Below are 56,989 nucleotides of genomic sequence, written 5' to 3' on the forward strand. Positions count from 1 at the left end.
TAGATTGTGGGATCGAAACGGGCATCGACCCGCGCGACGCGCAGGTTTTTTTCCCCGGTATCACGGGCGATGTCGGAAAATTGCTGCGACTGATGCTGTTCCAGACCAAAGGCTTTGATCATCCGGATGCTGGTCAGGCTCTCCTGCGTCTGATCGTTGAGGCTGGAGAAGGCCGCCTGTGCCAGCTTAAAGCGGTGGTGCAACTGATTGCCGTAACGATGGATCACGATAGCCATAATCGGCATCGGCACCAGCGCCAGCAGCGTCAGTTGCCAGCTGATCTGAGTACTCATCACCAGTAACACCACACATCCCATCACCAGCGAATCGACCAGCGTCAGTACCCCTTCTCCGGCCGCAAACACCACCCGGTCCACGTCGTTGGTGGCGCGCGCGATCAGGTCGCCGGTGCGGTGACGCAGGTAAAATGCCGGTTGCTGACGACTCAACTGGCGATAAAAATCTTCGCGCAGTTCAACCGCCAGCTGGTAGGAGGCACCAAACAACAGGACGCGCCAGACATAGCGCAGCAGATAGACCACGATTGCCGTTGCCAGCATGATCCCAATCCACATCATGATGCGGCTGGAACTCATGTTGTCACGTGTTACACCATCGACAATCACGCCGACTACATGCGGCGGCAGCAACTGCAGAATAGCAATAACAATAAGCAGGATGACCGCGCCCAGATAGCGCTGCCACTCCCGCAGGAAATACCAACTTAACTGACTGAATAATCGCACAACGCTGCTCTCAATCTCAGGCCCTCAGAGGGCGACAGGTAAAGCCGTGGTGTATTTAATCTCTTCCATGGCGAAGCTGGATGTCACATCAATCAGGCCGGGCACCCCATTGACTACTCGCTTGTAAAAAGCATCATAGCTTTTCATATCGGCCACCTGAATGCGCAGCAGGTAATCATACTCCCCTGCCATGCGGTAAAAGGCCATGACCTCCGGCATGCTACTCACCACGGAGACAAAAGTCTGATACCAGTCGCGGCTGTGCTGCTGGGTTTTCACAAACATAAATGCCGTCAGTGACAGTCCGATTTTATCACCATCCAGCAACGCTACCCGAGCGCGAATAATGCCATCATCTTCCAGTTTTTTCAGGCGCTTCCAGCAGGGTGTGGTGGTAAGGTTGACGGCATCCGCCAATGCCTGCAGTGACAGGGTACAGTCCTGCTGCAGTAGCGCGAGCAATTTGAGGTCAGTTTTATCTAACATTCGGGGCTCCGAGAGAATCATTTTCTCCATTACCGCGATTTTAGCGGTAATTTTGCAATCTCTTTTTCCTGCACGTGCCATAAAATAGTCTCATTATTTTTTATCGGACGCCTGAGATGCACACTTGCTGGATTCGTCACGCTATCAACGAAATTAATGCTGACTTTCAACGATCGGCAGAGACCCACTTGATCCGGTTCGATCTGGCGGATTTTCCCGGCATCTGGTTCTATCTGAAAGATGAGAGCACCCATCCCAGTGGCAGTCTTAAACATCGGCTGGCACGATCTCTTTTTCTTTACGGCCTTTCTAATGGCTGGATTAAACAGGATACGCCGATTATAGAAGCCTCGTCAGGCAGCACTGCCGTTTCTGAGGCGTACTTCGCAAGGCTGCTGGGCCTGCCGTTTATTGCAGTGATGCCCGCCAGTACAGCGAAGCGTAAAATTGAGCAGATCGCGTTTTATGGCGGACAGTGCCATTTTGTCGAGGATCCCTGCCAGCTTTACGCAGAGTCTGAACGGCTGGCGCGGCAGCTGAATGGCCATTTTATGGATCAGTTTACTTACGCTGAACGCGCGACAGACTGGCGTGGCAATAACAACATTGCAGAGAGCATCTTTCGTCAGATGCAGCACGAGCCCTATCCCATTCCCCATACTGTCATCATGAGTGCAGGCACCGGCGGCACTTCAGCGACCCTGGGCCGCTATATTCGTTACCAGGGACTGGAAACGAAAATGCTGGTAGTGGATCCGCAGCATTCTGTCTTTTTCGACTACTGGAGGCAGCGTGATGCCACTCTGACCAGCACGCGCGGCAGCATGATCGAGGGGATTGGCCGTCCACGGGTAGAACCCTCGTTTATGCCTGACGTGATCGATGAAATGATAAAAGTGCCGGATGGTGCGACGCTGGCCGCCATGCTGAAACTGGAAAAGATTCTGGGACGCAAACCTGGCGCCTCTACCGGCACTAATTTCTGGGGCATGATGCAGGTGGCGAAACGCTTACGGGCGGCAAATCAGCAAGGGGCGCTGGTGACACTGCTTTGCGACAGTGGCGAACGTTATCCCGATAGCTACTATCAGCCAGAGTGGGTAGCAAAACATATTGGCGATATCACGCCGTGGCAGCGCGAGCTGGAATAAAAAACCGGACATCCTGTCCGGTGCACGGCAATCCTCAGCATTCGGGGGAATACGCGAGGTCAGGTGTAGCCAGCCAGTGATTTAAATAGTGAGACACTGCCTGTGTCTCGCAATGCCCTAATACGGGTAAATGCGGAAGTGCGGCTTTCAATTGCGCCATCGCATTGCCCATGATGAAGCCCTGCCCGACCTGCGCCAGCATCTCGCGATCGTTCATCGCATCACCAAACGCCATACATTCCGCCATTGTCAGCGACAGGTGATCACATAACAGCGCCAGCGCGCTGCCTTTGTTGCAGTGAGCGGGCAAGACCTCCAGCGTGTCCACCCCAGAGAAGCAGATCGTAGCCTGCTCGCCCAATGCGGCATCCAGCGAGATCTTTAGCCGACACAGATTCTGATGCTGATCAATAAAGCAGATTTTTGTCACCTGATGCGCAGGCAGCTTTTTAAGATCGCACAGTTGATAACCGAATCCGCTCATCTGATGGGCCACCAGCAGCTCCGGAGCAGGTCGATCGGTAAACCACCCCTGATCGTTGAAAATATGGATTGTCGCGGTGGTATCCCAGTGGCGGTGGATGACCTCTTCAGCGACGGCAGGAGGCAGATCACGTGCGAAGATAAGATTGCCAGACCGATCGTGTACGCGGGTGCCATTACCGGTGATCAGCCATGCGGGAAGTGTCATTTTTTCCCGCAGGATCTGCATTTCCTGCAGATGGCGGCCCGTTGCCAGCGCGAGATTAACATCACGCAGATGCAATGCCTGCAAACTCTCCAGAGTCTGCTGCCCCAACTGATGATTCGGCAGCAACAATGTGCCATCCATATCGAACGCGGCTAAACGCACCATGATTCCCCTCCTGCTGAAAGATGGCTTTACTATTGCCTGTAAATTGCGGAACTAATAGTGAATACTTAAAAAAAACTGTTCCGGGTTTAGCATGCGCCAACTTAATCGCCTTAATCAGTTTCAACGTCTGTGGCAGCAGAGTCTGGGCGCCTCTCAGCAGACCTGCGTGGCAGAGATGGCACGCCACTGCATCTGCAGCGAACGCCATCTGCGAACGTTGCTGTCACAGTGGCAGCACGCAGGCTGGCTTCACTGGCATGGCGAGCCAGGCCGTGGCAAGCAGGGGCAATTAACGTTTCTGCAAACGCCTGAACAATTACGACAGCAGTTGCTGCAACGCCAGCTTGATGCCGGAGAGGCGGCGGATGCTTTGCAGTTGCTGGATCTGGCACCGGAAAGGCTGATCAATATGCTGCGGCCACTCATGGGTGGTCAGTGGCAGAACGATACGCCGGTTCTGCGTATTCCCTACTATCGCCCGATGGAAAGCACTGAGCCGCGCCAGATTGCCGGACGGGCTGAACAGCATCTGGTGCGCCAGATCTACTCAGGACTGACCCGGTTTGAACAGGATGAGCCGGTGGGCGATTTGGCACACCACTGGCAACATGATGAGGCATCATGTAGCTGGTTATTCTGGTTACGGCCTCAGCTAATGTGGCACAACGACGAGCCAGTGCAGGCCGCACAACTGGTGACGCAATTCCGTCAGCTATTGCACGATACCCGCGTGCGTGTATTGCTGGCTGATGTGATTAGCGTGGATGCCCCCCATCCGCTTGCGCTGCGGTTTATCCTGCGACGCCCTGACTTCTGGCTGCCTCATCGCCTTGCCCATCTGTTATGCCTGTTGCCCCATCCTGATGATGCTGTCATTGGCAGCGGCCCATGGAAACTGGCGCACTTTAGTCCTGAACTGGTCAGGATTGAAAGTCATTCCCGCTGGCATCTGCAGCGGCCGCTGTTGCAAGCCGTTGAGTACTGGATTACGCCTCAGTTGTTTGATCCTGCTCTCGGCAGTAGCTGTCGTCATCCGGTGCAAATTGCCATAGGGGATGCCAATGAGCTCAGGACGTTACAACCGGTGAGCAGCAGCATCAGTCTGGGCTTCTGTTATCTGGTCTGCCGACCACGAGCCGGATTTACGCGCGATCAGGCACGTACGCTTTTTCAGCTAATTCAGCAAAGCGGCATCGTCAGCCGGTTGCCACTGGATGAAGGATTAATCACGCCCAGCAGCGAACTGTTACCTGGCTGGGATGTGCCGCGGATTAATCGTGTCCCGGTCCCCTTGCCGGCGACACTGACGCTGCATTATCAGTTACCGGTTGAATTACACCAGATGTCACAGGCGCTGGTTGCCCTGTTAAAACGGCACGGTTGCAGCCTGAACGTAGTGTTTCACCCGGTAAAAAACTGGCACCGCATTGAGCAACTCGATGAAGCAGATATCGTGATGGGTGACAGGCTGATTGGCGATGCGCCGGTCTTTACATTGGCCAACTGGTTGCAGAGCGATCCGCTATGGCGGCCGCTGTGGGTCACACCAGAGGGCGAAGACGTCCAGGCGCAACTGCTGGCTATTCAGCAGATCGCGGACAGCAACATTCGTACTCACACGCTTCACCAGCTTTATCATCAGCTGATGATGAAGGGCATTCTGCTGCCGCTGTTCAATTATCGCTACCAAATCCACGCACCGCCTGGCGTTGAAGGCATTGAGCTCAACACCCTGGGCTGGTTCGATTTCAGTCGCGCCTGGATTCCACCGCCCATTGATCCGCCTTGCAGCTGTTCAGCAGCGGACTGAGGCATTACCATAAGCGCAAAATTAATGACCAGGAAAACACCATGAAACGCGCTGTTGTAGTTTTCAGCGGTGGACAAGACTCCACTACCTGTCTGATTCAGGCCTTAGAGCAATATGATGAGGTTCACTGCGTCACGTTCGATTATGGACAACGCCACCGGGAAGAGATTGAGGTTGCCCGGGATCTGGCCAGTAAACTGGGCGCGCGCGCGCATAAAGTACTGGATGTGACCATGCTGAACGAACTCGCCGTCAGCAGCCTGACACGGGATAACATTCCGGTGCCGGCTTACAATCCTGAGGCCAGTGGTTTACCCAGTACGTTCGTGCCGGGCCGCAATATTCTCTTTCTGACGCTGGCCTCGGTTTACGCCTACCAGGTTGAAGCGGAAGCGGTGATCACTGGCGTCTGTGAGACCGATTTCTCTGGCTATCCCGATTGCCGTGATGAGTTTGTTAAAGCGCTGAACCATGCGGTGTCGCTTGGCATGGCGCGCGAAGTTCGTTTTGAGACGCCGCTGATGTGGCTCAACAAAGCGGAAACCTGGGCGCTGGCGGACTACTGGCAGCAGCTTTCGCTGGTACGCGAGCAGACGCTGACCTGCTATAACGGCGTGAAAGGTGACGGATGTGGTGAGTGTGCTGCCTGCAATTTAAGGGCTAATGGCTTGCAGGGGTATCTCAACGATCGTGATAGCGTAATGGCCGCGATGAAAGCTAAGAGCGGCCTTAGTTAAGGCACTCTGGCGTGGCGGCAGAGAATTTAGTTTGCCGCCTTTACCCGGTTTATGCCATCAGACGCATCAGTCGCTCGCGTAATTCTCCTTCCAGCGCAACCGCCTTCTGGGTCCGCAAATCAATACAGACAAACGTGAGGGCAGCATCCGCCACGACGGTTTCCTGACCTGCCAGCAAAACCCGCTGCGCAATAATGCCGCTTTTACCATTCAACTGCGTGATTGCACTGTCGATAGTGAGTACGTCGCCCAGCACGGCCGGGCGACGATAATTGATGTTGATGTTGACCACCACAAAAGCCAGTTTCTGTTCCTGCAACCAGTGGAATGCTTCAACCTCTTCCAGCCATTCCCAGCGAGCTTCCTCAAGAAACTCAAGATAGCGTGCATTGTTGACGTGCTGATAGACATCCAGATGATAGCCGCGCACTTTTATGGTGGTCTGCATGGTCATGCTCTCCTGCTACTGTAAGTTAACTGGTTGGACCTGTTCACTTTAGCAGAGTCGCCTGCTCAGCGCGGCTTAAGCATCACAGATGTGTACTGCCTCACAATTTCAGCCTGCCCGCATTCCGCTCTATCAACGCGTTGCCAATGCCCGGCACTTCGCTAAGTTGCTGAATTGCGCTAAAGGGCCCGTACTGTTCGCGATAGCTCACAATCGCCTGGGCTTTTTTCAACCCTACGCCATTCATGACGGCAGTGAGCTGTTCCGCTGTCGCGTCATTGATACTGACCTGCTCCTGCTGTGGCTGTAAGGGTGATGCCGGCTTTGACGCGGATAGTGCGCTCTGCGTGACAGCGTCGCTGGCAGATTCAGGGGCCGCAGAGACGCTGGTATGACAGAGTGCACCACCCAGCGCGAGGGAAAGATAAAGGGCAACGAGTTTAGGTTTAGCCATGCTGTGTTTCTCCTTGTGTTTAAACAGCAGCGACAGCGTGTCACCGCTGCGCACAAGGCACAAAAGTGGAATTGCAGAAATGGAAAAGGCCGCGAATGCGGCCTTTGATTGTTACTGTTGTTGCACTGTTTCTGCGAGGCTTACTGCATTTGTGCAGCAGCGCCGTACTTAATTTTGGCTTCTTTACGCAGGTTTTGCAGCAACGCTTCAAACGTCAGCTGTGCATTATTCTGCGTGACGCCTTTGACCATTTCGTCAATCTGCGCCTGCGGCATGCTACCCGTTTTAACTTTATCAACCGCCACCAGTACCACGTTGCCCTGCATATCTTCGCTCACACCCCATGAAGGTTTATTTTCCGCGGGCTGAGGGAGATTAAAGGCCGCCTGTGCAACAGGATCCTGCGCGTTACGGTCAACAGTTTTGCTGGCGCTCAGGGTCAGACCCGCGGCAGTCAGCGCATCCTGCTTACCGGCTTTGAGATCGGTCAGGAGTTTATCCGCCTGGGCTTTCGCCTGCTGCGTCGCTTTATCATGCTTAAGCGTGTCCGTGATCTGCGCCTTAACCTGATCCAGCGGTTTTACCGCTTCTGGTTTGTGCTCACTGATACGCAGCACAAAGGCACGATCGCCATCAACAGTGATGATATCGGAGTTGTTGCCCGGCGCGCCGTTTTGCCCCACAAGGCCACCATTAAAGATCGCCTGCTTCACCGCATCGAAGTTCAGTGCGTCTGGCAGCGTATCCTGGCTGAACCAGCCGGTCTCTTTCGCTTTCAGACCCGAAGCCTGCTCCGCACCCGCCAGTGACTCATTGTCATTGCTGGCTGCTTCGCTGACTTTCTGTTGCAGTTTGTAGAAGGCATCAACGCCCTTTTCCTGCTTCACTTTCGCGGCAATGGCGCTGCGAACGTCATTCAGCGGCTTAACCTGCTCTGGCTGAATATCGTCGAGACGAACGACCAGGAAACCCACTGAGGATTTGATCACGCCTGACATCTGGCCTTTCTGAGTCAGACCCGCATTTTTCAGCTCATCCGGCGTCGTTGAAGGTTCCAGCCAGCCCATATCACCGCCCTTACGCGCAGAAATAGGGTCGATTGATTTGGCTTTCGCCACATCCGCGAAGCTGGCGCCACCTTTCAGCTGGGCCAGTACCGCATTGGCATCGGCTTCAGTTTTAGTCTGAATCACGCTGTAACGCGTACGCTGCGGCTGTGTATAGTCTGCTTTATGCTGGTCGTACCAGGCCTGAATATCCGCCTCGCTGGCATCCTGTTGCATGCTGGCCGCATCCATCAGGATATAGCTGACACGGAACTGTTCCGGCGCCATAAAACTGGTTTTATGCTGCTGATAATACTGACTGATTTCATCGTCGGTGACGGTTTGCTTCGCCGCCAGCGCGTTGACGTCCAGCGTCGCCTGACGAATGTCACGCTGTTGTGAAACCAGGTCCACCAGTTTACTGGCTTCGCCTTTGAGCGTGAAATCGGTGTTAGCAACGGCATTAATCAGCTGCTGATTAGAAAGTTGCTTACGCAATGCTTCAGCGTACTGGTCAGCACTGAAACCCATGTTGCCGATCAGAGCCAGATATTTCGCATTGTCGAATTTGCCGTTGGTCTGGAAAGCCTGCTGATTGAAGATAGCCTGCTTAACCTGATCGTCACTGATGCTGAGGTGGAGATCTTTGATGTAGCTGTCAAGCAGCGCCTGATCGATTAACTGCGACAGCGCCTGCTGGCGGATCTGCTGCATGTAGCCATCGTTGCTGGCCAACTGCGAGAACTGGTCGCCCAGCATCTGCTGCTGACGGCTGCGTTCGCTGTTGAACGCCTGCTCCAGCTGTCCACGGCTGATCTCCTGACCATTAACTTTGGCCGCATAATCGTTATTGCCGCCAATCAGATAGTTGCCAACGCCCGTCAGCACAAAGGAGACCATAATCAGTCCCAGAATAATCTTGAGCACGACATTGTTCGACGCCGCGCGTAAATTGTCCATCATGGTATGGCAACACTCCGCTGTAGTGTGAATGTAAAGCTCGGTCGCAATTCGCCACTCGCTGGCGACTCACGCAACTGCAGGCTTAGCTGGCAGTCTCAATCCGGTCCAGGTCCATCTTACGGCCCGATTCTCACCGGTTAAAACAAAAAAAAGGCACATCAGATTGATGTGCCCGTATGTTACATGAGAACGGGTTAATCGTCCTCTAATCCACTGAAGAAAATGCGTCAATGAATCTATTCGTTGTTATTAATTGACAGCGTCTTTCAATGCTTTACCAGCACGGAAACCGGGAACTTTACCGGCCGGAATGGTGATCTCTTTACCGGTTTGCGGATTACGACCGGTACGTGCAGCGCGGTCACGCACAGAGAATGTGCCGAAACCCACCAGAGCCACTTCATCACCCTCTTTCAGCGCATCTGAAACTGAGCCCATAAATGCATCTAAAACACGTCCTGCAGCAGCTTTAGAAATATCAGCATCGGCAGCAATTTTGTCGATCAATTGTGACTTATTCACTCTATTCATCCCCTCTTTTATTATTTCACATCGCACCCTGCATCCAGCCAGGTCCGAGCGCGCAGCAAGTTATATCAAGCCAGTGACGCCGAAACAACGTAATTTCTCTGAGAACGTCGCGTCGGCAGCCACCTAAATTAGCGGCACAAAAAAAAGCTGGCAAGCGCCAATTGCCTTGCCAGCTCCGCTTTTTAACGGTTTATGCCGTTAATCACTATTTTGCTGTCGCGACCTGCATGCCGTATGGCGCATTTTCCAGTGCCAGATTCAGCACCTCTTCAATGCGTTTCACCGGATGAATCTCCAGATCGGCAATCACGTTCTGTGGAATTTCTTCCAGATCACGCTTGTTGTCGTCCGGGATCAGCACAGTTTTAATACCGCCACGGTGTGCTGCCAGCAGTTTTTCTTTCAGCCCACCAATCGGCAGTACCTGACCACGAAGGGTAATTTCACCGGTCATGGCGACATCTGCACGAACCGGGTTACCGGTCAGACAGGAAACCAGCGCAGTACACATGGCGATACCGGCACTTGGACCATCTTTCGGTGTGGCGCCTTCTGGCACGTGAACGTGAATATCACGTTTTTCGTAGAAGTCACCATTGATGCCAAGCTTCTCGGCACGGGCACGCACTACGGTCAGTGCAGCCTGAATCGACTCCTGCATCACTTCACCCAGAGAACCGGTGTAAGTCAGTTTGCCTTTACCCGGCACGCAGGCGGTTTCAATGGTCAGCAGATCGCCACCCACTTCCGTCCAGGCCAGGCCAGTAACCTGACCGACACGGTTTTCACTGTCAGCACGGCCATAGTCAAAGCGCTGTACGCCCAGGAAGTCCTTGAGGTTTTCGCCATTGATGGTGATGTGCTTCTTAGTCTTGTCCATCAGCAGTGATTTCACCGCTTTACGACACAACTTCGACAGCTCACGCTCAAGGCTACGCACACCGGCTTCACGGGTGTAGTAACGGATAATGCCGACAATCGCGCTGTCTTCAACCGTAATTTCGCTGGCTTTCAGGGCGTTACGTTCAATCTGCTTAGTCAGCAGATGCTGCTTAGCGATATTCAGCTTTTCATCTTCGGTGTAACCCGACAGACGAATCACTTCCATACGATCCAGCAGCGGTGCCGGAATATTCATTGAGTTCGACGTTGCCACAAACATCACATCAGAGAGGTCATAGTCGACTTCCAGATAGTGGTCGTTGAACGCAATGTTCTGCTCAGGATCAAGCACTTCCAGCAGGGCAGACGCAGGATCGCCACGCATGTCAGAAGACATTTTGTCGATCTCATCCAGCAGGAACAGCGGGTTTTTAACCCCCACTTTCGCCATTTTCTGGATTAATTTACCCGGCATAGAGCCGATGTAAGTACGGCGGTGACCACGGATTTCTGCTTCATCACGCACGCCACCCAGCGCCATACGCACATATTTACGTCCGGTCGCTTTCGCGATCGACTGACCCAGAGAAGTTTTACCTACCCCTGGCGGTCCGACGAGGCAGAGAATCGGCCCTTTGATTTTGCTGACGCGACTTTGAACCGCAAGATACTCAAGAATACGATCCTTCACGCGCTCCAGGCCGTAATGGTCGGTATCCAGCGTCTCCTGCGCTTTACGCAGATCTTTCTTCACTTTGCTGCGCGCGTTCCACGGAACCTGAACCATCCAGTCGATGTAGCCGCGAACCACGGTGGCTTCAGCGGACATCGGGGACATCATTTTCAGCTTCTGCAGTTCGGCTTCCGCTTTCTCGCGCGCTTCTTCCGGCATTTTGGCCGCGTCGATTTTGCGTTTTAACGCTTCGTACTCATCAGGCGCGTCATCCATCTCGCCCAGCTCTTTCTGAATCGCCTTCATCTGCTCATTCAGATAGTACTCGCGCTGGCTTTTCTCCATCTGCTTCTTAACACGGTTGCGAATACGCTTCTCAACCTGCAGCAGATCGATTTCAGATTCCATCATCGCCATCAGATATTCCAGACGCTCGTTGACGTCGGACATCTCCAGCACAGACTGTTTGTCTGCCAGTTTCAGTGGCATATGTGCTGCGACAGTGTCGGCAAGGCGGGCCGCATCGTCAATATTGTTCAGCGAGGTTAAAACCTCTGGTGGGATCTTTTTATTGAGTTTGATGTAGCCTTCAAACTGATTGATCGCCGTGCGTACCAGCACTTCCTGCTCGCGCTCTTCGATCTCTGGCGAAACCAGATATTCAGCTTGTGCCACAAAATGGTCACCGTTATCGGCCAGCGTCGTAATGTGGGCGCGCTGTAAACCTTCGACCAGAACTTTGACGGTGCCGTCCGGCAGTTTCAGCATTTGCAATACTGAGGCTACGGTCCCTACTGAAAAGAGATCGTTAATGCCAGGTTCATCCGTTGAAGCCTCTTTCTGTGCGACCAGCATGATTTTTTTATCATGATCCATTGCGGCTTCAAGGCACCGAATTGATTTTTCCCGGCCAACAAACAACGGAATTACCATGTGCGGATAAACCACCACGTCGCGCAGCGGCAACACGGGGATTTCAATGCGTTCAGAACGCTCAGGATTCATAGAGCTCTCTCTTTGTTTAATGTCCGCCAGGTGATGGGAACCGCATCAGGCAGGTATGCAGTTAAACCCACAGGTATCTGAGTATATGGGGATGCTTATCCGACATTCAACGTCACAGAGGCGAGAAAAGCAAAAGGGGAAACATTTTCCCCTTTTTTATTATGACAACATGGACGATCTGTTTAATTATTCGCCAGACGCCTGCGCTTCATGCTTACCATAGATCAACATGGGCTCAGACTGACCTTCAATAACTGATTCATCAATCACTACTTTTTCCACGTCGTCCATGGAAGGCAGATCATACATCGTTTCCAGCAATGCGCCTTCTACGATGGAACGCAGACCACGTGCACCGGTTTTACGTGACATCGCTTTCTTCGCAATGGCAGTTAACGCCTCGTCACGGAACTCCAGCTCAACGCCTTCCAGGTTAAACAGCGCCTGGTACTGTTTCGTCAGGGCGTTTTTAGGTTCACGCAGAATCTGAATCAGTGCTTCTTCGCTCAGTTCGCTCAGAGTGGCAACCACTGGCAGACGACCGATGAACTCAGGAATCAGACCAAATTTGATCAAATCCTCGGGTTCACACTGTGAAAGCAATTCGCCTTCGCTGGCTTTCTGCGACTTCCCTTTCACGGTGGCGCCGAAACCAATACCGGATCCGGTTTCAACACGCTGGGAAATCACTTTGTCCAGGCCGGCAAATGCGCCGCCGCAGATAAACAGAATTTTCGAGGTATCAACCTGCAAAAACTCCTGCTGCGGATGCTTACGTCCACCCTGCGGTGGAACGGCAGCGACGGTGCCTTCAATCAGCTTAAGCAGAGCCTGCTGTACGCCTTCACCTGACACGTCACGGGTAATCGACGGGTTATCTGACTTGCGTGAGATTTTGTCGATTTCATCGATATAAACGATGCCGCGCTGTGCTTTCTGAACGTCGTAATCACACTTCTGCAGCAGTTTCTGGATGATGTTTTCAACGTCTTCACCCACATAACCGGCTTCAGTCAGCGTAGTGGCGTCAGCCATGGTGAACGGCACATCCAGCAGGCGTGCAAGGGTTTCTGCCAGCAGCGTTTTACCACTACCGGTCGGACCAATCAGCAGAATGTTACTTTTGCCCAGTTCAATGCCATTGCTGGTATCGCCGTTGCGCAAACGCTTGTAGTGGTTGTAAACGGCAACCGCCAGCACTTTCTTCGCTCTTTCCTGGCCGATGACATAATCATCAAGGTGATGGCGAATTTCATGTGGGGTTGGCAACGCACTACGTTCACGATGCGGCGCAACTTCTTTAATCTCTTCGCGAATGATGTCGTTGCACAGGTCAACACATTCATCGCAGATATACACTGACGGCCCGGCAATCAGCTTTCGCACTTCATGCTGGCTTTTGCCGCAAAAAGAGCAGTACAGCAACTTTCCTGAACCGTCTTTGCGCTTATCTGTCATCAGTTAACCTCTTCTAGTTCTCAGGCCATACACGCGTACGGCTCAGGCCGTGCAGAGACGGCCGAAATTCATTCAACCCATAATAGTACCGTTACCCTGTTAACTATAGACCAGGGACAACGGTAAGTCGGGTCTTATTGGCGATGCGTCAGAATTGAATCGACTAATCCATACTCTACCGCTTCACTTGCAGAGAGGAAACGATCACGCTCGGTATCGCGCTCAATTTCTTCCAGCGTTTTACCGGTATGCTCAGCCATCAGCTCATTCATACGCTGCTTAACTTTCAGGATCTCGCGCGCATGGATCTCAATATCTGACGCCTGGCCCTGATAGCCGCCCAGCGGCTGGTGGATCATTACACGTGAGTTTGGCAGACAGAAACGTTTACCTTTGGTACCCGCCGTCAGCAGGAACGCACCCATTGAACAGGCCTGTCCCATACAGATGGTGCTGACATCCGGTTTAATAAATTTCATGGTGTCGTAGATCGACATACCGGCCGTGATCACACCGCCAGGTGAGTTGATGTACAGATAGATATCTTTTTCCGGATTTTCAGCTTCCAGAAACAGCATCTGCGCCACGATCAGATTTGCCATGTGGTCTTCAACCTGGCCGGTCAGAAAAATGACACGCTCTTTCAGCAGACGGGAGTAGATGTCGTATGAACGCTCACCACGCGAAGTTTGTTCAACCACCATTGGCACCAGCGCATTGTGCGGTGCAGTATATTCACGATCGCCACTGTATGACATTACCGTCTCCTGGATAAATTTCATTGGCAACATTCTGTACCGATTCTACGTAAGACGCGCGGGAAACTCCACGTCGCACCTTTTCCGACACCTTCAGGACGGTTAATCAGCCAGCCTCACTCTCATTTCTGCATACTCCCACTATCTGGGGATGCTGCACGCATGTTTCAAGCATAACAATCTTTTCCCTGTTCGCTAACCCGGAAAAAGCGATGCGTGAATAATTTGCCGATTAATTAAACAAATAGCAGCGAAGAGTGCCGTTCTGTACGCAAAACACAAAAAAGCCCGTGACTTTTCAGTCACGGGCTTAGCACAGACGGTTAAATGTGAGATCAGGCCTGAGCGGTCTGATTCATCAGATCCTGGAAGTTGGTCTCTTTCTCAGTCACTTTAGCTTTCGCCAGGACTGCTTCAACCGCTTGCTCTTCCAGCGCGACGTTGCGCATATTGTTCATCAGCTCGTTATTCTTGCTGTAGAACTCGATCACTTCCTGCGGATCTTCATACGCAGAAGCCATCTCTTCGATCATGGTGCTTACGCGTGCTTCGTCAGCTTTCAGCTCATGGGTACGAATCACTTCGCCCAGCAGCAGACCGACAACAACACGGCGTTTAGCCTGCTCTTCGAACAGTTCGCGTGGCAGTTCCAGCGCCTGCTGTTCGTTGCCACCGAAACGCTGTGCAGCCTGACGACGCAGAACGTCGATTTCGCTGTCAACCAGCGCAGCTGGCACGTCGATTTCGTTAGCTTCAACCAGACCGTCGATCGCCTGCGTTTTGATGCGGTTACGGATAGCGCCTTTCAGCTCGCGATCCATGTTCTTACGCACTTCGGTACGCAGACCGGCAACTGAACCATCTTCAACGCCGAAACGTTTGATGAACTCTTCAGTCAGCTCTGGCAGTTCGCGCGTTTCAACTTTCTTCAGCACGATCTCGAACTTCGCATCTTTCCCTTTCAGGGTTTCTGCGTGGTAGTCGTCCGGGAATTTCACATCGATAGTGAAAGTCTCGCCCGCTTTGTGACCCACAACGCCTTCTTCAAAGCCTGGGATCATGCGGCCCTGGCCCATGGCCAGAACGAAATCAGTGGCTTTGCCGCCTTCGAACTCTTCACCGTCAACAGAACCGTTGAAATCGATAGTGGCACGATCTTCCGGGCCTGCAGCAGCGTCGCTTTCGATCCAGTTGGCCTGCTGCTTACGCAGCGTGTCCAGCATGGTATCAACGTCAGCGTCAGTGACTTCAACGACTGGTTTTTCGACTTCGATGTTTTCCAGGCCTTTCAGCTCAACTTCCGGATAAACTTCGAATTCAACCGCGTAAGTGAAATCCTGACCTTCTTTGTACTCACCTGGCACGTAGTTTGGTGCGCCAGCCGGGTTAATTTTTTCTTTGATGATGGCGTCAACGAAGTTGCGCGTCATCAGCTCGCCCAGCACGTCCTGACGGACAGAAGCGCCATAACGCTGCGCAACGATGTTCATCGGCACTTTGCCTTTACGGAAACCATCGATACGGACTTTCCTGGCAACGTCAACCAGTTCTTTTTTTACTGCACTTTCGATGCTGTCAGCTGCAACAGTAATCGTAATGCGACGGCCCAGGCCCTGAGTGGTTTCTACAGAAACTTGCATCTTGTTACCTCAAAAAATCACGTGCTCGGTCAACTTCAGACACCACACATAGTGAAATGCGCCGTATCCAACAACCGGGACGGCTTCCGTGAAGAGAACCTGATCCCTGTTACCAGAAGCGTCCCGAAGACATTCCGGAAAAATAGACGCAGCATTATAGCGGCATCGCTGGAATGAGTCGAGGACGCTAACTCACCACTTTTCAGCAGGTTTGCTGCTTTTTTGAGCCAGGGATCGCGTTTTTCACTAAATAAAAGAAAAAACGGCCCGCAGGCCGTTTTGGAGAAGGGAGGTCAGGCGAGTGTACCGGCACCGCGGCAGTTAGGCGAAGCCAGTACGGTATCCTGCAATCCTTCCCACTCTTTCAGTGTGTAAGTATGCAGGGCTAAAGCATGAACGCTGCCCGCTAATTCAGCCGCCAGCTCGCCATAAATCAGGCGATGACGCGCCAGAAAGCGCTGGCCTGCAAAACAGTCGCTGACAATGACCACTTTGAAGTGACTTTCTGAGCCGGCAGGAACGTTGTGCCGGTAGCTTTCGTCATGCACTTCCAGATGAGCTGGCTGAAATGCCACACGCAGCTTTTCTTCTATTTGTTCGCGGATCATGGCTATTACTCCTCAATGGCGAGCGCTGTGCCCCATCTCATTCAATCTTAGTCGCTTTTAGTGCGCTTACCCGTCAGCAGAGGCTAAATATTGCATTTTATGTCAGCCCGCCTCCGACGCGCATAATAACGTAGCTGAAACGAACAGCAAACTAACCTGTCAGAGAAGGGGCTTAAAACGGTTTCAGACACAATTTCACCGGCAACAGGGCTTTTTTCACTGCCGGGCAATGCTATGATGCCTCCAGTTTTTGCAAACCAACCCCCTGACACCAACGAGAAAAAGTATGTTGAAAAAACTGTTATTCCCACTGTTGGCTGCGTTCATTTTAGCCGGCTGTGCAACCAGCAATAATACCCTGACAATCCAGCCTAAAATTCAGTTGCCACAGCAGGACCCGGGCCTGATGGGCGTAACCGTCAGCATCAACGGTGCCGACCAGCGTAAAGATCAGGCGCTGGCAAAAGTAAACCGTGATGGTCAGCTAGTGACCTTAACACCTTCGCGCGATCTGCGTTTCCTGCTGCAGGAAGTGCTGGAGAAGCAGATGACCGCTCGCGGTTATATGGTTGGTCCTAATGGCGCGGTAGACCTTCAGATTGTGGTTAACAACCTCTATGCTGACGTGACGCAGGGCAATGTGCGCTATAGCATCACCACCAAAGCGGACATCTCGATCATTGCGACCGCAAAAAACGGCAACAAACAGGTTAAAAACTACCGCCAGACTTACAGCGTAGAAGGCGCGTTCAACGCCAGTAACCAGAAGATCACCAACGCGGTTAACTCCACCATGAGCGATGTGATCGCGGATATGGCGCAGGACACCAGCGTCAACGACTTCATCAAGCAAAACGCCCATTAACACCCTCTCTCTTCTGCCCTGCCTTGTGCAGGGCATTTTGTTATCTGCAGGATCCGCATGAACCACTACCTTCGCCTCTTCAGCCAGAAAAACGCCGCCGTATTATTGCTCCTTGGGTTCGCTTCGGGATTGCCGCTGGCACTGACATCGGGCACGTTGCAGGCGTGGATGACGGTGGAAAATGTCGATTTAAAAACTATTGGCTTCTTTTCGCTGGTCGGCCAGGCCTACGTCTTTAAATTTCTCTGGTCACCCATGATGGACCGCTATACGCCGCCGTTTCTGGGCCGCCGCCGCGGCTGGTTGCTGCTCAGTCAGCTGGCGCTGGTGGGGGGGATTTTCGCGATGGGATTTCTGCAACCAGGACGCGATCTGACCCTGATGGCCGCGCTGGCGGTGCTGATCGCTTTCTGCTCCGCCTCTCAGGATATTGTCTTTGATGCCTGGAAAACGGATATCCTGCCACCTGAAGAACGTGGCAGCGGTGCCGCGATTACCGTGCTGGGTTATCGTCTGGCGATGCTGATTTCAGGCGGACTGGCGTTGTGGCTGGCTGACCGCTATCTGGGCTGGCAGGCAACCTACTGGCTGATGGCGCTGATGATGGTGCCGGGTATTATCGCGACGCTTGCGGCCAGCGAGCCCGACACACGCATCTCTACCCCACATTCGCTGCGTCAGGCGGTTGTTGATCCCCTTAAGGATTTTTTCCAGCGTAACAACGCCTGGTTGCTGATTACCCTAATTATTATTTACAAGCTGGGCGATGCATTCGCCGCCTCGCTGACCACCACCTTTTTGATTCGTGGCGTCGGCTTCAATGCCGGTGACGTCGGCCTGGTCAACAAGACGCTGGGCCTGCTGGCGACGATTATCGGGGCGCTCTATGGCGGTGTTCTGATGCAGCGTCTGAGTCTGTTCCGGGCACTGATGATTTTCGGCGTGCTGCAGGCAGTCTCAAACTTTGGTTACTGGCTGCTGGCGGTGACCGACAAACAATTGTGGAGTATGGCCAGCGCGGTTTTTGTTGAAAACCTGTGCGGCGGCATGGGCACGGCGGCCTTCGTGGCCCTGTTAATGACCCTTTGCAACAAATCCTTCTCTGCAACACAGTTTGCCCTGCTGTCGGCGCTCTCAGCCGTTGGTCGGGTCTATGTTGGCCCGGCTGCGGGCTGGCTGGTTGAACTCTGGGGCTGGCCAACATTTTATGCTTTTACGGTATTTGCGGGACTGCCTGGGCTGCTACTGCTGACTTTTTGCCGACACACACTGAATCAGGTCGAGCAAAGTGGCAATTTCCTCACACGAAGCTACTATCCTCATGGTTATCGCTGGACTAATCGTCTGTTTGCAGCCGGATGCGGCGTACTGGCTCTCTGGCTGGTAGCGCTGGCACTGAATGCACTGGGACTGACTGCGCTGGCACCGCTGCTGACCCGCCTGTTCGAGCTGGGCATGACCCTCTCCTTACTGGCGGTGCTTGTCGGGGTGTCGCTGGACTACCGGGCGCTGAAGAAAACGCCGGTGTTACCTGCATCAGATGCTTAAGTAAAATCGATAGGTTAACGAGCGGCGACTTATTTTATGCCATGCCGATAAGTCGCCATTATTTATCATCGCGTGTTATTTTTAAAAAATAAGAATATGACCTGAGGAGGCGTAGCGGAAATACTAAAAACCGGTGAGCAATTACTTTAGTTAAATTTCATCGCGCAAATGATGCAGACTTGTTAAATATTTGGGAGTTAAAAGTAAGGGTTATTCCTTTCCCTGATTTTTTTACGGTTACTTCCATTGGTTTTTGTTATATTGATGCCAACTGCTTGTCTGCGTTAATTATTTGTCACCTGGCGCAACATCTGTGACACCCTTAGCAAAAGGTGTCAACACGTATCTGACACATCCTTAAGCTGGTTTACACTGCATAAACCTTCCCGTAAAATGCGCGCACACTTAAACGACAATAGAGCCCTTTGTCATTGAGGTCGTTAAATGAGACTCAGTAAATACAATAAAAGTTTGGGGATTTTGTCATTAATTGCAGGCACTTTATTAATGAGTGGCTGCGATAGTGCATTGTTAAATCCCAAAGGACAGATTGCACTGGAGCAACGTTCGCTGATACTGACTGCCTTTGGCCTGATGTTGATCGTCGTGATTCCCGCAGTCCTGATGGCCGTGGTGTTTGCCTGGAAATATCGGGCATCCAACACGAATGCGAAGTACAGCCCTAACTGGTCACACTCTAACAAAGTGGAAGCCGTGGTCTGGACCATTCCGATCCTGATCATTATCTTCCTCAGTGTGCTGACCTGGAAATCGACCCACGCACTGGAGCCCAGCAAACCGCTGCAATCTGATGTGAAACCGGTTGAGATCGATGTGGTTGCACTGGACTGGAAATGGTTGTTCATTTACCCGGAGCAGGGTATTGCGACCGTGAACCAGATTGCCTTCCCGGCAAACACTCCGGTGAACTTCAAAATTACGTCTAACTCCGTCATGAATTCTTTCTTCATCCCAACGCTCGGCAGCCAGATTTATGCGATGGCTGGTATGCAGACCAAACTGCATCTGATTGCGAATGAGCCGGGAATTTTCGACGGTATCTCTGCGAACTTCAGTGGTCGTGGTTTCTCTGGCATGAAGTTTAAAGCCATTGCAACCAAAGACGATGCGGAATTCCAGCAGTGGGTGGCTAAAGTTAAAGCAGCCCCTAACACGCTGACTACTATGGATGATTTCGAGAAAGTGGCTGTGCCAAGCGAAAATCACCCGGTGGAATATTTCTCTTCAGCTGATCCTAAATTGTTCATGCAAGTCATCGACAAGTTCAAGATGAGCCACGGGAAAATGGACATGCCACAGCATGAAGGTATGGACATGAGTCACGCCGCTTCCGCGGGAGCCGAGGAATAATACGATGTTCGGAAAATTAACACTTGATGCAGTGCCGTACCATGAGCCGATTATCATGGTTACGGTTGCCGCTATCCTGATAGGTGGTGCGGCGCTGGTCGCTGCGATTACCTATTTTGGTAAGTGGAAATATCTGTGGTCTGAATGGCTGACGTCAATCGACCACAAACGCCTGGGTATCATGTACATCATCATGGCATTCGTCATGCTGATTCGTGGTTTCGCTGATGCCATTATGATGCGTACCCAGCAGGTTATGGCTTCGGCCGGTGAAGCGGGCATTCTGCCACCGCACCACTACGACCAGATCTTTACCGCGCACGGCGTGATTATGATCTTCTTCGTGGCGATGCCTTTCGTGGTTGGCCTGATGAACATCGCCGTTCCGTTGCAGATTGGTGCACGTGACGTCGCGTTCCCGTTCCTGAACAACCTGAGCTTCTGGTTTACTGCGGTCGGTGTGATCCTGGTTAACCTGTCGCTGGGCGTGGGCGAGTTCGCACAGACCGGCTGGCTGGCTTATCCGCCGCTTTCCGGCGCGGAGTACAGTCCCGGCGTCGGGGTCGATTACTGGATCTGGAGCCTTCAGCTTTCAGGTATTGGTACGACCTTAACCGGTATTAACTTCTTCGTGACTATCCTGAAGATGCGCGCACCGGGCATGAGCCTGTTCAAAATGCCGGTCTTTACCTGGACCGCACTGTGCACCAACGTCCTGATCATCGCTGCGTTCCCGGTTCTGACCGTGACCCTGGCGCTGTTGACCCTTGATCGTTATCTCGGCTTCCATTTCTTCACCAATGAAATGGGCGGGAACATGATGATGTACGTCAACCTGATCTGGGTCTGGGGCCATCCGGAAGTGTATATCCTGGTACTGCCGGTGTTTGGTGTGTTCGCAGAAATTACTGCGACCTTCTCCAAAAAACGTCTGTTTGGTTATACCTCTCTGGTGTGGGCGACCATCGCCATTACCGTGCTGTCGTTTATCGTCTGGTTGCACCACTTCTTCACCATGGGTGCAGGTGCCAACGTTAACGCCTTCTTCGGTATCATGACGATGATCATCGCGATTCCGACCGGGGTTAAAATCTTTAACTGGCTGTTCACCATGTATCAGGGCCGCATTCAGATGCACTCTGCCATGTTGTGGACCGTTGGCTTCCTGGTAACCTTCTCTGTAGGGGGTATGACCGGCGTACTGCTGGCCGTTCCGGGCGCTGACTTTATTCTGCACAACAGCCTGTTCCTGATTGCTCACTTCCACAACGTTATCATCGGTGGTGTGGTCTTCGGTTGTATGGCAGGCGTGACCTACTGGTTCCCGAAAGCATTCGGCTTCACCCTGAACGAAACCTGGGGTAAGCGCGCATTCTGGTTCTGGATCATTGGCTTCTTCGTTGCCTTTATGCCGCTGTACGCACTGGGCTTCATGGGCATGACCCGTCGTCTGAGCCAGGATATCGATCCACAGTTCCACCCTCTTCTGGTGGTTGCGGCGGTGGGTGCTGGTCTGATTGCAATGGGTATCCTGTGTCAGCTGACCATGTTCTACGTTTCAGTACGTGACCGTGATCAGAACCGTGATGTGACAGGTGACCCGTGGGGCGGTCGTACGCTGGAGTGGGCAACCTCTTCACCACCACCGTTCTATAACTTTGCTGTCATCCCACATGTGCATGAGCGTGATGCTTTCTGGGAAATGAAAGAGAAAGGCGAAGCGTACAAACAGCCGGCATCTTATGAAGAGATTCATATGCCGAAAAACAGTGGTGCTGCAATCGTCATCTGCGCATTCGCTACTGTAATGGGCTTCGCGCTGATCTGGCATATCTGGTGGATGGCTGGTCTTTCCTTCCTCGGCATGATCGTTACCTGGATCGTGAAGAGCTTCGACGAAGACGTGGATTACTACGTTCCGGTTGCTGAAGTTCAGAAGATTGAAAACCAGCACTTTGACGAAATCAGCAAAGCAGGTCTGAAATAATGTCAACTGAAACTCTTAAACATCACCACGACGCCCATGCGGAGCATGGGCATCACGATGCAGGAGCCAATAAAGTCTTTGGCTTCTGGATCTACCTGATGAGTGACTGCATTATCTTCGCAACCCTGTTTGCGACCTATGCTGTCATGGTCAACAACACTGCCGGTGGCCCGGCAGGTAAAGATATCTTTGAGCTGCCGTTTGTTCTGGTAGAAACCGCCCTGCTGCTGTTGAGTTCGATCACTTACGGCATGGCTGTTATCTCCATGAACAAGGAGCAAAAAGGTGCCGTTATCGGCTGGCTGGCGCTGACCTTCCTGTTCGGTCTGGGCTTCATCGGGATGGAAATCTATGAATTCCATCACCTGATTGCTGAAGGCTTTGGTCCGGATCGCAGTGGCTTCCTGTCTGGCTTCTTTACGCTGGTCGGTACTCACGGTTTGCACGTGACCTCCGGTCTGATCTGGATGCTGGTTCTGATGTTCCAGGTTTCTAAACGTGGCCTGAACGCGACTAACCGCACCCGTATCATGTGTCTGAGCCTGTTCTGGCACTTCCTGGACGTGGTCTGGATTTGCGTCTTCACCGTTGTTTACCTGATGGGAGCCATGTAATGAGTCATTCTGTTAACGAACATGGCGCTTCACACGGTAGCGTGAAGTCCTACATGATCGGCTTCATCCTTTCTATCATCCTGACGGCCATCCCGTTCTGGATGGTAATGGATGGCAGTGCATCTCACGGTACTATCCTCGGTGTTGTTCTGGTTTGTGCGGTAATCCAGGTGCTGGTTCACCTGGTCTACTTCCTGCACTTAGACAGCAAATCTGAGGGTGGCTGGAACATGGTAGCCATTGTTTTCTCGGCCATCATCATCCTGATTGTCGTAGTGGGCTCACTGTGGATCATGTGGAACCTCAACTACAACATGATGCCTCACTAAAGAGTCACGCGTAATGTTTAAGCAATACCTGCAAGTTACAAAACCAGGAATTATTTTCGGGAATTTAATTTCTGTGATCGGCGGATTTCTGTTGGCTTCCAAAGGCAACACAGATTACGCCCTGTTTCTCATCACCCTGGTGGGCGTGTCACTGGTGGTTGCATCGGGTTGTGTTTTCAACAACGTGATTGACCGCGACATTGACATCAAGATGGAGAGAACCAGGAATCGGGTGCTGGTAAAAGGCCTCATCTCCGCGAAAGTAAGCCTGGTTTATGCCACTGTGCTGGGTATTGCCGGCTTTGCGTTGCTCTACTTCGGTGCTAATCCGCTGGCCATGTGGCTGGCGGTGATGGGCTTCGTGGTGTACGTGGGTATCTACAGTCTCTACATGAAGCGTAATTCCGTTTACGGAACGCTGATTGGCAGTCTGTCAGGTGCTGCGCCGCCGGTTATCGGCTACTGTGCAGTCTCTAACCAGTTTGATGCTGGTGCGTTAATCCTGCTGGCGATCTTTAGCCTGTGGCAGATGCCGCATTCGTACGCGATTGCTATCTTCCGCTTTAAAGATTATCAGGCAGCGAACATCCCGGTTCTGCCGGTGGTGAAAGGCATTTCCGTGGCTAAGAATCATATTACGCTCTATATTCTGGCGTTTATGATTGCCACGCTGATGCTGACGCTGGGTGGCTACGCGGGTTACAAATATCTGGTTGTGGCTGCTGCGGTCAGCGTCTGGTGGCTGGGCATGGCGTTATCGGGTTACAAAACCGCAGATGACCGTGTCTGGGCACGCAAGCTGTTTGTCTTTTCTATCGTGACCATCACCGCGCTGAGCGTGATGATGTCGGTAGATTCGCTGGCTCCGGCTTCAAAGGACCTGCTGACTTACGTCTGGTAACTGGCACCGATACAGCATGAAAAGGGCGCGATTATCGCGCCCTTTCTTTTTGTTACCACTGCTTAAAAACTATTGTTTTACCCGCCCTGCCCCGCCACCTAGAATAAAAGCAGCACATTAACAGAGGTTGGAATGAACGATAACAAAATGACTCCGGTGGAGCTGCGCGCCACATGGGGCCTCGGTACGGTCTTTTCCCTGCGCATGCTGGGAATGTTTATGGTCCTGCCGGTACTGACCACTTATGGCATGGCATTACAGGGCGCAAGTGAAACCTTAATCGGTCTGGCAATTGGCATCTATGGCCTTGCCCAGGCAATCTTTCAGATTCCTTTTGGTCTGCTCTCCGACCGCATCGGCCGTAAGCCGTTAATTGTCGGCGGACTGTTGTTGTTTGTTCTGGGCAGCGTTATCGCCGCCTGCACCGACTCCATCTGGGGCATTATTCTGGGTCGTGCGCTGCAGGGTTCAGGCGCGATTGCGGCTGCCGTAATGGCCCTGTTATCCGATTTAACCCGTGAGCAGAACCGCACCAAAGCAATGGCGTTTATCGGCATCAGTTTTGGCGTGACCTTCGCGATTGCTATGGTCGTCGGCCCGATTGTTACGCACGCGCTGGGTCTGCATGCGCTGTTCTGGATGATTGCGATTCTGGCGTCGCTGGGTATCGTGATTACCCTGCTTGTGGTGCCGTCCGCTTCACATCATGTCCTGAACCGTGAATCGGGTATGGTGAAAGGCAGCTTCCGCAAAGTATTGGCTAACCCGCGTCTGGTAAAGCTCAATATCGGTATTTTCTGCCTGCATGTTCTGCTGATGTCGAGCTTTGTCGCCTTGCCAGGGCAGTTTGAACAGGCTGGATTCCCGGCCCCTGAGCACTGGAAAGTTTATCTTTCCACTATGCTTATCGCCTTTGCCGGCGTGGTGCCGTTTATTATTTATGCCGAAGTGAAGCGTCGTATGAAGCGCGTGTTTGTCGGCTGCGTCGGGATGATTGTCATTGCTGAGATTGTACTGTGGGGCGCGGAAGGTCATTTCTGGACGCTGGTCGTGGGTGTTCAGCTCTTCTTCTTCGCCTTCAATCTGATGGAAGCCATCCTGCCTTCACTGATCAGTAAAGAGTCCCCTGCAGGTTATAAAGGTACGGCGATGGGGATCTACTCCACCAGCCAGTTCCTGGGTGTGGCCGTTGGTGGCAGTATGGGTGGCTGGGTATTTGGTCATTTCGATGCTCAGACCGTGTTCCTGGTTGGCGCGATGGTGGCTGCGGCCTGGCTGTTTGTCAGCATGACGATGCAGGAGCCGCCTTATGTCAGTAGCCTGCGCATCGTGCTGAGTGATGCGGCTCTGGCTGTGCCAAATCTGGAGCAGCGCCTGAAAGCGCAGCCTGGCGTTAACTCCGTGTTTATCGTGCCGGAAGAGAAAAGCGCGTATATCAAAATTGATAGTAAGGTCACCAGCCGCCCTGAACTGGAAGCGCTGCTGGGGAGTTGCTAGCTTAAAAAAGTTTGGTGATAACGTCAGCTCGTTTCGCTTCAGGATCGAGCTGGCGCAGGGGGCAAGGTCAGATCGGAAAGTCGCAAAAGTCGCCATCCATGGCGCGGGACGCTTTCCTCCTCTGGCCGTATTCCCTTCGCCTCCTAAGCTTTTGAGTTGCTGAATGGTTCACCCGCATTTAAGGTTCTAAGCAACCTCCAACCCGCATAACCATTCTTACAGACAACTCAGAAATTCATAGCGATGGGAGCCTGTGCCTGTAGCAAAGCATCGCGGGCCATGGATGGCCCGCGATGAGCCGCCATGGATGGCGCTTTTGCGTCTTTGCGAAAGGCACAGGCTCCCTGAGCAAGTGCGTGATCGCACAGACGCCCTACAGCTCACACCCACTTCTTCAAAGAGATGCAAGCCAGCACACGATGCCACTGACGTCACAAACCACGCCTTCATTCAGACGGCTCACAAATTTGGAACGATGCAGCGCTGCTCCTGCCAGATAACAAAAAACCCGGCATTAGCCGGGTTTATATCACTGCATTCATGCTGAAAACTCAGCCAATCACGCTTAATCGCGGAAGTTTTTAAACTGGAACGGCTGGCCCAGATTACTGCCGCGCACGATCGCCATCGCGCCCTGCAAATCATCACGTGCTTTGCCGGTCACACGCAATGCTTCACCCTGAATCTGGGTCTGCACTTTCAGCTTGCTGTCTTTAATCAGCTTCACCAGCTTCTTCGCGACGTCGCTTTCAATGCCTTTCTTCAGTTTGGCATCGACCGCCCAGCTTTTGCCACTATGCTCAATCTCTTCGGGCACCTCTAAGGCGCCGCCTTCAATCCCGCGCTTCAGTAACTTCTCACGCAAAATATCGACCAGCTGCTTAACCTGAAAATCAGACTCGCTGGTGATCTTGATGGTTTCATTCTTTTCGTTGAGCTCAAACTCGGCGCTCACGTTGCGGAAATCGAAGCGGGTAGACACTTCACGGTTGGCATTCTCCACCGCATTGCGAATTTCCTGCAGATCGACCTCTGAAACGATATCGAAAGATGGCATCTCTTCTTCTCCTGACGCTAAAGTGACATGCATAATACGCGTCTTAAGGTGCTAAATAAAATCAGGCTGCACACAACGCTATAATGAAAGTGTGACAATGAATAATAGATGGATAGCCCGCCAGCGGGAGGCAGCATGAAAATTACCGTGTTAGGTTGCGGTGCGCTGGGACAGGTCTGGCTGACAGCACTGGCCCGCCAGGGACATGAGGTACAGGGATGGTTGCGGGTGCCACAGCCCTACTGTTCAGCCAATGTGGTTGACCCACAAGGCAACATATCGAACCGCACGTTTATTGCCAATGATCCGCTCTTTCTGGCGGAAAGCCAGCTGCTGCTCGTCACGCTCAAAGCCCCGCAGGTCTCGCCTGCGGTGAAAAACCTGGAGAGCGTGCTGCAGAAGAACTGCCCGGTGCTGCTGCTGCACAACGGCATGGGGACGCTTGAAGAGCTGAAAGGGCTGACTCAGCCACTGCTGCGCGGCGTCACTACCCATGCGGCGATGCGCGATGGCACCGTCATCAAACACATTGCCAGTGGTATCACCCATATCGGCCCCGGCAACCGTAAAAGCGCCGCTTATAGCGATCTCGCCGATATCCTGCACCCTGCCCTGCCCGACGTTGCCTGGCATGACAATATCCGGGCCGCCTGCTGGCGCAAACTGGCCGTCAATTGCGTCATCAACCCGCTCAGCGTGGAATATGCGTGTCAGAACGGTGCACTGCGTGCTTATCCGGAACAGATCGCGCAACTGTGTGAAGAGATCAGTTGGGTCATGGAGCGCGAAGGCCAGAGCATAGCCAGTGAAAGCCTTCAGGACATCATCTTCGACGTGATTGAAAGCACTGCGGCCAACACCTCTTCAATGCTGCAGGATGTTCGCGCGCAACGGCTCACCGAAATCGACTATATCAGCGGCTTTCTGCTGCGCCGCGCCCGGACGCACGGCCTGGTGCTGACGGAGAACACCCGTCTGTATGACATTGTAAAACGCAAGGAGTCCCATTATGACCGCGAACGCATCGGTGCTGGTTTGCCTGGCACATGGCAGTGAAGAAACCGAAGCTGTCACCACTATCGACCTGCTGGTTCGGGCCGGGCTAAACGTTGTTACCGCCAGCGTCGAAAGCGATGGCAGCCGGGAGATCGTCTGCTCTCGCGGTGTGCGTCTGCTGGCTGACGTCACACTGGTTGAAGTCGCCGACAATGACTTCGCCGCCATCGTCCTGCCTGGTGGCCTTAAAGGGGCTGAGACTTTCCGTGACAGTCCGCTGTTAGTCGAAACGGTGCGTCAGTTTCATCTCAATGAGAAAATTGTCGCCGCGATATGCGCAGCGGCAGGCACCGTATTGATCCCCCACGATCTCTTCCCGGTCGGTAACATGACCGGATTCCCCGGCTTAAAAGAGACTATTCCGGCAGATAAGTGGATGGAGCGCCGTGTCGTCTGGGATCCGCGCGTTAATCTGCTGACCAGCCAGGGACCCGGCACGGCAATGGATTTTGCGCTGAAGCTGATTGATCTGCTGGTGGGAAAAGAGATGGCGCGCGAGGTTGCCGCACAACTGGTGCTGGCTCCCGGCATTTATGACTATCAGGCTTAAATACTAAGGCTTAAAACGAGAAAGCCAGTCAGTCCTGAACAGGTGCTGACTGGCTCTGAAACGTGACTACGGGCGGTAAACTTTAACGTTCTTAAAGCCCTGCTCATGCAGATAGAGCGCCTGAAGACGGCTCATCACACCGCGATCGCAATAGAGTAGCCAGGTGCGATTCTGATCGAGATCGCCAAACTGCGTACTGAGTTTATAGAACGGCAGCGATTTCACTTCCGTCGCGTTTAGCGTCAGAGGCTTCTCTTCCTGCTCATCGATAGATCGGATATCCAGCACCACATCGTTCTCACTCAGCAAGGCGACGGTCTCAACTTCCACCACCTCCTCTTCTGTCTGCTCAGCGATGGTGCGGATATCGACGTTGGTCGCTTCTTCGATAACCCGATCGAGAATCGTGAAGTCGAAATTCTGCTCTTCCGCCTCAATCTTCGCTTTCACCGCCTTCACGGTCGGGCTTTTTGAGATCACGCCGCAATATTCCGGCATGGTGCTGGCGAAATCTTCGGTGCCGATTTCACGGGCAATTCGGATAATGTGCTCTTTGTCATGAGAGATCAGCGGACGCAGAATCAGCGTATCCGACGCGTTATCGATCAGACGCAGGTTGGTCAGCGTCTGGCTCGACACCTGGCCTACCGCTTCACCGGTGACCAGTGCCTGTACGCCGTAGCGCTCAGCAATCGTCGAGGCAGCCCGCACCATCATGCGTTTCAGCACTACGCCCATCTGGCCGTCATCCACTTTCTCGAGGATCTCACCGACGACCGGCTCAAAATTGATCGCTACAAAGCGTACGCGGTGTGAGCGACCAAAACGATTCCACAGATAGTGCGCAACCTGACGGACGCCAATCTCATGGGCGGCTCCACCAAGGTTAAAGAAGCAGTAATGCACACGGCTGCCGCGACGCAGCAGCATATAGCTGGAGACGCCGGAGTCGAAACCGCCGGAAATCAGCGACAGCACATCTTCCTGCGTGCCAATCGGGAAGCCACCCAGGCCTTCGTAGCGCGCAGTCACCAGCGTCAGACGATTCTCTTCAACTTCCAGATTCACCGTCACGTCCGGATTTTTAAGCTGCACGCGGGCGCTTTCGATATGCTGGTTCAGACCGCCGCCTACATAGCGCTCCACATCCTGCGAACTGAAGCTATGCTTGCCACGACGCTTAACACGCACGCAGAAACTCTTTCCTTCCAGACTGTCGCGATACTGCGCTAACGTCTGTTCAAAGATGTGATGAATATCCGTGTACTCGCGATCTTCGACCGCTAAAACGTGATGAATACCGGGAATGCGGGCGAGCTCATCGGGAATAATGTCCGCCAGCGCTGCATTTTTTGACCGCACTTCAATGTGATCCCAGTAGCGCACAACGGCGATGTCGTCGCTGACGGTTTTCAGGACGTTGCGAATATTGCTGGCAAGAATCTTGATAAAGCGCAAACGCACCGACGGACTCTTGATGGTGATTTCAGGAAATAACTTGATGATAAACTTCATGGCGACACAGCTTCGTTGGGCAAATAAGTGCTAAAACAGGCGGCACTTAGCTGGTAAAATCACAAAATTGCGGGCTGCAAGGCGCAACCGCATCCGAGGCGCGGGAGTATATCACCTTTGTCAGGTGACTGCTTCTTCATCAGCCGCCGCATTGATTATTTTGCTAATCATTGGGTCTCAGCTACCATGACCGATTGCGAGATAATGTCCCAACCGTGAGTCGACACGAAATATGCCGAAAAAAGCCGAACAGCCAGCCAGCTTTGAAACGTCATTGCAGCAGCTGGAGCAGATTGTCAGCCGTCTGGAAAGTGGTGAACTACCGCTTGAAGAAGCCCTGAACGAATTTGAGCGCGGCGTGCAGCTGGCGCGAAATGGCCAGCAGACGCTGCAGCAGGCTGAACAGCGGGTTCGTATTCTGCTGAACGATGATAAAGAGGCCGACCTCACCGCTTTCACGCCGGAAAACGACTAATGGATTTCGCCCGATTACTCGACGTTTATCAGCAGCAGGTGAACGCTGCCCTGACGCGTTTTATAGAGCCACTTCCTTTTCAGAGTTCTCCTCTGGTGAATGCCATGCATTATGGGGCATTATTAGGCGGTAAACGCCTGCGTCCTTTTCTGGTCTACGCTACCGGTGAAATGCTCCACGCAGACCCGGCGAGTCTGGATGCGCCCGCCGCCGCGGTTGAATGCATCCATGCGTACTCTCTGATACATGACGATCTCCCTGCGATGGACGATGACGCACTGCGTCGCGGGCAGCCAACCTGTCACATTAAATATGGCGAAGATACGGCGATTCTGGCGGGCGACGCCCTGCAGACGCTGGCCTTCTCTATCCTGGCAGATGAAGCGATGCCGGGTGTCAGTGCCGAATACCGTCTGATGATGCTCTCCGAACTGGCTAAGGCCAGCGGCGTAGCCGGGATGTGTGGCGGACAGGCGCTGGATTTAGCGGCGGAAGGCAAATCTGTCGATCTGGACCAGCTTGAACAGATCCACCGCCACAAAACCGGCGCGCTGATCCGCTCAGCAGTCCGTTTAGGTGCCTTAACGGCAGGCGATGCGGGCCGTGAAGCGCTGCCGCTGCTTGACCGCTATGCTGAGGCTATTGGTCTCGCGTTTCAGGTGCAGGACGACATTCTCGATGTCGTAGGCGATACGGCCGTGATCGGAAAACGCCAGGGTGCCGATCAGGATCTGGGAAAAAGCACCTATCCTTCATTGTTAGGCCTTGAAAATGCCCGTGCAAAAGCACGGGATTTGTATCAGGAAGCTCTTGATGCTTTAGAATTGCTCGCTGCGCACTCTTATAACACTACAGCACTGCAGGCGCTGGCGAGCTTCATAATTGAACGCGACAAATAACTTCCATAATGAGTCTCTGATGAGTTTTGATATTGCTAAATACCCGACACTGGCGCTGGCAAACACGGTTCAGGAGCTGCGCGCCCTGCCCAAAGAGAAGTTGCCTGCGCTGTGTGATGAACTGCGTCAGTATCTGTTAGACAGTGTAAGCCGCTCCAGCGGCCATTTTGCGTCAGGTCTGGGCGTAGTCGAACTGACGGTCGCGCTGCATTATGTCTATAACACCCCCTTTGACCATCTGGTGTGGGATGTGGGTCATCAGGCTTATCCGCATAAAATTCTGACCGGGCGCCGCGATCGCATCGGCACCATTCGTCAGAAAAATGGCGTGCACCCGTTTCCGTGGCGCGGTGAAAGTGAATATGACGTCTTAAGCGTTGGACACTCATCGACCTCGATCAGTGCCGGTCTCGGCATGGCCGCGGCGGCTGAACGTGAAGGCCAGGGCCGTCGCACCGCCTGTATTATCGGCGATGGCGCCATCACCGCGGGCATGGCGTTTGAAGCGATGAACCATGCCGGTGATATCAAGCCGGATATGCTAGTCATCCTCAACGACAACGAGATGTCGATCTCTGAAAACGTCGGTGCGCTGAATAACCGCCTGGCGCAAATCCTGTCAGGTAAAACCTACGCACGACTGCGCGAAGGCAGCAAGCGTGTGCTGACCAGCCTGCCGCCGATTAAAGAGCTGGTAAGACGCACCGAAGAACACCTCAAAGGCATGGTCGTGCCGGGTACGCTGTTTGAAGAGCTGGGCTTTAACTACATCGGCCCGGTTGACGGCCATGATGTGCTGACGCTGGTCAATACGCTGAGCAACATGCGCAGCCTGAAAGGGCCGCAGTTCCTGCATATCATGACGAAGAAAGGCAAAGGCTACGCGCCGGCAGAGGAAGATCCGATTGCCTGGCACGCCGTGCCTAAATTTGACCCGGCGATTGGCGAACTGCCAAAAAGTGCGGAAGGTCTGCCGAGCTACTCCAAAATCTTTGGTAACTGGCTGTGCGAAATGGCTGCCGATGATCCGAAGCTGATGGCGATTACCCCGGCGATGCGTGAAGGCTCCGGCATGGTGGCCTTCTCCCGTGAGTTCCCGAAACAGTATTTTGATGTGGCAATCGCCGAGCAGCATGCGGTGACCTTCGCAGCGGGTATGGCGATTGGCGGCTACAAACCGATTGTTGCCATCTACTCGACGTTCCTGCAGCGTGCCTATGATCAGCTGATTCACGACGTCGCCATCCAGAAACTGCCGGTCCTGTTTGCCATTGATCGCGGTGGTATTGTGGGTGCGGACGGTCAGACTCACCAGGGCGCGTTTGATCTCGCCTATCTGCGCTGTGTGCCGGATATGGTGATCATGACCCCAAGCGATGAGAATGAGTGTCGGCAGATGCTCTACACCGGCTATCACTATCAGGCTGGCCCAAGTGCAGTGCGCTATCCGCGCGGCACCGGTGTCGGTACACCGCTGGCACCCCTGCAGAGCCTGCCGCTGGGTAAAGCGGTCGTGAAACGCCAGGGTGAAAAGCTGGCAATTCTGAACTTCGGCACTCTGTTGCCAGAAGCCGCCGCCACAGCGGAAGCACTGAATGCGACCCTGGTCGATATGCGCTTTGTAAAGCCGCTGGATGAAGCGCTGATTGCTGAGCTCGCTGCCACGCACGACTCACTGATTACGCTGGAAGAAGGCGCAATCAAAGGCGGTGCAGGCAGTGGCGTGAATGAATTTATCATGGCGAAACGTCTGGCTGTTCCGGTGCTGAACATCGGTCTGCCGGATGAATTTATCCCGCAGGGTACGCAGGATGAAGTACGTCATGACTATCTGCTTGACGCGGAAGGCATTCAGCAACAGATCGCCCGCTGGCTGGCGCAGTAACCTCCCTTCTCTGCGCTCCCCCTCAGGGAGCGCAACATCCTGCTATGCTGTAACCTTTGCACTTTCGCAGGAGCCTTCACCATGAATACGATTCAACTCGGTAGCACCGATCTGCAGGTGTCTCGTCTCTGTCTCGGTTGTATGACCTATGGCGAGCCAACGCGTGGCAACCACGCCTGGACGCTGCCAGAAGCGAGCAGCCGTCCGCTAATCCAGCAGGCACTGGATGCAGGTATCAACTTCTTCGATACGGCTAACAGCTACTCTGATGGCAGCAGCGAAGAGATCCTGGGCCGGGCGCTGAAGGATTTCGCCCGCCGCGAAGAGGTTGTTGTCGCCACCAAAGTCTATTTCCCCCTGACTAATCTTTCACAGGGCCTGTCGCGCAAGAATATCCTGCAATCCATTGATGACAGCCTGCAGCGCCTCGGCATGGAGTATGTCGATCTGCTGCAGATTCACCGCTGGGACTACAACACCTCGCTGGAGGAGACGCTGGAAGCGCTGCATGACGTCGTGCAGTCTGGCAAAGCCCGCTACATCGGTGCCTCGTCGATGCACGCCAGCCAGTTTGCTCAGGCGTTGCAGATGCAGTCTGAACAGGGCTGGCACCGCTTTGTCAGCATGCAGGATCAGTACAACCTGATTCAGCGCGAAGAGGAACGGGAAATGCATCCTCTCTGCCTGAAGGAGCAGATCGCCGTGCTGCCCTGGAGTCCGCTGGCGCGCGGCAAGCTGACCCGCCCGTGGGGTGAAAACACCGCGCGCTCTGCCTCTGACCAGGTAATGGCAAAGCTTTATGACAACACCGAAGAGAACGATGCCGCGATTGCAGAACGACTGGCGCTGGTGGCGGAAGGTAAAGGCGTAACGCGGGCGCAGGTGGCCCTGGCCTGGCTGCTGAGCAAACCTGCCGTCACGGCACCGATTATTGGCGCGTCCCGTGCTGAGCAGTTTGACGATCTGGTGAAGGCGGTGGATGTCACGCTGAGTGACGAGGAAATTACCCTGCTGGAAGAGCTCTATCAGCCACATCAGGCGGTAGGATTCGAGTAAACCTGACGTGACGCCCTTCCCGGGCGTCACCTCTTATCAGGCGTTTAGCATGGCGGTTAAGCCGCCAGCCAGACCCCGATTCCATAGAGCATGGCAGCGGAAATCACGCCAGCAATAATGTCATCAACCATAATGCCCATGCCGCCATGCACATTGCGGTCAAACCAGCGAATCGGCCATGGCTTCCACATATCAAGAATACGGAACAGCACAAAGCCCCCCAGCACCCATTGCCAGCTGTTGACCGGAATCGCCATCAGCGTAATCCACATGCCGATAAACTCATCCCAGACAATACTGCCGTGATCGTGTACGCCCATATCTTTGGCGGTGCGATGGCAGAGATAAACGCCGACGCAGATACCCACCAGCACCACCAGCGAATAGAGATCCTGCGGCAGGAAAGTCATCAGCCACCAGAATGGGATGGCCGCCAGCGATCCCATGGTGCCCGGCACAACCGGGCTTAATCCGCTGCCGAAACCGGTCGCCAGCAAATGCCAGGGATTGCTCATCCGCAGGCGACGTTTGGCCACGTCGTTATTTAGCATCAAAGTGATCAAACCCTTTGTGACGGAAGGTGGCGGGCTTGCCATTATCCAGCAGCGTCAAGCCTTCCGACTCCGGTGCTATTTGTCCGATGCAGGTATAAGGCACGCCCAGATGCCCCAGCGCCACATCCAGCGCGCCGCGATTAACCTCTGGCACAGTGAAGCAGAGTTCATAGTCTTCGCCGCCACTCAGCGCCCAGCGCAGTACCTGCTCAGGCTCGAAGTGGTCGCGCAGGGCCGCCGACAGCGGCAACGCATCCAGGTTAAGCCGCGCGCCGCAGCCGCTGGCTTTCAGCACATGGCCGAGATCGGAAATCAGACCGTCGGAAATATCCACCGCAGAGGAAGCCAGCGAACGCAGTGCCTGACCCTGCAGAATGCGCGGCATCGGACGCAGATGACGTTTAATCAGCGCTTCATGCACTGCCGGATCGCTGATGCGACAGTGATGCTGCAGCAACGCCAGACCCGCCGCGCTGTCACCCAGCGTACCGGTCACGAAGATCCAGTCGCCCGGCTTCGCGCCGGATCGTTTCAGGGCGCGGCCCTGCGGCAACAGACCGTGAATCGCCAGCGTCAGACTCAGCGGGCCACGTGTAGTGTCGCCACCCACCAGCTGCATATCGTAATATTCCAGCAGTTCAAACAGGCTTTCACTAAAGGCCGAGAGCCAGCTTTCATCGACCTGCGGCAACGTTAAGGCCAGCGTCAGCCAGGCGGGATCGGCGCCCATAGCAGCAAGGTCGCTGAGATTCACAGCCAGGGCTTTGTAACCCAGATCGGCAGGATGAATATCCCGTAAGAAGTGCACACCCGCGACCAGGGTATCGGTGCTGATCGCCAGCGTCTGTTTTTCCGGCACGCTAAGTAACGCACAATCGTCACCGATGCCGAGTTCGACATCACGGCGGCTGCGTGTTCTGCGGTTGAAGTAGCGTGCGATGAGTTCAAATTCACCACAAGACATAATTGCGTTCCGCTTAACCCTTAATGAAAAAAGGCCGGCAAGCCGGCCTTTTTGTTTATTTGCGAGTGGGTCGAATTTGTGGACCGGCTTTATCCAGCACGCCGTTAACAAATTTATGACTGTCTTCGGCACCGAAGACTTTCGCCAGCTCAATCCCTTCGTTGATGGCCACTTTATAAGGCACATCGTTACGTTTGCTCAGCTCATACAGCGAGATGCGCAGGATAGCTTTTTCTACCTGGCCCAGCTCTTCGAGCTGACGCGACAGATAGGGCTTCATCAGTCCATCCAGATACGCACTGTTGGTCGCCACACCGGACAGCAGTTCGCGGAAGTAGGTAATGTCGACGTCTTTGACGTCCTGTTCCGCCAGAAACTGGTATTCCACATCGGCAATGTCGTTATTCGACAACTGCCAGGAGTAAAGCGCCTGAACAGCGCACTCACGGGCGCGACGACGAGCAGCAGGTTTCACAAAATTCCCCTTACAAAAATCAGGCTTTAATGGCTTTCAATACGTTGATCATTTCGAGCGCAGTCAGAGCCGCTTCAGCACCTTTGTTACCCGCTTTGGTGCCGGCACGCTCAATGGCCTGCTCGATGCTTTCAGTGGTCAGCACGCCAAACGCGACAGGAATCTCGCTGTTCATGGCAACGCTGGCGATACCGGAGCTGGCTTCACCCGCCACATATTCGAAGTGGGCAGTGCCTCCACGAATGACGGTGCCGAGTGCGATAATCGCATCATATTTGCCGGAGTTAGCCAGCGCACGGGCTGCCAGAGGCAGTTCGTAGGCACCTGGCACCCAGACTACGGTGATATTGTCATCTTTGACCTGGCCGATACGTTTCAGGGCATCAACTGCGCCATCCAGCAGGCTGTCATTAATGAAGTTGTTAAAACGCGCAATAACGATGGCAACATTGGCCTCAGGCGTTGCAACAGCAGCTTCGATAACTTTCATACTTATCCTTTCAGGGGTTTGGTTAGCCCCGCGCAGGGGGGCGGATTCTATCATACTCTTGGGCGGCGTGCTCTCGCTTTTCCGACCGTGTTATTGGGGTGTCAGGGTCAGGCGTAAATCGTCACCGACCTGCCGGACGTCGCTGAAACGGAAGGCAGGCGCGTCAGCGAGCGAGCTGAGCCCCGGCAGCTGACACAGGCCACGTCCTTCATGACCCAACAGCTTAGGTGCCAGATAAACAATCAGTTCATCGACCAGCCCGGCCTGCAACAGCGCCCCGGCCAGTGAGGCACCCGCTTCAACCCAGACGCTGTTAATCTGTTTCTGTCCCAGCAGCATCATCATCGCCACCAGATCCAGCTGCTGTTCGCGCAGCGGCACGGCAATCTGCGTCACCTCAGCGGGCCAGTGCTGTTGATCCGGCTGATGACGCATCAGCCAGGTTTCGCCCGGCTGAGAAATGAGCCGATGTTGCGGCGTGACGCGATTCTGACTGTCAACAATCACCCGCACCGGCTGACGCAGTTGCTGTTCATCAAGCAGTGACTGGCTCTCCGGATCAAGTTCAGACCAGCGCACCGTCAGCGAGGGATCGTCCGCCAGCACCGTAGCGCTGCTGCTGAGGATTGCGGCGCTTTGCGCACGCAGACGCTGGACATCCCGGCGGGCCGCAGCCGACGTTATCCACTGGCTTTCACCGCTGGCCATTGCCGTGCGGCCATCCAGTGACGCGCCCAGCTTGAGCTGAATCCAGGGAAAGCCGGTGCGCATCCGCTTGAGGAAGCCGCGATTCAGCGCTTCCGCTTCCGGCATCATCAGGCCGTGGCTGACCGCAATGCCTGACTGATGCAGACGGTGCAGCCCGCGTCCTGCGACCTGCGGATTGGGGTCCTGCATCGCAGCCACAACACGGCTAATGCCAGCAGCAATCAGCGCATCACAACAGGGCGGTGTGCGACCATGATGGCTGCAGGGCTCCAGCGTGACATAGGCGGTTGCACCACGGGCTTTTTCGCCCGCCATGCGCAGGGCGTGAACTTCGGCATGCGGTTCACCGGCACGCTGATGCCAGCCCTCGCCTGCTACTTCGCCATCGCGCACAATCACGCAGCCGACATTGGGGTTCGGCATGGTCGTAAAACGACCGCGTCGCGCCAGTTCCAGCGCGCGCGCCATGTAAAGTTCATCCATGGTTTAATCCTGTAACCGGGCGATCTCTTCGCCAAAATCACGAATATCTTCAAAGCTGCGGTAAACTGAGGCGAAGCGAATATAGGCCACTTTATCGAGCTTCTTCAGCTCATCCATCACCAGATTGCCAATCAGTTTACTGGGGATCTCACGTTCGCCAGTCGCACGCAACTGCGTTTTAATATGGTTCACAGCGCTTTCAACCGCATCGGCACTCACCGGACGTTTCTCAAGCGCTTTCATCATCCCGCTGGCCATTTTGTCTTCATTAAAAGGCTCGCGCACATCATTGCTCTTCACCACGCGTGGCATCACCAGTTCCGCCACCTCAAAGGTGGTGAAGCGTTCATGACACACCAGGCACTGGCGGCGGCGACGCACCGAAGAGCCTTCACTAACCAGACGAGAATCAATCACTTTGGTGTCCACAGCGGAGCAGAATGGGCAATGCATGACGTTTCCTGACGCGAGAGTGATGGGTCTGACAGTGTAGCGCGAACTGCGAATCAACAAAATCTCTTCCGTGCCTTTACCGGGCTTCTCATCGCAGGATAAACGCGGCTAAATTTCGTCTGCGGCAAAAGGGACTACGCTTTAAGAGCTGCAAGTAAAATTTTCCACTAACACTCTGGAGGTTGTATGGGTCTGTTTAACTTTGTGAAAGAAGCCGGAGAAAAACTCTGGGACGCGGTAAACGGCGGAGATGACCAGAATAAAAAGCTGCAGGATCACATTAACAAGCTCGGCTTGCCTGACAGCGACAAGGTCGACGTCAAGGTCAATGGCGACACCGTGACCGTGACCGGTGATGGCCTGTCCCAGGAGCTGAAAGAAAAGATTCTGATTGCTGCAGGTAACGTTGCAGGCATTACGAAAGTTGAAGACAAGGTGACCGTGACAGATACCGCAGTCGAGTCAGAGCTGTACACCGTGAAAAAAGGCGATACGCTGAGCGCGATTTCCAAACAGGTTTACGGCAACGCTAACGAATATAACAAGATTTTCGAAGCGAATAAGCCAATGCTCTCGCATCCTGATAAGATCTATCCTGGCCAGGTTTTACGTATTCCAAAATAACGGACAAGGATAACTTATGAGCAGGATGGTTTGGATTCCGGTGGCGCTCTCTCTGGTAACGCTGAGCGGCTGCAGCACCACGGCAGGCAATCCGCAGGTCAGAGAGCTGCATCAGGAAGTGAGTCAGCTAAATCAGCAGATGCAGCACCTGACCACGCAGGCCAGTGCACTGGAAATCCAGGGACAGCTTAACAGTCAGTTGCAACAAGGCGCATGGCTGGTGCCGCAGGCGAAAACGCCAGTGGCTCTGCAAACCCAGCTCGGCACACTGCGACTGACGCTGTCGCCTGTGACCGCTGAAGCCAGCGGCTCGCGGGCAACCCTGACTGTGCGTTCAATGGACGACCGCCCTCTGCCCGCCCTGCATGCGACGGTGATCTGGGGTGAGCTCGACCCGGCGACCGGTAAACCTCTGAACAGCGACAGTCTGAGCCAGACCGTCACGGTGCCGGCCTCGTTGCTGCCCCAGCATTCGACCAGCATCCCGCTGCGGCTCAGTGGCCTGACACCGGAGCAATTGGGTTATGTCCGCGTGCATAACGTAACCGGGGATACGCCGACTCAGACTTCCCCTGCCGCACCCGCTAGCCCATAGCCGCGGTGCAAAAAAAACGGGCAGCCTGTTGGCTGCCCGTTTTTATTTCTGACGCGTGATTAAGGCAGGATAGAAGGCTGATCGGCGCCCTCTTTCTCGACTTTCTGCACCATCATATGTTCACGCTTCATGCCCAGCTTCAGCGCCAGCGCCGAAGAGACATAAATGGATGAAATCGTACCAATCGTCACACCAATCAGCATGGTCAGTGAGAAGCCTTTCAGCAACGCACCACCAAACACGAACAGGATGAGGATCATCGCCAGCGTCGTCAGCGAGGTAATCAGGGTACGGCTTAACGTCTGTGTCAGTGACACGTTCGTAATATCGTAAGAGCTGCCGCGACGAATCTTACGGAAGTTTTCACGAATACGGTCAGAGACCACAATTTTATCGTTAAGCGAGTAGCCAATCACCGACATCAGCGAGGCAACAATTGTCAGGTCGATTTCAATGCGGAACAGCGCCAGCAGGCCGCAGGTGATGATCACGTCATGCGCCAGCGCCAGCACGGTACCCAGCGCCAGACGCCACTCAAAGCGGAAACCGATATAGATCAGAATCGCAATCAGTGCAGACAGCAGCGCCATCGCACCCGCCTGCGCCAGGTCGCTACCCACACTCGGGCCAACGAACTCAATGCGCTTAACGGTCGCGTTTTGCTGGGTAGTCTGGTTAATCACCGACACCACTTTATTGCCTAACTCAGTACCCGCCGGGCCGGTCACCGGTGCCATACGCACCATGACGTCACGGCTGCTGCCAAAGTTCTGCACCAGCGGCTCGTCAAAGCCCGCTTTCACCAGATCACCACGCAGGACTTCAAGGTCGGCCGGTTTTTCCAGCGCGATCTCAATCACCGTACCACCGGTGAAATCGAGGCCCCAGTTAAAACCACGCACACCCACGATCGCAATCGCGGCAAGAATCAGCAGTCCTGAAATGATGAAGGCCAGCTTATCCCAGCGCATAAAGTCGACGACTTTACGCCCGTGGTTTAACTGCTCAATGTTATATTCCTGTGCCACAACGCACTCCTCAGATAGACAGCTTGTTGATGCGTTTGCCACCGTAAACCAGGTTAACAATGGCACGGGTACCGATAATCGCGGTGAACATTGAGGTCGCGATACCAATTGCGGTGGTAATAGCAAAGCCTTTGATCGAACCGGTGCCGACCGCGTAAAGAATGATAACTTTGATCAGGGTGGTCACGTTCGCATCGACAATACTGGAGAAGGCGCCTTTGTAGCCCTCATGAATTGCCTGCTGAACCGAGCGCCCGTTACGCAGCTCTTCTTTAATACGTTCGTTAATCAGTACGTTAGCATCGACTGCTACCGCCAGTGTTAACACGATACCGGCAATACCCGGCATGGTCAGGGTCGCACCAGGCAGCAGGGACATGACGCCGACAATCAGCACCAGGTTAACCAGCAGCGCACTCGTCGCAATCAGACCAAACTTCTTGTAGAACACCACCATAAACAGGATCGAGGCGAGCAGACCCCACAGGCAGGCTTCCAGACCCTGAGTAATGTTTTGCTGACCCATGGTCGGCCCGATCGTACGCTCTTCCACAATCTGGATGGGCGCAATCAACGCACCGGCACGCAGCAGCAGCGACAGCTGACGCGCTTCGTTCGGGTTGTTGATACCGGTGATGCGGAAGCTGTTCCCCAGGCGAGACTGGATATTAGCGACGTTAATCACCTCTTCCTGTTTCACCAGAATTGAACGGCCGTTAGCATCTTTTTTACCGCTGTCCTTATACTCCACAAACAGGGTCGCCATCGGCTTGCCGATGTTGTCCTTGGTGAAGTTGGACATGATGTTACCGCCTGCGCTATCAAGTGAAATGTTCACCTGTGGCTGGTTGTACTCATCCATGCTGGACGTCGAGTCGGTGATGTGGTCACCGGTCAGGATCACCCGCTTGTAGAGCACGACCGGCTGGCCATCACGCATGTCTTTAACTTCTGAGTCACCCGGAACACGGCCACTGGCCGCCGCAGTAGGATCTACGCTGGTGTTCACCAGACGGAATTCCAGCGTCGCGGTTGCGCCCAGAATCTCTTTGGCACGCGCCGTATCCTGAATACCCGGCAGCTCAACTACGATGCGATCGGAGCCCTGACGCTGAACCAGCGGTTCCGCCACGCCAAGCTGGTTTACACGGTTACGCAGAATCGTAATGTTCTGCTGAACCGCATATTCACGCGCTTCGCTGAGACGGGCATCGCTCATGGTGGCACGCAGCGCATCGCTGCCGCTGCTGTTGATCACCAGATCCTGATGACGCGAGGAGAGCCAGGAGATCGCCGCATCACGACTGGCAGCGTCACGGAAACGAATTTCCACGCCGTAGTTCGCGATTTTGTTGACGGTGGTATAAGGGATATTTTTGGTGCGCAGATCGCTACGCAGCGTGTCAGCATTCTGCTCCTGCAGCTTGCTGAGCGCGGTGTCCATGTCCACTTCCATCAGGAAGTGCACACCACCACGCAGGTCGAGACCGAGTTTCATCGGCTCTGCTGACAGCATGCTCAGCCAGCGCGGCGTGGCTGGCGCAAGGTTCAGCGCGACAACGTAGTTCTCACCCAGCGCTTTCATGATGGCTTCACGGGCGCGTAACTGCACATCCGTATTGTTGAAGCGCGCGGTAATCGCACCATTTTCCAGCGCAACAGATTTGCTCTGGATATTGTCTTGTTTTAATGCGGACTGAATTTGATCCAACGTCTGCTCACTGGCGGCGCTTCCGCGCGCACCAGTGATTTGAACGGCCGGATCCTCACCATACAGGTTGGGAAGCGCATAGAGCAGGCCGACGAGAATCACGACGACCAGCATCACATACTTCCACAAAGGATAACGATTTAACACGGCAGTTCCCTTAGGGAAGAAAGAATTACAGCGCCTTGATAGTGCCTTTAGGCAGCACGGCAGCGACGAAATCACGTTTAACGACGACTTCATTGGTGTCATTCAGCGCGATAGCGACGTATCCCGTGTCAGAGACTTTCGTTACGCGGCCTACCAGGCCACCGCTGGTCAGCACTTCATCACCCTTAGAGATGGAATCCATCAGCTTCTTGTGCTCTTTCGCACGTTTCTGCTGCGGACGCAGGATCATGAAGTAGAAAATCAGACCAAACACCACCAGCATGATCACCAGAGAATACGGACTTCCCTGAGACGGTGCGCCAGCTGCAGCCACGGCGTCAGAAATGAATAAGCTCATTAAATTTCCCTCATTGATGAATTATCAGACGTTAATGGCGGAACTTCTTTGCCCGTCCGTTGGTAAAACTCAGTTACAAAGTGTTCTAATTTACCCTCTTCAATGGCCTGGCGTAAACCTGCCATCAGACGCTGGTAATAGCGCAAATTGTGGATAGTGTTCAGACGCGCGCCCAGTATTTCGTTACAACGGTCGAGATGATACAAGTAGGCGCGGCTATAATTGCGACAGGTGTAACAATCACACTCCGCATCCAGCGGCGCAGTGTCATCTTTGTATCGGGCGTTGCGGATTTTCACCACACCCTCAGTCACAAACAGGTGACCATTTCGGGCATTACGGGTAGGCATCACGCAGTCAAACATATCGACGCCGCGACGGACGCCTTCAACCAGATCTTCTGGCTTGCCGACACCCATCAGATAACGTGGTTTATCCTGCGGAAGCTGCGGACAGACGTGCTCAAGAATACGGTGCATGTCCTGCTTGGGCTCACCCACCGCCAGGCCGCCCACAGCGTACCCATCAAAGCCAATCTCTACCAGACCTTTCACCGAGACATCTCGTAAATCTTCGTAAACCGAGCCCTGGATAATGCCAAACAACGCATTTTTATTCCCCAGGCTGTCGAAACGATCACGGCTGCGTCGCGCCCAGCGCAGCGACATCTCCATGGAGCGTTTGGCATAGTCCCAGTCCGCCGGATAGGGCGTACATTCATCGAAGATCATGACGATGTCGGAACCGAGGTCATACTGAATCTCCATCGATTTTTCCGGATCGAGGAAGATCGGGTCGCCATTGATCGGGTTACGGAAGTGAACGCCCGCTTCGGTGATTTTGCGGATGTCACCCAGGCTGAAGACCTGGAAGCCGCCGGAGTCGGTCAGAATCGGCCCTTTCCACTGCATAAAATCATGCAGATCGCCATGCAGTTTCATGATCTCCTGGCCCGGACGCAGCCAGAGGTGGAAGGTATTGCCCAGAATGATCTGTGCGCCAGTCTCCTGCACTTCTTCCGGCGTCATGCCTTTCACGGTGCCATAGGTGCCGACAGGCATAAACGCAGGGGTTTCCACCACACCGCGATCAAAAATCAGACGGCCACGGCGTGCGCGCCCGTCTGTAGTATCAAGTTCAAATTTCACAAAGCCCCCATTGGAGAAACAGTCCAATGTATACAACCTTCACGCTATTAAGGCGGTTCCGGCTATCGGTTAATAAATCAGTCGCCCACTTTTTCCAGCGGCGCCTGCGGATTTTTGCTGATAAACATCGCGTCACCATAACTGAAGAAACGATATTGCTCAGCCACGGCTGCGTGATACGCCGCCATGGTGTGCTGATAACCGGCGAATGCCGAGACCAGCATAATCAGCGTCGATTCGGGCAAATGGAAGTTGGTGATCAGCGCATCGATCACCTGATACTCATAGCCCGGATAGATGAAAATCTGGGTATCGTCGAAGAACGGCGCAATCAGAGCATCCTGACTCGCTTTGGCGGCGCTCTCCAGCGAACGGACGGAGGTGGTGCCGACGGCGACCACCTTATTGCCGCGCGCTTTACAGGCCAGCACCGCGTCAACAACTTCCTGCGGCACTTCGGCATATTCTGCGTGCATGTGATGCTCTTCGATGGTCTCGACACGCACCGGCTGGAAAGTCCCCGCCCCAACATGCAGCGTCACAAACGCCATTTCAACGCCCTTCTCTTTCAGCGCCTGAAGCAGCGGTTCATCGAAATGCAGACCGGCGGTCGGGGCCGCGACGGCACCCGGACGGGCGCTGTAAACCGTCTGATAAAGCTCGCGATCCTGCTCTTCATCCGGACGGTCAATATAGGGCGGCAGCGGCATATGGCCGACGCTGTTGAGAATGTCGAGCACCGCGCGCTCATCATCAAAGACAATCTCAAATAGCGCATCGTGGCGTGCCACCATCGTCGCTTTCACGCTCTCATCTTCACCCAGAAGCAGTTCTGCGCCCGGCTTTGGTGCTTTCGAGGCGCGCACATGTGCCAGTACGCGCTTATCGTCGAGCATCCGCTCTACCAGCATTTCGATTTTGCCACCGCTGGCTTTACGGCCAAAGACGCGCGCCGGAATCACGCGGGTGTTGTTGAACACCAGCAGATCGCCTGGATTCAGCTTATCCAGCACGTCGGTGAAAACACCGTGCGACAAGGCCCCGCTGGGGCCATCGAGCGACAGCAGGCGACAGCCACTGCGCTGCGCCTGGGGATAGTGAGCAATCAGGGATTCGGGCAGTTCAAAAGCAAAATCAGCGACACGCATTGAAATGTTCTTTCTCAGGCAAAAACAGGCGGCACAGTTTAGCGGAAAAACGACCAATTCTGAACAACTGGCTGCGCTAAGGCAGTTCAGCCTATAATGCGGCATGAACTTTCTTGCGCATCTCCATCTGGCTAAGCTGGCCAACAGCTCCTTACTCGGCAATTTAATGGCCGACTTTGTGCGTGGCAACCCGCACCAGCACTGGTCTGCACCTGTTGCAGACGGCATTCTGATGCATCGTCGTCTGGATGTGATGACCGATGGGCTGCCGGAAGTGCGCAGCGCCCGTCAGCTGTTCCGTGCGGAAACGTATCGCGTGGCACCCATCACACTGGATGTCATCTGGGACCATTTTTTGGCGCGTCACTGGCAGCGTTTCACACCCGAGCAGACGCTGGTGCAGTTTTCTGCCGCCGCCGAGCGCGAAATCCTGCCGCAACTGCCAGATACCCCCACTGAATTTCAGGAACTCAATGCTGTGATGTGGCGTGAGCGCTGGTTTGAGCATTATGCCCAGCCTGCACGGCTTGAGCGGGTGCTGCACGGCATGGCCAGCCGCCGTCCACGCCTGGCGGCACTGCGCGACTCCTACCATGATTTCACCGAACATTATGATCAGCTGGAAGCGCTGTTTTTTATTTTTTATCCGCGTTTAATGGCGCTGGCGACCAGCAGAACCCTGTAAAACCCGATCCTCTGCTGCCGGGCTGGCGGATGCCAGCTTTCGTCTGAATAAAAAGCCGCTTTCCTGACTTCCCGCCATCTTGCCATTGCTGCTTATCTGCGGCTTAATGAAGCCTTTCTTAACAATAGCTAAGAAAACATTACAGCCAGACCGCCTGCTCAGGCGCACCTTCCGTTCGTTATGGCAAAAAAATCATAAGAGGAAAAGATGTCATCCGCTTCGCATTCTGAAATAGACGCGCGTTATCGTTACGCCTGCGACATTGCCCGTGCTGCGGGCAGCCGGGCTTTGTCATGGTATCAACAGCGTCAGACATTGGTAGTGGAACACAAAAGGGATTTGCAGGATGTGGTCAGCGAGGCTGATCGTAACGTTGAGGCATTAATTAAGTCGTTAATTGCCGAGCGTTTTCCTGAGGATGCCGTCTATGGCGAAGAGAGCGGTGGCGAGGTCCAGGGCGCGCCTTTTATCTGGGTCGTTGATCCGATCGATGGCACCGCCTGCTTCGTCAATGGCCTGCCTAACTGGTGCGTCTCGCTGGCAGTCGTCTGTGAGGGCGAACCGGTGATCGGCGTGGTCTGCGATCCTAACCATCAGGAGCTGTTTCATGCACGAGCGGGCCAGGGCGCGTGGGTTAATGAGAGCCGTCTGCAGGCCCATGACGCGCAGCATCTCAACGAGGGGTTACTCGGCATCAGCAACTCCAGCCGCACACCGGGTGAAAGTACCTCGCGGTTGATTCGCGGCTTAACAGAACAGGGTGGCATGTTTATTCGTATCGGTTCTGGTGCGCTTACCAGCGCCTGGGCCGCCGCCGGGCGGCTGATTGGCTACTATGAAGCGCATATGCATCCCTGGGACAGTCTGCCGGGCATCGTCCTGATGCGTGAAGCAGGCGGTGTCACCAATGATTACCTGCGTAATGACGGAATGAAAAACGGCAACCCGGTGTTGCTGTCCAATGCAGCCCTTTACCCGAAAATAAAAGCGCTGACCGGCAATCTGGCGCTGGAGGAATAAATGACGATGCCTGCCCTGTACCGCTGCGCGCTGATCCTCAGTTCTCTCTGGCTGCTAAGCCCGGCGTCACAGGCGGCGGATTACCAGCTGGAGAAAGTAGTCGAACTGAGCCGTCACGGTGTTCGTCCGCCCACGCCCGGCAATCGCAAAGAGATCGAAGCCGCCAGCCAGCAAACCTGGACGCAGTGGACCACTCCCGATGGTGAGCTGACCGGCCATGGCTACAGCGCTGTGGTGAATAAAGGACGCTGGGAAGGCGATCGCTATCGTCAGCTCGGGCTGCTGAGCACGGGCTGTCCTGACGCGGCTGAGGTCTACGTTCGCGCCAGTCCGCTTCAGCGCACCCGCGCCACCGCCGCGGCGCTGACGGACGGCGCATTTCCCGGCTGCGGCGTGCCCGTGCATCACGTAGCAGGCGATGCCGATCCCCTGTTTCAGAGCAAAAAGCTGACCATCACCCGGACCGATCCCGCTCAGGAGCTCGCCGCGAAACAGCAGAAAGCAGGCGATCTGGCCCGGCTACAACAGCAGCTGCAGCCGGCGATTCAGCAACTGAAAGCCGCCGTCTGCCCGCCCGCAACAGATTGCCCGTTGTTTGATGCGCCCTGGGCGTTTCGGCAGACGCGCAACGGCAATACTTACGTTTACGGGCTGAGTGTGATGGCGAGCATGGTGGAGACGCTGCGACTGGGTTACAGCGAAAACCTGCCGTTTGATCAGCTCGCCTGGGGACACATCACCTCGGCCGCGCAGATCACCTCGCTGCTTCCATTGCTGACGGCAAACTACGATCTGAGCAACGATATCCTTTATCTGGCTCAGCACCGTGGCTCAATACTGCTTAACGCCCTGCTGTCAGAAATTGCGTCTGACAGCTCGCCAACCCGCTGGCTGATTCTGGTGGCGCATGACACCAACATCGCAATGGTGCGCACTCTGATGGACTTTAGCTGGCAGTTACCCGGCTATTCACGCGGCAACATTCCGCCGGGCAGCAGTCTGGTGCTGGAGCGCTGGCGCGACACTCACAGTGGCAAACGTTTTTTGCGACTCTATTTTCAGGCGCAGAGTCTGGATGGTATCCGACAGCTGCAACCAATTGATGATAAACATCCGTTATTACATCAGGAATGGCATCAGTCAGACTGCAGAGTTACCCATGTCGGCGTACTCTGCCCTTATCAATCCACGCTGACTCAGCTGCGGAAAAACCTGGATAACAGCGCTGTGTTGCCGGTTTCGGTTATATTGCCCTGAGTCTGTGGCTAATGAAATTAAGGCCGCAGTCTCAATGCGGCCTTATTAATGTTAACCACGGTTAATTAACGCCACTCCGACCTATTCTTATTTAAAACGACTGACTATCAGCGCTACCCGTTTTGTTTTACGATAGTTACGTCAATCATCCCTTTATTAACTATTTTCCTGTAATCCTTGAGTATTTCGGCGACTGGTTTCGCCGTTTTTTATTTCTGCCTTTATTACCCTTCGTGCCCGATTAGCTGCACCCTCTCCTGCTCAGGCTCTCTTGTGTCCCTGTCCCCGGTTTGCATCCTCCGTGATATTCACTGCTCTTTGAAATAATCATTCCCGGAACTATTTGCTGAAATAATGTGATGCATGACCTTATTTCGCTGATACACAATAAGTGCCGAATAAAAGGAGTTCGTGTTGTGGCGGGGATCACATAAATAATCAGATGCGGGGAAAATTTGAGAGGGGAAATAGCGTGTTCTGCTCCCCCATAAATCGGGAGAGCAGAACAGAGGATTAGCGGGTTTTACGCACCAGCTTATAACCCAGCAGCAATACCACTATCCACACCATACCCACATAGAGTGAAATACGGGTATCGGGGAAATATCCAATCAGCCCGATGATAAAGCAGAGGAAGGCAACGCCGACACCCGCCGTCCAGCTGCCACCTGGCAGTGCAAACTTCAGCTTACTGGCCGCCTCTTTGCCAATTTTGCGACGGAACGCGATCTGCGACAGCAGAATCATGATCCAGACCCATACTGTTGCAAAGGTCGCCAGCGACGCGATCACCAGGAAGACTTTTTCGGGCATCAGGTAGTTGAGATAGACCGCAATCAGCATGGCAAACATCATCACGACAACCGTCACCCACGGAATTCCGCGTGAAGAGACCTTCATAAAGACTTTAGGCGCATGGCCTTGCTGCGCCATTCCGTGCAGCATGCGACCCACACCAAACACATCGCTGTTAATCGCCGAGAGTGACGCGGTCAGCACCACAAAATTGAGGATAGAGGCGGCGGCGGCGATGCCAAGATGCTGGAATGTCAGCACAAACGGGCTGCCCGACGTGCCTACCTGATTCCATGGGTAGATGGACATAATCACAAACAGCGTACCGACATAGAACACCAGAATGCGCCACGGCACTGAGTTAATCGCACGCGGAATCGACTTCTCCGGATCTTTCGCTTCACCCGCCGTAATCCCGATAATCTCAATGCCGCCGTAGGCGAACATCACCATCTGCAGCGACAGCAGCATGCCGACCACGCCGTGCGCGAAGAAGCCGCCATTGGTCCATAAATTATGGATGCCGGTCGGCTGGCCGCCGTTGCCAATCCCCCAGATGATCATGCCGAAACCGGCCAGAATCATCACAATGATGGTGGCGACTTTGAAGAAGGAGAACCAGAACTCCACTTCACCGAACACTTTCACGCTCATCAGATTGACGGCACCGATGATCAGCACCACGCTCAGCACCCAAATCCAGTGCGGCACCTCGGGGAACCAGACGCCCATATAGATGCCGAACGCGGTGACATCTGCAATCGCGACAATCAGGATCTCAAAACAGTAGGTCCAGCCGGTAATGTAACCCGCCATCGGCCCAAGATAGTCCTGCGCATAGCGTGAAAAGGAACTGGCCTGAGGATTATTAACGGACATCTCACCCAGCGCACGCATGATGATGTAAGCCACGGCCCCACCGATGATATAGGCGAGCAGCACGCTCGGGCCGGCCATTTTTATCGCGTCGGCGGAACCGTAAAACAGCCCGGTGCCAATCGCCGATCCCAGCGCCATAAAACGGATGTGGCGCGTGCTCAGTCCGCGTTTGAGCTTGTTGGTTTCTTGCATAACAACCTGTACCTGTGAAATGAAAAAACCACGGGCAGGCCCGTGGTTAAAGAAAAATCAGTGCGTTCTGTTACGAGTGAACGGCAACCTGTTCCGGCCCCTTCACCCGATCAACAACAGCGGCAATCAGCAGCATCACCAGCGACGGCGGCAACCAGGCGAGACCCTGATCGGCCAGCGGCAGATGCTGACTGAAAGCGGGCAGCAAATCTTTAAACCCGGTGGTTTTAATCGCATCAACAATGCCAAACAGCAGGCTTACCAGCATCGCTGGCGCGATAATCCGGCTGCTCTTGTTCCACCAGTTAAGGGTGAAACTCAGTACAACCAGCACGATACAAGGCGGGTAAATCGCCGTGAGTACCGGGATGGAGATCTGAATCAGGTGGCTCAGGCCGAGGTTCGACACCACCATCGAGAACAGACCCAGAATAAACACCAGCGTTTTATACGATAACGGCAGGTATTGCGCAAAAAATTCCGCACAGGCACAGGTCAGGCCAACGGCGGTCACCATGCAGGCAACAAAAATCAGTGCGGCCAGGAAGAGACTGCCCATATTGCCAAAGGTGTGCTGAACATACGCATGCAGAATCGCTGCGCCGTTGGCGTTTTGATCAACCAGCGCACCGCTGCCCGCGCCCAGCTTAAACAGGCAAAGGTAGACCAGCGTCAGGCCCAGACCCGCGATCAGGCCTGCCAGCACGGTATAGCGCGTCAGCAGCGCGGCATTGTCGACGCCACGCGAACGGGCGGCGTTGACAATCACGATGCCAAAAACCAGCGCGCCCAGCGTATCCATCGTCAGATAGCCGTTAACGAAACCGCTTGAGAACGCCGCATGCTGATAATCAACGGTCGCGGGAATGGTGCCACCCGCCGGCCACACCAGTGCAGCCACGCCCAGCACGGTCAGCGCGATAATTTTCAAGGGCGCAAGGAAGTGACCTACAGTGTCGAGCAGTTTGCCCGGATAAAGCGATACACCAATCACCAGCGCGAAGTAGATCAGGCTGTAGATAAACAGGGGCAGCGCACCATCGCCGGTCAGCGGCGCAATACCCATCTCAAATGAAACCGTTGCCGTACGCGGGGTGGCAAACAGCGGCCCAACAGCCAGATAGCACACGGTAGCCAGCACAATGCCCGCGACCTTGCCAATCGGAGTGCTGAGTGCATCCACGCCGCCGCCGACGCGAGCCAGCGCGATCACGGTCATCACCGGTAACCCGACTGCGGTAATCAGAAAACCAATTGCGGCGGTCCAGACGTGTTCACCAGACTGAATACCGACCATTGGCGGGAAAATGATGTTGCCCGCGCCAACAAACAGGGCGAATGTCATAAAGCCCAGCGCGAGAATGTCCTTCGAAGTTAAACGATGTGTCATACGGCCTGTCACTGATGTTGCGGTGGAAGTTGGGTTAGTGTTGTCCCCTCGCTGCGTGTAAACCGCGATCTGGCTGACAATGTCAGCGCATTATGCTCGTCGCAGGGTAAAGCGCAGGTGATTTAAGCTGCTTTTATTCTGTTCACAGAGGGATGGATCGACAACGGCGCTAAGTAAAACGTTTATAGCGGTGAAAGGCAATACGGGATCGGAAAACCAGAAGGTTATACCACCATTTTTCCCAAAGGCAGTGGATAGCGTTAATTTTTGCTGCAGGGACACAAGATGATGTGCCTAAATAATAGACAGAGCGTGAGAAATCCCCGCATGAACGGGGTTTCAGATACACAAAAGGCGCGTTTTACGCGCCTGTCTGCACAACGTTACAGCACTACCAGACCTGATTCGCGATATCCACCACCAAACGAATTTTCTGCCACTGCTGCGCTTCACTCAGGCTGTTGCCCTCTTCAGTTGAGGCGAAACCGCATTGCGGGCTGAGGCAAATCTGATCCAGGCTGACGTACTGCGCCGCCTCTTCCAGCCGGATTTTCACCTGCGCCGGATCTTCCAGTTCACCCACCTTAGTGGTGATTAAACCCAGCACCACCTGCTGATGACCCGGTTTAATGTAACGCAGTGGCTCAAAGCCGCCGGACCGGGCATTGTCATACTCCAGGAAGAACGCATCCACGTTGACGCTGCCGAACAGGATTTCTGCCACCGGCCCGTAGCCCCCCTCTGAGATCCAGGTGGAGCGGAAGTTCCCGCGACAGACATGCAGACCCACCGTCAGATCGGCAGGTTTATCCTCCAGCGCTTTATTCAGTACCTGAGCGTAAATCTGTGCCAGCTGATCCGGATCGTCGCCGCGTTCGCGGATATCGCGCTTCTGATCTTCAGAGCAGAGATAAGCCCAGACGGTGTCATCCAGCTGCAGATAGCGGCAGCCCGCATCATAAAAGGCCTGAATCGCCGCTTTGTAGGTCTGCGCCAGATCCTCGAAGTAGTCCGCCAGATCGGGATAGACCTCTGCATCAATCACTTTGCGGCCACCGCGGAAGTGTAAAACGCTGGGGCTGGGAATGGTCATTTTTGGCACCGCATCCCCGGCAATACTCTGCAGGAAACGGAAATGCGCCAGCATCGGATGATCCGCCGGGAAACCGAGTTTGCTCACCACTTTCACGCCATGCGCTTTGGTCTGCCCGCCATTAAACTGGATGCCCTGTTCCGCTTCATAGCGCTCAACGCCATTCAGGCCATAGAAGAAGTCGAAGTGCCACCAGCCGCGACGAAACTCGCCATCGGTGACCACCTTCAGGCCATTTTCACGTTGCTTCGCTACCACATCGCGAATCGCCTCATCTTCGACCTGCTGCAGGGCCGCCGCATCAATCTCTCCGGCAGCAAACGCTTCGCGCGCCTGCTTAATCGCAGCGGGACGCAGAAAACTGCCAACGGTGTCGGCACGGAACGGGGCGGTTTCTCTTTGCATGATCACTCCTGTCTCTCCTGCCGGTAATAACGACAGGAAATCATTGCACTCTGAAATAAATAGCCATCTGGATGGCTACATGTCTGAAAACAGAGTGTCATGAGTGGCATGCATCTGCAACTGAAGAAAATTCAGGGATCATGAAAAAAATTCAACCGGGATTAACGCAGGGCGGCGCGCGCCTCTGCCATCTGGCTGTCTGAGAGCGGCAGATAGCCCGCTTCGCTGACCCGCCGCTGTCCTTGTGGTGAAAGAACCTGCTGCAGAAATGCCGCCACCAGCGGCGGCAGTGGTTTACCGGGTGTTTTATTAACATAGAGATAGAGTGGACGCGCCCAGGGATAACGGCCGCTACGAATAGCATCGGCATCCGGGGCAATCGCCTGGCCCTGATCATTCGTCACCGCCAGCATTTTTACGCCGCTGAGATGAAAGCCAAAACTGGCGTAGCCGATGCTGCGCGAATTACCGGCCACCGCCTGCACCACCGCGGCCGAGCCAGGAAACTCCGCTACGTCGCTGCGGAAATCGCCTTTGCAGAGCACCTGCTGTTTGAAGAAACCCCAGGTGCCGGAGGCGGAATTACGTCCATAGCGCTGAATGGGGCGTTTGTTCCATTGCGCGCCGGTTAAACCGAGATCGCCCCAGCGCAGCGGCACACTGTGTGCGCCACACAGACGGGTAACGGAGAAGATGGCGTCGAGCTGACGCGGTTCAATCTGCTGCAGCGGGTTACGCTGATTCACCACCACCACCAGCGCATCCATTGCCACCGGCACCGCCAGCGGCGGATAGCCGTAGCGCGCCTCAAAAGCCTGACGCTCATCGGCCTGCATCGGGCGGCTCATCGGACCGAGCTGTGCGGCACCTGCTGCCAGCGCGGTCGGCGCGGTTGAGGAACCGGAGGCCTGAACCTGCACATTGACGCCCGGCGCCTGCCGACTAAAATCCTCGCCCCACAGGGTCATAAGATAGCCAAGCGTATCTGAGCCGACACTGCTGAGATTGCCGGAGAGCGTGCCGTGCTGGGCCAGCGCCAGGCCCGGCAGCAGCGTAACAATCAATACAAGAAGAATGCGCATCAGGAAGATCCGGCAGCCATTAATGAACGGCATTCTCCTGCATCACGCTGCTGACAATCAACCTCGCGGGCAGCGTAAACGTAAAACAGGTCTCTTTGTGCGGCACGCTGGTGATGTCGAGCCGCGCGTTGTGGTGACTCAGCGCATGTTTCACTATCGCCAGACCCAGCCCGCTGCCACCAGTGGCACGTGAACGCGCTTTATCGACGCGGTAGAAACGCTCGGTCAGACGGGGAATATGTTCTGAAGCAATACCCGGCCCGTTGTCGCAAACCCGGAAGGTGGCGCCCTGTTTGCCGCGCAGCCAGCTGATATCAATCCGCGTGCCATCCGGAGTGTGATTTACCGCGTTATAAACCAGATTGGAGATAGCACTGCGAAGCTGTTCATCGTTGCCGAACACTTTCAGATGGGGATCGGTATGGAAATGAATATCGTGACGACCGCCACTTAGCGTCGCCGCCTCATGCTGCAGCAGCTTCAGCATGACCGGCACATCCACCTTCTCTTTCAGATCGATGGCAGGCGCGGCTTCAATGCGCGACAGCGTCAGCAGCTGTTTGACCAGGCTGTCCATACGGCGCGTCTGCTCAGACATCGTGTGCAGCGCTTTGCTGCGCGAAGGCTCGCTCATCACCGAGTCGTTCATCATCTCCAGATAGCCCTGCAGCACCGTGAGCGGCGTACGTAACTCATGGCTGACGTTGGCAAAGAAGTTGCGGCGCGCCCCTTCCAGCTGATGCATCTGCGTCACATCACGCGCCACCAGCAGCCACTGCCCCTCGCTGTAGGGCATAACGCGGAATTCCATGTGAAGTTTGTTGTTCAGCACCAGCGTCAGGGGCTTGTCAAAATCGCGCTGGCGCAGATAGCGTGAGAACTCCGGATAACGCAGCAGATTGAGGATGTTCTGGCCATTATCTTCCGGCCAGCGCAGACCCAGGTGCTGCTGCGCCAGACCGTTACACCAGAAAATAGTGCCCTCTTCCGTGGTCAGGATCACCGCATCCGGCAGCGACTCGGCACCGCTGCGGAAACGTTTGATCAGATTACCGAGTTCACGTCGCCGCCGCCGGTTGCGCAGTTGCATCTGGTAAAGACCATAAAACAGCGGTTCCCAACTGGCACGCCCGGCGGGTGGCGTCATGGTGCGGTCGAGCCACAGCCAGTGCGACAGCCGCATCAGATTGTGGAAATGCCATAACAGCACCATGACCACGCTCAGCAGCAGCCACCAGGGCAAACCGCCAGACAGCAGGCCCAGCAGCACCGCAGGCAGACAGGCCAGCAGCAGTTCTGTCAGTAATCTCTTCCAGGAGAGGCGTTCCAGCACGGTAAAGGCTCCGTTTAATAGCGGGCAGAGAAACGATACCCTGTTCCACGGACGGTTTGTACCATGCGGTCGTGGCCGGAGACTTCCAGCGCTTTACGTAAACGGCGGATGTGAACATCAACAGTGCGATCTTCCACATACACATTGGTGCCCCAGACGTGGTTCAGCAGCTGTTCGCGGCTGTATACGCGTTCCGGGTGAGTCATAAAGAAGTGCAGCAGCTTATATTCGGTCGGGCCCATCTCCAGCGGCGTGGTTTCGGACATCACGCGATGTGAAGAAGGATCCAGACTCAGTCCCTGCATCTCAATCACCTCTTCCACCGCCATCGGTGAAATACGGCGCATCACCGCTTTAATTCGCGCCATCAGTTCTTTAGGCGAAAACGGCTTGGTAATGTAATCATCGGCGCCCACTTCCAGGCCACGCACCCGATCTTCCTCTTCGCCACGCGCGGTGAGCATCATCACCGGGATATCCCGCGTCATCGCCTCGCGTTTCAGATGCTTGATAAACTGAATACCGCTGCCACCAGGTAACATCCAGTCCAGTAAAATCAGATCGGGCCATGGTTCAATCAGCTTGCCCACGGCACTGTCATAATCTTCCGCCTCAATTGGCTGATAGTCGTTCTGCTCCAGAACAAAACACAACATTTCACGGATGGGGGCTTCATCCTCCACAACCAAAATGCGCTTAGCCATTATTACTCCTGCTGATTATGACGGCTGTCACTGAGATTCGCGGCGCCATTATGCGTCAGATTTGTGACACTTTTATGAAAAACATAACCTGCCTGTAACGCCGTTGGTAATCATTTATGACAGCGCAGCGACAATTTTTCGCTTTGGCCGCAGAGCCAGTATAATCGCCGGGCGAATCACAACGGCAGGGACTCATCATGCGCATCATTCATACTGCGGACTGGCATCTGGGGCAGTTCTTTTACAACAAAAGTCGGGCAGCCGAACATCAGGCGTTTCTCGACTGGCTGTTGATCCAGATTGAACAGCATCAGGTGGATGCGTTGATTATTGCAGGCGATCTGTTTGATACCGGCACGCCGCCCAGCTACGCCCGCGAGATGTTTAACCGCTTTGTGGTGGCGCTGCAGCCCACCGGTTGTCAGCTGATTGTGCTGGCGGGCAACCACGATTCCGTGGCGACGCTGAATGAGTCGCGCGAACTGCTCGCCTGTCTCAACACCCGGGTAATAGCCACCCCCCAGGAACAGGATGATGTGTTGCTGCTGAACACACGCCAGGGCGAACCAGGTGCACTGCTCTGTGCCATTCCCTATCTGCGACCGCGCGATATTCTGCGCAGCCGGGCGGGTCAGTCAGGGCGCGATAAACAGACCTCGCTGCTGGAGGCGATTGCCCAACACTATCAGCAACGCTTCGCCGCCGCCCAGGCGCTGGGTCATGCATTGCCGATTATCGCTACCGGACATCTCACCACCGTCGGGGTCAGCCAGAGCGATTCGGTGCGTGACATCTACATCGGTACGCTTGATGCCTTCCCCGCCAGTGCCTTTCCGGCCGCTGACTACATTGCACTGGGCCATATTCATCGCGCCCAGCGCGTGGCGGGCAGCGAGCATATCCGCTACAGCGGTTCGCCCATTCCGCTGAGTTTTGATGAGCTGGGCAGCGAAAAAAGCGTCTTTCTGCTGGAGCTTGCGGCAAGCGGCCTGCAATCCGTTACGCCGCTGGTGGTGCCGCAGGCGCAGCCGATGCAGGTGCTGAAAGGATCGCTGGCACAGATTGCGGAACAGTTACACGCCTTCAGCACGGCTGAGCAGGAGAAGCCAACCTGGCTCGACATCGAAGTCACTACGCAGGAGTACCTCAGCGATCTGCAGCATCAGGTCGAAACCCTGACCGCCACGCTGCCGGTTGAAGTCCTGCTGCTGCGCCGCAGCCGCGAGCAGCGGCAGCAGAGCCTGGCGCGGCTCGACAACGAAACCCTGAGTGAGCTGAAAGTGGAAGAGGTCTTTGCCCGCCGGCTCGCGCTGGATGAGGAGCTGCAACCTGCGCAAATCGACGAGATGACCACCCTGTTCCGCCAGACGCTGGCCGCCATGGAAGAGACCCAATGAAGATCCTCACGCTA

55 protein-coding genes (2 of these 55 cut by a window edge) are annotated in these 56,989 nt (G+C 54.4%); 24 read left to right on the forward strand and 31 right to left on the reverse strand.

Going from position 1 to position 56,989, the window contains the following annotated elements; genetic code table 11:
• Together H7K52_RS11095 and H7K52_RS11100 are read right to left on the reverse strand one after the other, a co-directional pair.
• Positions 1 to 746, reverse strand: partial view of a SmdA family multidrug ABC transporter permease/ATP-binding protein gene (locus H7K52_RS11095; RefSeq protein WP_182630047.1) — the 5' end (the start) only. Its footprint begins 1,024 nt before the window's first position; the window shows 746 of its 1,770 coding nt (coding positions 1-746); its start codon is at positions 744 to 746; its stop codon lies off the left edge, out of view.
• A 24-nt stretch (positions 747 to 770) separates the two neighbouring features.
• A complete protein-coding gene (locus tag H7K52_RS11100; protein WP_033742960.1) occupies positions 771 to 1,232 on the reverse strand; it encodes an Lrp/AsnC family transcriptional regulator in 462 nt (153 codons plus the stop codon).
• Positions 1,233 to 1,348: 116 nt separating this feature from the next.
• Here H7K52_RS11100 and H7K52_RS11105 point away from each other — a divergent pair, with 116 nt between their 5' ends.
• Complete coding sequence (locus H7K52_RS11105) at positions 1,349 to 2,383, forward strand: PLP-dependent cysteine synthase family protein (protein WP_008924903.1); 1,035 nt, start codon at positions 1,349 to 1,351, stop codon at positions 2,381 to 2,383.
• 34 nt (positions 2,384 to 2,417) lie between these two features.
• Here H7K52_RS11105 and cof read toward each other — a convergent pair whose 3' ends face one another.
• Complete coding sequence (gene cof / locus H7K52_RS11110) at positions 2,418 to 3,239, reverse strand: HMP-PP phosphatase (RefSeq protein WP_008924902.1); 822 nt, start codon at positions 3,237 to 3,239, stop codon at positions 2,418 to 2,420.
• A 91-nt stretch (positions 3,240 to 3,330) separates the two neighbouring features.
• Between cof and H7K52_RS11115 the strand changes: the two genes are divergently transcribed.
• Entirely contained in the window at positions 3,331 to 5,049 is a 1,719-nt protein-coding gene (locus tag H7K52_RS11115) for an SgrR family transcriptional regulator (protein ID WP_182630048.1), read from the forward strand.
• A gap of 41 nt (positions 5,050 to 5,090) precedes the next feature.
• Positions 5,091 to 5,786: a 7-cyano-7-deazaguanine synthase QueC gene (queC, locus tag H7K52_RS11120; RefSeq protein WP_008924900.1), complete on the forward strand. Its 696-nt coding sequence runs from the start codon at positions 5,091 to 5,093 to the stop codon at positions 5,784 to 5,786.
• A gap of 49 nt (positions 5,787 to 5,835) precedes the next feature.
• Here the strand turns inward: queC and H7K52_RS11125 are convergent, their stop codons facing one another.
• The 9 genes from H7K52_RS11125 to bolA form a co-directional block, all read right to left on the reverse strand.
• Positions 5,836 to 6,234, reverse strand: coding sequence for an acyl-CoA thioesterase (locus tag H7K52_RS11125; RefSeq protein WP_003850485.1), 399 nt, complete (start codon positions 6,232 to 6,234; stop codon positions 5,836 to 5,838).
• A gap of 100 nt (positions 6,235 to 6,334) precedes the next feature.
• The gene (locus H7K52_RS11130; protein WP_008924899.1) at positions 6,335 to 6,688 is read right to left on the reverse strand and encodes a ComEA family DNA-binding protein; all 354 of its coding nucleotides are present in this window, start codon (positions 6,686 to 6,688) and stop codon (positions 6,335 to 6,337) included.
• A 140-nt stretch (positions 6,689 to 6,828) separates the two neighbouring features.
• Complete coding sequence (ppiD, locus tag H7K52_RS11135) at positions 6,829 to 8,697, reverse strand: peptidylprolyl isomerase (RefSeq protein WP_008924898.1); 1,869 nt, start codon at positions 8,695 to 8,697, stop codon at positions 6,829 to 6,831.
• A 249-nt stretch (positions 8,698 to 8,946) separates the two neighbouring features.
• Positions 8,947 to 9,219 carry a nucleoid-associated protein HU-beta gene (gene hupB / locus H7K52_RS11140; RefSeq protein ID WP_033731763.1) on the reverse strand — a complete coding sequence of 91 codons (273 nt, stop codon included), beginning with the start codon at positions 9,217 to 9,219 and terminating at the stop codon, positions 8,947 to 8,949.
• Positions 9,220 to 9,433: 214 nt separating this feature from the next.
• Positions 9,434 to 11,788 carry an endopeptidase La gene (lon, locus tag H7K52_RS11145; protein ID WP_003850493.1) on the reverse strand — a complete coding sequence of 785 codons (2,355 nt, stop codon included), beginning with the start codon at positions 11,786 to 11,788 and terminating at the stop codon, positions 9,434 to 9,436.
• Between the two features lie 186 nt (positions 11,789 to 11,974).
• The gene (gene clpX / locus H7K52_RS11150; RefSeq protein ID WP_003850494.1) at positions 11,975 to 13,246 is read right to left on the reverse strand and encodes an ATP-dependent protease ATP-binding subunit ClpX; all 1,272 of its coding nucleotides are present in this window, start codon (positions 13,244 to 13,246) and stop codon (positions 11,975 to 11,977) included.
• 134 nt (positions 13,247 to 13,380) lie between these two features.
• Entirely contained in the window at positions 13,381 to 14,004 is a 624-nt protein-coding gene (gene clpP, locus H7K52_RS11155; RefSeq protein WP_003850496.1) for an ATP-dependent Clp endopeptidase proteolytic subunit ClpP, read from the reverse strand.
• 335 nt (positions 14,005 to 14,339) lie between these two features.
• Positions 14,340 to 15,644: a trigger factor gene (gene tig, locus H7K52_RS11160; RefSeq protein ID WP_039659077.1), complete on the reverse strand. Its 1,305-nt coding sequence runs from the start codon at positions 15,642 to 15,644 to the stop codon at positions 14,340 to 14,342.
• Positions 15,645 to 15,937: 293 nt separating this feature from the next.
• Positions 15,938 to 16,252 (reverse strand): transcriptional regulator BolA, encoded by a 315-nt coding sequence (gene bolA, locus H7K52_RS11165; RefSeq protein ID WP_008924895.1) that lies wholly within the window; start codon positions 16,250 to 16,252, stop codon positions 15,938 to 15,940.
• Positions 16,253 to 16,538: 286 nt separating this feature from the next.
• Between bolA and H7K52_RS11170 the strand changes: the two genes are divergently transcribed.
• The 8 genes from H7K52_RS11170 (at position 16,539) to H7K52_RS11205 (ending at position 25,364) form a co-directional block, all read left to right on the forward strand.
• Complete coding sequence (locus tag H7K52_RS11170) at positions 16,539 to 17,117, forward strand: lipoprotein (protein ID WP_182630049.1); 579 nt, start codon at positions 16,539 to 16,541, stop codon at positions 17,115 to 17,117.
• Positions 17,118 to 17,174: 57 nt separating this feature from the next.
• Positions 17,175 to 18,665 (forward strand): muropeptide MFS transporter AmpG, encoded by a 1,491-nt coding sequence (gene ampG, locus H7K52_RS11175; RefSeq protein ID WP_182630050.1) that lies wholly within the window; start codon positions 17,175 to 17,177, stop codon positions 18,663 to 18,665.
• A gap of 444 nt (positions 18,666 to 19,109) precedes the next feature.
• Positions 19,110 to 20,036 carry a cytochrome o ubiquinol oxidase subunit II gene (gene cyoA, locus H7K52_RS11180; protein ID WP_008924892.1) on the forward strand — a complete coding sequence of 309 codons (927 nt, stop codon included), beginning with the start codon at positions 19,110 to 19,112 and terminating at the stop codon, positions 20,034 to 20,036.
• 4 nt (positions 20,037 to 20,040) lie between these two features.
• Positions 20,041 to 22,023: a cytochrome o ubiquinol oxidase subunit I gene (gene cyoB, locus H7K52_RS11185; protein WP_008924891.1), complete on the forward strand. Its 1,983-nt coding sequence runs from the start codon at positions 20,041 to 20,043 to the stop codon at positions 22,021 to 22,023.
• Entirely contained in the window at positions 22,023 to 22,637 is a 615-nt protein-coding gene (locus H7K52_RS11190; RefSeq protein ID WP_008924890.1) for a cytochrome o ubiquinol oxidase subunit III, read from the forward strand. The genes cyoB and H7K52_RS11190 overlap by 1 nt, the downstream gene beginning before the upstream one ends.
• Positions 22,637 to 22,966: a cytochrome o ubiquinol oxidase subunit IV gene (locus H7K52_RS11195; RefSeq protein ID WP_008924889.1), complete on the forward strand. Its 330-nt coding sequence runs from the start codon at positions 22,637 to 22,639 to the stop codon at positions 22,964 to 22,966. Before H7K52_RS11190 ends, H7K52_RS11195 begins: the two co-directional genes overlap by 1 nt.
• Positions 22,967 to 22,979: 13 nt before the next feature.
• Positions 22,980 to 23,867 (forward strand): heme o synthase, encoded by an 888-nt coding sequence (cyoE, locus tag H7K52_RS11200; protein WP_008924888.1) that lies wholly within the window; start codon positions 22,980 to 22,982, stop codon positions 23,865 to 23,867.
• 132 nt (positions 23,868 to 23,999) lie between these two features.
• Positions 24,000 to 25,364, forward strand: a complete 1,365-nt coding sequence (locus H7K52_RS11205; RefSeq protein ID WP_008924887.1) for an MFS transporter — start codon at positions 24,000 to 24,002, stop codon at positions 25,362 to 25,364.
• 565 nt (positions 25,365 to 25,929) lie between these two features.
• On the opposite strand, the gene H7K52_RS11210 is transcribed toward H7K52_RS11205, so the two are convergent.
• On the reverse strand, positions 25,930 to 26,421 hold the full coding sequence (locus H7K52_RS11210; protein ID WP_003852530.1) for a YajQ family cyclic di-GMP-binding protein: 492 nt from the start codon (positions 26,419 to 26,421) through the stop codon (positions 25,930 to 25,932).
• 135 nt (positions 26,422 to 26,556) lie between these two features.
• Here H7K52_RS11210 and panE point away from each other — a divergent pair, with 135 nt between their 5' ends.
• Positions 26,557 to 27,477: a 2-dehydropantoate 2-reductase gene (panE, locus tag H7K52_RS11215; protein WP_039659075.1), complete on the forward strand. Its 921-nt coding sequence runs from the start codon at positions 26,557 to 26,559 to the stop codon at positions 27,475 to 27,477.
• Positions 27,431 to 28,027: a protein deglycase YajL gene (gene yajL / locus H7K52_RS11220; protein ID WP_003852527.1), complete on the forward strand. Its 597-nt coding sequence runs from the start codon at positions 27,431 to 27,433 to the stop codon at positions 28,025 to 28,027. The genes panE and yajL overlap by 47 nt, the downstream gene beginning before the upstream one ends.
• Before the next feature lie 66 nt (positions 28,028 to 28,093).
• Here the strand turns inward: yajL and thiI are convergent, their stop codons facing one another.
• On the reverse strand, positions 28,094 to 29,542 hold the full coding sequence (gene thiI / locus H7K52_RS11225) for a tRNA uracil 4-sulfurtransferase ThiI (RefSeq protein ID WP_003852525.1): 1,449 nt from the start codon (positions 29,540 to 29,542) through the stop codon (positions 28,094 to 28,096).
• 232 nt (positions 29,543 to 29,774) lie between these two features.
• Between thiI and xseB the strand changes: the two genes are divergently transcribed.
• From xseB to H7K52_RS11245, 4 genes are all read left to right on the forward strand, one after another.
• The gene (xseB, locus tag H7K52_RS11230) at positions 29,775 to 30,017 is read left to right on the forward strand and encodes an exodeoxyribonuclease VII small subunit (RefSeq protein WP_003852524.1); all 243 of its coding nucleotides are present in this window, start codon (positions 29,775 to 29,777) and stop codon (positions 30,015 to 30,017) included.
• The gene (ispA, locus tag H7K52_RS11235; RefSeq protein ID WP_003852522.1) at positions 30,017 to 30,916 is read left to right on the forward strand and encodes a (2E,6E)-farnesyl diphosphate synthase; all 900 of its coding nucleotides are present in this window, start codon (positions 30,017 to 30,019) and stop codon (positions 30,914 to 30,916) included. The genes xseB and ispA overlap by 1 nt, the downstream gene beginning before the upstream one ends.
• 19 nt (positions 30,917 to 30,935) lie before the next feature.
• Entirely contained in the window at positions 30,936 to 32,801 is a 1,866-nt protein-coding gene (dxs, locus tag H7K52_RS11240) for a 1-deoxy-D-xylulose-5-phosphate synthase (RefSeq protein ID WP_008924885.1), read from the forward strand.
• Positions 32,802 to 32,882: 81 nt separating this feature from the next.
• Positions 32,883 to 33,857, forward strand: coding sequence for an aldo/keto reductase (locus tag H7K52_RS11245; protein WP_182630051.1), 975 nt, complete (start codon positions 32,883 to 32,885; stop codon positions 33,855 to 33,857).
• Between the two features lie 56 nt (positions 33,858 to 33,913).
• On the opposite strand, the gene pgpA is transcribed toward H7K52_RS11245, so the two are convergent.
• From pgpA to nrdR, 6 genes are all read right to left on the reverse strand, one after another.
• Positions 33,914 to 34,408, reverse strand: a complete 495-nt coding sequence (gene pgpA / locus H7K52_RS11250) for a phosphatidylglycerophosphatase A (RefSeq protein WP_003852520.1) — start codon at positions 34,406 to 34,408, stop codon at positions 33,914 to 33,916.
• Complete coding sequence (thiL, locus tag H7K52_RS11255) at positions 34,398 to 35,375, reverse strand: thiamine-phosphate kinase (RefSeq protein ID WP_140916014.1); 978 nt, start codon at positions 35,373 to 35,375, stop codon at positions 34,398 to 34,400. Before thiL ends, pgpA begins: the two co-directional genes overlap by 11 nt.
• A gap of 55 nt (positions 35,376 to 35,430) precedes the next feature.
• Positions 35,431 to 35,850, reverse strand: a complete 420-nt coding sequence (nusB, locus tag H7K52_RS11260; RefSeq protein ID WP_003852517.1) for a transcription antitermination factor NusB — start codon at positions 35,848 to 35,850, stop codon at positions 35,431 to 35,433.
• A 19-nt stretch (positions 35,851 to 35,869) separates the two neighbouring features.
• On the reverse strand, positions 35,870 to 36,340 hold the full coding sequence (gene ribH / locus H7K52_RS11265; protein ID WP_003852516.1) for a 6,7-dimethyl-8-ribityllumazine synthase: 471 nt from the start codon (positions 36,338 to 36,340) through the stop codon (positions 35,870 to 35,872).
• 90 nt (positions 36,341 to 36,430) lie between these two features.
• Complete coding sequence (gene ribD, locus H7K52_RS11270) at positions 36,431 to 37,531, reverse strand: bifunctional diaminohydroxyphosphoribosylaminopyrimidine deaminase/5-amino-6-(5-phosphoribosylamino)uracil reductase RibD (protein ID WP_078804154.1); 1,101 nt, start codon at positions 37,529 to 37,531, stop codon at positions 36,431 to 36,433.
• A gap of 3 nt (positions 37,532 to 37,534) precedes the next feature.
• On the reverse strand, positions 37,535 to 37,984 hold the full coding sequence (nrdR, locus tag H7K52_RS11275) for a transcriptional regulator NrdR (protein ID WP_003852514.1): 450 nt from the start codon (positions 37,982 to 37,984) through the stop codon (positions 37,535 to 37,537).
• Between the two features lie 186 nt (positions 37,985 to 38,170).
• Here nrdR and lysM point away from each other — a divergent pair, with 186 nt between their 5' ends.
• A complete protein-coding gene (gene lysM / locus H7K52_RS11280) occupies positions 38,171 to 38,608 on the forward strand; it encodes a peptidoglycan-binding protein LysM (protein ID WP_003852513.1) in 438 nt (145 codons plus the stop codon).
• Between the two features lie 16 nt (positions 38,609 to 38,624).
• Positions 38,625 to 39,203 carry a SadB/YajI family lipoprotein gene (locus H7K52_RS11285; RefSeq protein WP_078804153.1) on the forward strand — a complete coding sequence of 193 codons (579 nt, stop codon included), beginning with the start codon at positions 38,625 to 38,627 and terminating at the stop codon, positions 39,201 to 39,203.
• 59 nt (positions 39,204 to 39,262) lie between these two features.
• On the opposite strand, the gene secF is transcribed toward H7K52_RS11285, so the two are convergent.
• From secF to queA, 5 genes are all read right to left on the reverse strand, one after another.
• Complete coding sequence (secF, locus tag H7K52_RS11290) at positions 39,263 to 40,231, reverse strand: protein translocase subunit SecF (protein WP_003852511.1); 969 nt, start codon at positions 40,229 to 40,231, stop codon at positions 39,263 to 39,265.
• A 10-nt stretch (positions 40,232 to 40,241) separates the two neighbouring features.
• Positions 40,242 to 42,089: a protein translocase subunit SecD gene (gene secD, locus H7K52_RS11295; RefSeq protein WP_071778534.1), complete on the reverse strand. Its 1,848-nt coding sequence runs from the start codon at positions 42,087 to 42,089 to the stop codon at positions 40,242 to 40,244.
• A 25-nt stretch (positions 42,090 to 42,114) separates the two neighbouring features.
• Positions 42,115 to 42,447, reverse strand: a complete 333-nt coding sequence (yajC, locus tag H7K52_RS11300; protein WP_003852509.1) for a preprotein translocase subunit YajC — start codon at positions 42,445 to 42,447, stop codon at positions 42,115 to 42,117.
• Complete coding sequence (tgt, locus tag H7K52_RS11305; protein ID WP_003852508.1) at positions 42,447 to 43,595, reverse strand: tRNA guanosine(34) transglycosylase Tgt; 1,149 nt, start codon at positions 43,593 to 43,595, stop codon at positions 42,447 to 42,449. The genes yajC and tgt overlap by 1 nt, the downstream gene beginning before the upstream one ends.
• A 77-nt stretch (positions 43,596 to 43,672) precedes the next feature.
• Positions 43,673 to 44,743, reverse strand: coding sequence for a tRNA preQ1(34) S-adenosylmethionine ribosyltransferase-isomerase QueA (gene queA / locus H7K52_RS11310; RefSeq protein WP_078804152.1), 1,071 nt, complete (start codon positions 44,741 to 44,743; stop codon positions 43,673 to 43,675).
• 103 nt (positions 44,744 to 44,846) lie between these two features.
• On the opposite strand from queA, the gene H7K52_RS11315 reads away from it, so the two are divergent.
• From H7K52_RS11315 to H7K52_RS11325, 3 genes are all read left to right on the forward strand, one after another.
• Positions 44,847 to 45,428, forward strand: a complete 582-nt coding sequence (locus H7K52_RS11315; protein ID WP_105099440.1) for an ACP phosphodiesterase — start codon at positions 44,847 to 44,849, stop codon at positions 45,426 to 45,428.
• Positions 45,429 to 45,635: 207 nt separating this feature from the next.
• Positions 45,636 to 46,448, forward strand: a complete 813-nt coding sequence (locus H7K52_RS11320; RefSeq protein ID WP_003852505.1) for an inositol monophosphatase family protein — start codon at positions 45,636 to 45,638, stop codon at positions 46,446 to 46,448.
• Positions 46,449 to 47,705: a histidine-type phosphatase gene (locus H7K52_RS11325; RefSeq protein ID WP_182630052.1), complete on the forward strand. Its 1,257-nt coding sequence runs from the start codon at positions 46,449 to 46,451 to the stop codon at positions 47,703 to 47,705.
• 513 nt (positions 47,706 to 48,218) lie between these two features.
• Here the strand turns inward: H7K52_RS11325 and proY are convergent.
• The 6 genes from proY to phoB all read right to left on the reverse strand — a co-directional run bounded on the left by proY (position 48,219) and on the right by phoB (position 55,578).
• Positions 48,219 to 49,571 (reverse strand): proline-specific permease ProY, encoded by a 1,353-nt coding sequence (gene proY / locus H7K52_RS11330; RefSeq protein WP_003852502.1) that lies wholly within the window; start codon positions 49,569 to 49,571, stop codon positions 48,219 to 48,221.
• A 70-nt stretch (positions 49,572 to 49,641) separates the two neighbouring features.
• Positions 49,642 to 50,961, reverse strand: a complete 1,320-nt coding sequence (gene brnQ, locus H7K52_RS11335; RefSeq protein WP_008924876.1) for a branched-chain amino acid transporter carrier protein BrnQ — start codon at positions 50,959 to 50,961, stop codon at positions 49,642 to 49,644.
• Between the two features lie 391 nt (positions 50,962 to 51,352).
• Entirely contained in the window at positions 51,353 to 52,459 is a 1,107-nt protein-coding gene (locus H7K52_RS11340; protein ID WP_182630053.1) for a cobalamin-independent methionine synthase II family protein, read from the reverse strand.
• A 161-nt stretch (positions 52,460 to 52,620) separates the two neighbouring features.
• The gene (locus tag H7K52_RS11345) at positions 52,621 to 53,541 is read right to left on the reverse strand and encodes a PstS family phosphate ABC transporter substrate-binding protein (RefSeq protein WP_182630054.1); all 921 of its coding nucleotides are present in this window, start codon (positions 53,539 to 53,541) and stop codon (positions 52,621 to 52,623) included.
• 19 nt (positions 53,542 to 53,560) lie between these two features.
• Positions 53,561 to 54,874: a phosphate regulon sensor histidine kinase PhoR gene (gene phoR, locus H7K52_RS11350; RefSeq protein ID WP_008924873.1), complete on the reverse strand. Its 1,314-nt coding sequence runs from the start codon at positions 54,872 to 54,874 to the stop codon at positions 53,561 to 53,563.
• 14 nt (positions 54,875 to 54,888) lie between these two features.
• Entirely contained in the window at positions 54,889 to 55,578 is a 690-nt protein-coding gene (phoB, locus tag H7K52_RS11355) for a phosphate response regulator transcription factor PhoB (RefSeq protein WP_003852491.1), read from the reverse strand.
• A gap of 197 nt (positions 55,579 to 55,775) precedes the next feature.
• On the opposite strand from phoB, the gene sbcD reads away from it, so the two are divergent.
• Together sbcD and H7K52_RS11365 are read left to right on the forward strand one after the other, a co-directional pair.
• Entirely contained in the window at positions 55,776 to 56,975 is a 1,200-nt protein-coding gene (sbcD, locus tag H7K52_RS11360) for an exonuclease subunit SbcD (RefSeq protein ID WP_182630055.1), read from the forward strand.
• On the forward strand, positions 56,972 to 56,989 hold the beginning of the coding sequence (locus tag H7K52_RS11365) for an SbcC/MukB-like Walker B domain-containing protein (RefSeq protein ID WP_182630056.1). 3,657 nt of this gene lie beyond the right edge of the window; the window shows 18 of its 3,675 coding nt (coding positions 1-18); it begins with the start codon at positions 56,972 to 56,974; the stop codon falls past the right edge of the window. Before sbcD ends, H7K52_RS11365 begins: the two co-directional genes overlap by 4 nt.

It is taken from the genome of Pantoea hericii (assembly GCF_014155795.1).
Taxonomy (GTDB): Bacteria; Pseudomonadota; Gammaproteobacteria; order Enterobacterales; family Enterobacteriaceae; genus Pantoea; species Pantoea eucalypti.

What these genes read in the sequence shown, in the direction of transcription:
- H7K52_RS11100 (WP_033742960.1), bottom strand. Translation starts at nt 1,232, where the DNA reads ATGTTAGATAAAACTGACCTCAAATTGCTCGCGCTACTGCAGCAGGAC.
- H7K52_RS11105 (WP_008924903.1), top strand. Translation starts at nt 1,349, where the DNA reads ATGCACACTTGCTGGATTCGTCACGCTATCAACGAAATTAATGCTGAC.
- cof (WP_008924902.1), bottom strand. Translation starts at nt 3,239, where the DNA reads ATGGTGCGTTTAGCCGCGTTCGATATGGATGGCACATTGTTGCTGCCG.
- H7K52_RS11115 (WP_182630048.1), top strand. Translation starts at nt 3,331, where the DNA reads ATGCGCCAACTTAATCGCCTTAATCAGTTTCAACGTCTGTGGCAGCAG.
- queC (WP_008924900.1), top strand. Translation starts at nt 5,091, where the DNA reads ATGAAACGCGCTGTTGTAGTTTTCAGCGGTGGACAAGACTCCACTACC.
- H7K52_RS11125 (WP_003850485.1), bottom strand. Translation starts at nt 6,234, where the DNA reads ATGCAGACCACCATAAAAGTGCGCGGCTATCATCTGGATGTCTATCAG.
- H7K52_RS11130 (WP_008924899.1), bottom strand. Translation starts at nt 6,688, where the DNA reads ATGGCTAAACCTAAACTCGTTGCCCTTTATCTTTCCCTCGCGCTGGGT.
- ppiD (WP_008924898.1), bottom strand. Translation starts at nt 8,697, where the DNA reads ATGATGGACAATTTACGCGCGGCGTCGAACAATGTCGTGCTCAAGATT.
- lon (WP_003850493.1), bottom strand. Translation starts at nt 11,788, where the DNA reads ATGAATCCTGAGCGTTCTGAACGCATTGAAATCCCCGTGTTGCCGCTG.
- clpX (WP_003850494.1), bottom strand. Translation starts at nt 13,246, where the DNA reads ATGACAGATAAGCGCAAAGACGGTTCAGGAAAGTTGCTGTACTGCTCT.
- clpP (WP_003850496.1), bottom strand. Translation starts at nt 14,004, where the DNA reads ATGTCATACAGTGGCGATCGTGAATATACTGCACCGCACAATGCGCTG.
- tig (WP_039659077.1), bottom strand. Translation starts at nt 15,644, where the DNA reads ATGCAAGTTTCTGTAGAAACCACTCAGGGCCTGGGCCGTCGCATTACG.
- bolA (WP_008924895.1), bottom strand. Translation starts at nt 16,252, where the DNA reads ATGATCCGCGAACAAATAGAAGAAAAGCTGCGTGTGGCATTTCAGCCA.
- H7K52_RS11170 (WP_182630049.1), top strand. Translation starts at nt 16,539, where the DNA reads ATGTTGAAAAAACTGTTATTCCCACTGTTGGCTGCGTTCATTTTAGCC.
- ampG (WP_182630050.1), top strand. Translation starts at nt 17,175, where the DNA reads ATGAACCACTACCTTCGCCTCTTCAGCCAGAAAAACGCCGCCGTATTA.
- cyoA (WP_008924892.1), top strand. Translation starts at nt 19,110, where the DNA reads ATGAGACTCAGTAAATACAATAAAAGTTTGGGGATTTTGTCATTAATT.
- cyoB (WP_008924891.1), top strand. Translation starts at nt 20,041, where the DNA reads ATGTTCGGAAAATTAACACTTGATGCAGTGCCGTACCATGAGCCGATT.
- H7K52_RS11190 (WP_008924890.1), top strand. Translation starts at nt 22,023, where the DNA reads ATGTCAACTGAAACTCTTAAACATCACCACGACGCCCATGCGGAGCAT.
- H7K52_RS11195 (WP_008924889.1), top strand. Translation starts at nt 22,637, where the DNA reads ATGAGTCATTCTGTTAACGAACATGGCGCTTCACACGGTAGCGTGAAG.
- cyoE (WP_008924888.1), top strand. Translation starts at nt 22,980, where the DNA reads ATGTTTAAGCAATACCTGCAAGTTACAAAACCAGGAATTATTTTCGGG.
- H7K52_RS11205 (WP_008924887.1), top strand. Translation starts at nt 24,000, where the DNA reads ATGAACGATAACAAAATGACTCCGGTGGAGCTGCGCGCCACATGGGGC.
- H7K52_RS11210 (WP_003852530.1), bottom strand. Translation starts at nt 26,421, where the DNA reads ATGCCATCTTTCGATATCGTTTCAGAGGTCGATCTGCAGGAAATTCGC.
- panE (WP_039659075.1), top strand. Translation starts at nt 26,557, where the DNA reads ATGAAAATTACCGTGTTAGGTTGCGGTGCGCTGGGACAGGTCTGGCTG.
- yajL (WP_003852527.1), top strand. Translation starts at nt 27,431, where the DNA reads ATGACCGCGAACGCATCGGTGCTGGTTTGCCTGGCACATGGCAGTGAA.
- thiI (WP_003852525.1), bottom strand. Translation starts at nt 29,542, where the DNA reads ATGAAGTTTATCATCAAGTTATTTCCTGAAATCACCATCAAGAGTCCG.
- xseB (WP_003852524.1), top strand. Translation starts at nt 29,775, where the DNA reads ATGCCGAAAAAAGCCGAACAGCCAGCCAGCTTTGAAACGTCATTGCAG.
- ispA (WP_003852522.1), top strand. Translation starts at nt 30,017, where the DNA reads ATGGATTTCGCCCGATTACTCGACGTTTATCAGCAGCAGGTGAACGCT.
- dxs (WP_008924885.1), top strand. Translation starts at nt 30,936, where the DNA reads ATGAGTTTTGATATTGCTAAATACCCGACACTGGCGCTGGCAAACACG.
- H7K52_RS11245 (WP_182630051.1), top strand. Translation starts at nt 32,883, where the DNA reads ATGAATACGATTCAACTCGGTAGCACCGATCTGCAGGTGTCTCGTCTC.
- pgpA (WP_003852520.1), bottom strand. Translation starts at nt 34,408, where the DNA reads ATGCTAAATAACGACGTGGCCAAACGTCGCCTGCGGATGAGCAATCCC.
- thiL (WP_140916014.1), bottom strand. Translation starts at nt 35,375, where the DNA reads ATGTCTTGTGGTGAATTTGAACTCATCGCACGCTACTTCAACCGCAGA.
- ribH (WP_003852516.1), bottom strand. Translation starts at nt 36,340, where the DNA reads ATGAAAGTTATCGAAGCTGCTGTTGCAACGCCTGAGGCCAATGTTGCC.
- ribD (WP_078804154.1), bottom strand. Translation starts at nt 37,531, where the DNA reads ATGGATGAACTTTACATGGCGCGCGCGCTGGAACTGGCGCGACGCGGT.
- nrdR (WP_003852514.1), bottom strand. Translation starts at nt 37,984, where the DNA reads ATGCATTGCCCATTCTGCTCCGCTGTGGACACCAAAGTGATTGATTCT.
- lysM (WP_003852513.1), top strand. Translation starts at nt 38,171, where the DNA reads ATGGGTCTGTTTAACTTTGTGAAAGAAGCCGGAGAAAAACTCTGGGAC.
- H7K52_RS11285 (WP_078804153.1), top strand. Translation starts at nt 38,625, where the DNA reads ATGAGCAGGATGGTTTGGATTCCGGTGGCGCTCTCTCTGGTAACGCTG.
- yajC (WP_003852509.1), bottom strand. Translation starts at nt 42,447, where the DNA reads ATGAGCTTATTCATTTCTGACGCCGTGGCTGCAGCTGGCGCACCGTCT.
- queA (WP_078804152.1), bottom strand. Translation starts at nt 44,743, where the DNA reads ATGCGTGTCGCTGATTTTGCTTTTGAACTGCCCGAATCCCTGATTGCT.
- H7K52_RS11315 (WP_105099440.1), top strand. Translation starts at nt 44,847, where the DNA reads ATGAACTTTCTTGCGCATCTCCATCTGGCTAAGCTGGCCAACAGCTCC.
- H7K52_RS11320 (WP_003852505.1), top strand. Translation starts at nt 45,636, where the DNA reads ATGTCATCCGCTTCGCATTCTGAAATAGACGCGCGTTATCGTTACGCC.
- H7K52_RS11325 (WP_182630052.1), top strand. Translation starts at nt 46,449, where the DNA reads ATGACGATGCCTGCCCTGTACCGCTGCGCGCTGATCCTCAGTTCTCTC.
- proY (WP_003852502.1), bottom strand. Translation starts at nt 49,571, where the DNA reads ATGCAAGAAACCAACAAGCTCAAACGCGGACTGAGCACGCGCCACATC.
- brnQ (WP_008924876.1), bottom strand. Translation starts at nt 50,961, where the DNA reads ATGACACATCGTTTAACTTCGAAGGACATTCTCGCGCTGGGCTTTATG.
- H7K52_RS11340 (WP_182630053.1), bottom strand. Translation starts at nt 52,459, where the DNA reads ATGCAAAGAGAAACCGCCCCGTTCCGTGCCGACACCGTTGGCAGTTTT.
- H7K52_RS11345 (WP_182630054.1), bottom strand. Translation starts at nt 53,541, where the DNA reads ATGCGCATTCTTCTTGTATTGATTGTTACGCTGCTGCCGGGCCTGGCG.
- phoB (WP_003852491.1), bottom strand. Translation starts at nt 55,578, where the DNA reads ATGGCTAAGCGCATTTTGGTTGTGGAGGATGAAGCCCCCATCCGTGAA.
- sbcD (WP_182630055.1), top strand. Translation starts at nt 55,776, where the DNA reads ATGCGCATCATTCATACTGCGGACTGGCATCTGGGGCAGTTCTTTTAC.